We start from the raw sequence: 56,637 nt of genomic DNA, 5'->3' as shown, positions 1-56,637 counted from the left end.
CAACAACTCGTCCGGCATCTCCTGGGGTTTCCTTCCGATCGCGAGGTGTGGCGGTCCGGTTGCCGGCGCTGCGGGCGGCGGGCCGGCGTCCCGGGTGGCACGTCGTGGAGCCGGTGACAGCGCGGACCGGGGCCACGGCGGCGCTGCACCTGGCCCGCACAGTTGGACAGCAGGTAGCCGCCGTGGTCCCGGGCGGCGCTACCGTGGGTCTCTGGACGTGCCTGGCCGGTCATCGGCGGCCACTGCGGGCGGCTGGGTGCTGGTGCGGCGGGCGGCGCGGGCGGCGTCGACGCCGGCTTGCCAGCGGCTCCACCGGCGTCCGGCTTGGCGGGCCTTGAAGTGCGCGATGTTGTTCGCCGGGATCCCGACCGGTGTCGGTCCGAGCACGGCCAGCAGGTCGGATTCTTCTTGGGAGTGCCAGCCGGCGGCGGTGATGGATTGTTCGTCGGGGAAGACGTCGGCGACCCGGTCGACGGTCGGGTCCAATGTGGAGTCTTGGGTGCCGCCGTAGGAGTAGACCCACCAGAAGTTCCGGGGCGGGTTCGGCTCGACCAGGTCCCGGAACGCGGCGACTTCTTTGGTGTAGGCGTAGAAGCGGGTGCGCTGCCGCGCGCGCATGATCTCCAGCCACGCCGTGAGGTAGGCGCGGGAGTAGAAGTCGCCGCTGTCGTGGATCCGCACCCACCCGTCGATGAACCGGTTGTGTGACAGCTCGTTCAGCATCGCGCGTTGCCATCCGGGCAGGTCGTCCAAGGTCCAGCGCAGGTTGTCCTGGTGGCGTGCTTTTACCTGGGGGAAGAGGTAGGTGCCGTTGCGGGCGTAGCAGGCTTGCGCGCAGATTCCGGCCGAGGGGCATGCATTGTAGTTGCGGCCATCAGCGAATTTTCCTGCGAACGCAGGGAGGGACCAGTTCCAGATCCCGAGCCGTTTCAGTTCGCGGTTCTGCCGCAGCAGCGTCATCGTGTCCACCGTCCTCATGCCAATCGATGCATGGGGAGGCCACACCAAGATCCGGTTTCTCCACCGTACACCCGCTATGCCGTGGCGGCGACACACCGGCAGCCCACGGGGTTGTCTGTTCTGTCGGGATTCATTAGCCGGTCTTCCGGTCAGTTCGGTGAGTTCGTTACGGCGGGACGCCCACTCCGATGACGTCCACGCCGGCGACATCTCGGCCAGGCAAGCACGGGCGGCCTGTCCTGCGGCGGTACGGTTGCCGAGGCGTCGAGGGCGAACGTGCACTGGCCGAGGAAGAACATTGCGGTGTAGCAGTGACCCGAAGGCGGCAGCTCATCGGCGCGGAGGCCGGGCTCGATCATGCTGTCGGTGCCGGGCGACCGCAAGACCTCAACTGGCTCGTCGAGTTGGGCGAGAATCTCGCACGTCGAAAGTCTCGTAGTGCGCAAGCCGAGATGGACTTGGGTGTCGCGGCACGCGGCGTCGGCGGCGCGGACCTTCCATGCCGGATCGCTCGGTAGGCCGAGAACGACAGCGCGGTGGACAGCCGCAACGGATGGTCTCCCTTCAACTCAGGACAGCCGCGCGGTCGAGGTGTGCGCCGCTCGCCGCCCATAGGGCGACGCGCAGCAGCAGCCGTCAGACTGCGCCAGTTCTTGCCTTGCTTTGCCCACCAACTGCGGTGCTCCACCGTCCTGTCATGCCGATGAGCGCGGTGATGCGGGAACCCCGACACCTCCCGTCGAGGCGTGAGTTCCCCGGACCCGGCCCGGCTCGAACGGGCAGCCACCCCCACCGTGCGACGGGCAGGACGCACCCTTACCGGGTAAATGCGCCTTGGGCGGGCTCGTCGCGATGGCAGGTCAGGGACACCTGCCACAGCGACCGGATTTCGCCTCTGGTGAGTCCACGACGCCAAACGCGATGCCGGACCGTTCCCCTGCAGCTTGCGGGCCGGGATCGAACTAGAGTACTTTCGATACGAAACAGTCGCGTAGCGGAAGTGAGGTGCGAGGTGAGCACGTCGGAGTCCAGCGGCACGACTCGGCCCTCGGCGATGGGACGGCCCCGGGATTCGCGCCGTGACTTGGCGATTCTCGACGCGACACTGGCCCTGCTGACCGAGGTCGGATACGAGCAGCTCTCGATCGAGGCGGTGGCCGGGCGTTCCGCGGTGGCCAAGACGACGATCTACCGCCGGTACCCCGACAAGGCCGCGCTGGTCGCCGCCGCGGTCGAGCACCGGGCGCCCGCGGAGCCCCCACAGCTCGCGGGAGAGGACCTCCGGGAGGACGTCCATTCCCTGACGGCATGGCTCGCGCGGAGCATCTCCGAACAGGACGTGGGCCTGCTCGGGGCCGTGTTCACCGGCATGCGCAACGACGCGCGGCTCGCCCAGGCGATGCGGCGGATCCTGCGGCGGGACCAGACCGCGATGACGGACGGACTCGAGCGGCTGGCACCCGGGGTGGCAACGCTCTTCGCCGAGGTCGCTCCGGCGCTGATCGTGCATCGCGTCGTGGTCGTGGGCGAGCCGTGCGACGCCGCCTTTGTCGAGCATCTCGTCGATGACATCCTCCTACCGCTGTTGCGCCCCACCTGAGCGTCCGCTCCGAACCACTCGAAAAACCGGGAGACATGATGAAAGCCGTACGCTACGAACGTTTTTCGGGCATCGACGGGATTTACCTCGCGGATGTCCCCGAGCCCGTGGCCGGCCCAGGCGAAGTTGTGGTGCGCGTCGAGGCCGGTGCGCTCAACCCCGGGGCGCTGCCGGCGCTGCACGGCAGTTCGTACACGCCGGGCCGCGACCTCGCCGGTGACGTCGTAGCGGTCGGCGCCGACGTGCCCGGTTTCACCGTCGGCGACGCGGTGCTGGGCAGGCTCCAGAGCTGGGACGCCCACGCCCAGTTCGTCGCCATCCCCGCAGACCAGTTGGTCGGCAAGCCGCAAGCCCTCCCCTGGGACGTCGCGGGCGCGCTCTACACCACACCGATGGCCGGCCTCGGCGCCATCCGGGCGGTCGAACCCCGGCCGGGCGAAACCATCGTGATCTCGGGTGCATCGGGCGGCGTCGGATTCACCGCCGCCCAGCTCGCACTCCGTGCCGGAGCGAGGGTGATCGGCCTGACCAGCGGCGCCCATTTCGACCTGCTCCGGCACCACGGCATCGAGCCGGTCCAGTACGGCGACGGCGAACAGGAACGGATCCTCGCTGCCACCGACCACGCCGATGCCTTCATCGACACCGTCGGCGGCGACTACCTTGACCTCGCCCTCAGCCTCGGCGTTGCGGCAGACCGCATCAACACCGTCGTCGATTACCTCGGAGCAAAAGAGAAGGGCGTCAAATCTTTCGGGACGACCGATGCCGGCGGCCTCCCAGCGCTGACCGAGCTGGCCGCCCTCGCCGCAGCCGGTGACCTACACGTCCCCATCGCCGCAACGTTTCCACTGACCGCCGTGCGCGACGCCTATCGCGCCTTGGCGGACCGCAAAACCCACGGGCGCATCGTGCTGCACCCCCAAGATCTCGCCTGAACCACCCTCGAGCAGGCTGGGACGGGCGACGTGCAGACCGGCGCCAACGACGGCACGCAGACCGAGACGTCGGGCACGGTCACGGTGGGCCCCGTCGACGACGAATTCGGTAGCTGAGCGGTGAACGTCGCACAGGCCATGCTGGCCACGCTCTCCGGGCTCGGCTCACCCCGCTGGCGCGATCTCCGGCCGGATCGCGACCGTGGCGTCGACGCGCAGCAAGCGCGCCGCGGACGACGTTAAGGCGATGGCCGAGCACCTGAAGATGCACAACGGCCTGGAGAACGTGCTTCAGGGCTGGCCGCTCGCCGCCCGCATGTAAATCTGGCAGATTCGCGCAACTACTGGGCGACGGAATAGGGGGTCGGGCGTCCCTGCCCGGCAGGCTGCCGCCCCCCGGATGCGGTCTCCGCGGCGGTCGAACCCGAGAACAGACCTGGCGGCGAAGCTGTGCGGAGGCCGGGTCTACCGGTCCTCGGGCTGCTCGGGTGCCGGTCGCTGGCCGGTCACAGCCCACTCGACCAGTGCGCGCGGACGGTCGAACTGCCACAACGCCACCCCGACGACGATCGCGGGCCACGCCAGGAATGCCACAGCGGTCAGCAGCGCCGCCCGGGCCGCCGCCCAGTACCACCGGCGCGTCAGCCCGGGAATGTAGGCGCGCCACAGCACCCGCCACACGGTGACCGCTGCGCAGATCCCCATCAGCAGCGGTAACGCCGCCAACGCGCCGTCGGGAAAGGGGAACATGGTTCGGTACAGCTCGATCAGCTCGTCGACAGTCATGGGTGCAGAGATCCTCGTGTTCTCGTGGACGTACGGATGGGACCCGGCCGACGCGCCGGAGGAGGGCTTGCGCGTCGGCCGGGAGTCTTCAGCTGGGCTTGCCGGCTCGGCGGAGGGTCACTCCGTCGGCGATTAGCATGTTGCGGGTCTGGCCGTAGCTGCGCCCGTAGATCGCCGCCACCTGCTTGATGCTGGCTCCCTTGCGGTACCTGGCGGCCATGCCGGTCGGCATCGGCGGAAGCTGGATCCTCGGCGGGCGCAGTTTGACGCCGCTGGAGATGAGGGTCTGGCGTACCTGCCGGTAGCTGTGCGGCGTCGCGGCCACGAGCCCTTCGATCGTCTCGCCGGCCTCGTACCGTCGGCACATCTCCGCGGCCTCGTCCGGGCTCACGTCGGCGTCCCAGGGTCGCGTTCCGACGCTCGACGGCGTGGCGGGATGTACACGGTCAGCTTCGCCAGGCAGGCGCTGCACTGCCGCGCGTCGGGGTGGACTTTCCCGCCGCACGCTTTGCACGTGAACTTCACCGGGATCGGCGCGGGCTGGATGCTTACCCTGACGGTCATCGGGACCCTCCAGTGGGCGCTTGGCGGTCTCGTGCGTGCATTACCGCTGCTCCGGCGGGGTCGGTGAGCGCGTCGATCACCTGAGCGGGGTCGAGTGCGACCGCGGCCAGGTAGAGCCGGGCTGCGACGTGCTGGCAGTGGTCGGCGAAGGTCGTGATCTCGATCGCGGCGCCATCAGGGCGGGCGGCCAGCTGCTCGGCCAGGGCCAGAGTGATGCGCAGCTCGCGAGCGGCGTCGGCGGCGACCGTGGCAGGGTCCGGCCGGGCTGTCGTGGCGGCGTGCCAACGCAGCTGCAGCCGCGCCCCGGCCTTGACCAGGCCGTCACCCACGTCGCGGTAGCTGGCGTCATAGCTAGGCACAGCGGATCACCACCTCGAACAGGTTCCCCGCGAATCGGCCCGGCCCGGCTAGGGCGCCGCGGCGGGCGTGCGGGACCTGGGCCCAGGTGTGGGCGTCGCAGGCCGGGCACGGCCGGACGCCGGGCGGGAACACGCCGCGCTGACCGACCTCGGAGCGGTCGTGGTCGAGTGGGTAGGCCTGGGTGTGCAGGCACCACGGGGTCAGGAACGCCACGCCGGAGAGTTCCAGTGCGTCGACGAGGTAGAGGTGGGTGCGCCAGTCGCCTTCGAACAGGCGCCACTCCCAGCGCTCCACGGTGGGCAGGCGGTGTGGTTGCCGGGTCCAGTCTCGGCCGTCGAGGATGGTCATCGCCACCGCTTCGGCAGGGGGCGGGGGGTGCCGAATTTCGGCCAGTACGCGGCGAGGACCTTTTTCGCGGCGGCGTGGTCTGCCTTCGTCAGCGGCTCGCCGACCTTGCGGGGCCGTGCGAGCTGGTGGAATGCGGTTTCCAGTTCGGGGCTGATGTCGTCCGGGCTGGTGGAGGGTGACGGCGCGGAGCGGGCGTGTTCGTTGTCGGGCCGGTCCTGAAGAGGAACCCGGTCGCTCTTGTCGCCCCCGTTTGCGGAGGGCATCTCACCGTCACGCGCCGTCACAACCGGGACGCTAAGCCCAGGTCAGAGGTGTCTGTGTCCCGCAGGGACACAGGGGGACGGAATCACCCAGTCGGGGCAACGCCCATTCGCCAGGCCAGCCCGCGCAGCTCGCGGCCCGTTGCACCATGCCCAGCGGAGGCGAGCTGGCTTGATACTGCCTCGCGCGCGAAAACATCTCGGTACAGCTGGTGTGGCGCCAGACGCTCAGCCCTGAGCAGCGCCGTCATTCCTTCCTCACGATGCTTGCGCTCCGTCATCAGCGCCCGCCCGTAGTCGGTCCAGAACGACGCCTGACGCCCTGTGGAGATCGTCTCCGGGCGCACAGTGCGCGCAACCTCAGCGATCCGAGCGCCCTCGCCGAGCTCGACGCCGATACTCACCCGGAAGATCCTTGTGTTAGTCCGACCGAACTGCATGATTCCGGACGGCCAGGGGCTGGTGTCGGGGCTGAGCCGTTCGGCGATCGCAGCCGCTTCAGCTAGGTGCGTGAGCGCGATGTCGCCTTCGCCCTGCGCGGCCGCTGCGAGTGCGGCGGTCAGGTTCGCCATGCCGCGCGTCTCGGGCCGATCCATTGGTGCGGAGTCGGCGACGGAGACCGCGAGTTCGTACTGCCGAGGGCGGCTCGTGGACGAGATGAAGTGAGCACGGCCCCACCATGCAACGGCCTGCCACGTCGGGTCGTCGAGTTTGTCGGCGACCTGCCGCATCCGTTCCGCCGCCATCGACGGCATCCCGGGCAGATGCAGTCGCGCGGAGATGCTGCCCGCGACGTGGTAGGCAGTGAGTAGCGGCGCGAGCGCGTCGCGGCCGGTGGCGGGGTCGGCGGCCGCTGCGAGCAGGTCCCTAATCAGCGGTGCGAGCTTCCTGACCTGCGTCGGGTAGTCCCCAGCCCCCTGCGTGCCGCTGAGGTTCCGGGACGCGTGGAACGCTTGAAGGTCGGAAACCAGCTCGTGCAACGGGCGTCCTGGTGCGTCGGGTACTTCGCCGACCCACCACCCACCAAGGAGGTCGGCGAGCGCGGTAGCGGCGTCATGCAGCTCCGGATCATCACGTCCGGCCGGCGCTGGCGTCGCGCCGGTGATCTCATCCGGGGCGACCTTCAGCGCCCACGCGATTGCCTCAAGCGTCTTACGGGAGTTGATCGACTTTTCGCCACGCTCGATCTTCCCAAGGTAGCCGTAGGACAGGCCAGCGAGGTCGGCAGCGACGCGAAGATCAAGCTTTCGCCATGAGCGCAGCTCACGTATACGACGGCCAAGGTCGTCGGACATAGCGCATCCCTCGTTCGCGGAGTCGACCTCTCCGCGTGCCCCCGGGGAGCTACCCGGGAGCGTCCTCCGCGAAGAGGCAGACCACCACTTTACCGGGCTGGTGCGAAGTGGGGCGCCCACCGGACGCCGTCCACCACTACAACCCTCCCGGCAGGACGTTCAACGGGGTCGGCGCGCGCTGGGCGAACCGGGCAGGAGTACTGGTCGTGGTGCCGTCGGTGCCGTAGGGCAGGTCCTGGCCAGCGCCCGTGGCGGCGACGGTCGTGGTCTCCTTTCGGCTCACGATGGGGAGACGTTGACGACGGTGACGTCGGCCGCCTCGGAACAGGGCGAAAGACGTGCGGGGCGTCCCGAGCGAACGCGAGCACATCACTGGGCGTAAGTCGGTGAGTGTGGGCACGATCCGTCGCCCCTGGCGTCGTTCTTCCGGGGCACGGGCAGATCCTGGACGATGCCTGTAGAGGGACTTCCGTGCGCAGCGCCTCGGCGGCCTCCTCTCGACCCTCCGAGTGTCCAAGCGGGAGTCGGGCTGCGGCGTGGTGAACTCCGTCCGGGTCTGCCGGGCAAGTAGTTGTTCGCAGCCATCGCCCAGCCCTGCGCCGGCTGGTCGCTTCGATCAGATGGCCAGCTCTGTCCAGGGCGGCGTCCGCGATGTGTACCGGCAGGTCGATGCGCACCTCGACCGGCTGCCCAATCGAGAAGACCGCCAGCGCCTCTTCATCGGGGGCGGCGGCCACGACCAGCCCGGAGTCGTGATCCCGCACGGGACGATCTCTTGAGCGTCCACCCAACCGCGGTTCGCGGACTGGCCCCGGGTCGGCGTCGTGACAGGCGGGGATGGTGAGGATTTCGGTGAGATAGGCGGAGCTTCCGCACCTGCACCCCAGGAAACGAGGTCGAGTGGACGGCTCTCGCGCCGATTCTCGAGCGAGAACAGGGACGGCTTGGTCATCGCGGCCCTCGCCTTTAGCGGACGCCGCGAGGAGCCGGTGTGGACGCCGCCCGGACCGGCCGCCCGGGTTCGCGCCTTGCGTGGCCTGGTGGGGACATCGGCCGTGGTATCGCTTGCGTCGTCGGCAGGTGCGGGAGCGGGCACCGGAAGATGCCGGTGTCGTAGGCGATGGCGACGGCGTGCGCGCGGTTGCGGGCGTTCAGCTTGTGCATGATGTGCTTTATGTGGGTGCGGATGGTTTCGGGCGAGCGGAACTGCTTCGCTCCGATCTGGATGTTGTTCAGTCCGTACGCGGCGTCGCGGAGGACGTCGCGTTCGATGGCGGTCAGTTCGGTTGCGCGTGGCATGGTCGGGACCTCCGACGATGGTCGACAAGGGGTTAAGAGGAGGCTGGCCGGGGCAGCGCGGCGCGTGCGCTGACCCGGCCAGCCTCGAACCGGGAGTCGGCTCGCCCGGGGGAAGGCGTGCCGCTCGGGGATTCCCGGTTCATTCAGGTGGCCTCGGGTGGGGTGGTGTGCGGACGAGGCCGGTCACCCAGGTCCCGTCGTGGCGCCGGTCAAGGCCCCGGTCCTGCGGCCAGGACGTCGATGGCCTGTGGTGGGGCCTTGACCGGCGTCGCGTGACCTGGTCGCGTGATCGAGGCCGCACGACACCCGCGAGGTCACGGGTGCCCGGGAGCCACAGCATCGGGTGCCGGCTCGCGATCGTCCGTCCATGCGATGAGGGCGTCGGCGGCGGCGTGGACGGAGTCGTAGCGGGGCTGTTCGTCGTCGGGCAGGTCGGGACGTAGTACGGATCCGGTGAGGTTGCGGGGTTCGTAGCGGTCGAGCACGCCGGCGGTGACGCGACGGACGGTCCCGACGGCGAGGCCGTCGACGCGCACCGTCCAGACGTGATCGAACCGGTACGCCGCGCGGGCCGGTGCGGTGCGGGGGTGGTGGTCGGGGTAGCGGTAGGCGGCCCACCAGTTGGTGACGGAGCAGTCGATGACGTGGTCGCCGGCGTTGACGATCGCGGTGATCGCGTCGCGGGCCAGGGCCGGGCCGACGAGGTCGGCCAGCATCGTGAACGCATCCCGCGCCTCGCTGATCGTGGCCAGCACCGGCGCGGCCTGTTCTCGCAGCGCGGTCGCGTTCAGGTGCCCGAGTTCGGTGTTGCGGTCGGCGTAGGCACGCTCGTCGGTGAAACCGCGGATCCAGCGAGGGGCCAGGGCGTCCAGACAGGTGAGGCAGTCGTGGCAGCGGTAGATGCTCGGTCGCGACACCGCGATCGAGATTCCGTGTCCGGTGTTTGTGCAGCCGTCGGTGCCGCACGTCATCGGCGGGATGCTGGTGTTCATGGCACAGGTCCTTTCGTGAGCCGGAACAGTGAGCGAGGGCGGGGACCGGAGGGCGCTCAGAGGGCGGCGAGGACCTTGTGCAGGGTGGCGGTGGTGGCGCGGTCGTTCTTGGCCAGCTCGCCCCGCATCACCCGGGTCATGTTCCGCTCGGCGCGGGTGGCGCCGCGGATGACGGCTTCGTGGTGGAGGTGGGTGTTGACGGCCTGCACGACGCCCCAGCCGGTGTTCTTCCAAGGGCTGACGCGGCTGTCGCTGGTCCACAGCCGGGTGAGTGCGGAGCGTTTGGTGGCGGCGTTGGTGCGGCTCCGGCCCGGCTCGGCGGGGATGGGGGTGTGGGCGTCGAGGAAAGCTTTCCAGGCGCGGTCGGTGACGGTGGTCTGGCACAGTTTCTTGACTTCGGCGGCGAAGTCGTCGGCGACGGTGTGCACGATCTGCAGGGCTTCGCGGGCGGAGAGCAGCTGCAGGGCGCTGTTGCGTTTGTGGACGATGGCGACTTCTTGGCCGTCTTCACGCAGACCTGCGGCCATCGTGTTGTCGCAGACGACGTTGGTGACGACGCGCTTGTAGCGGGTCTTGAGGCTGGCGTCGTGGCTGGAGCAAGCGAGCAGGTTGGGCCGGAACTCCACACCTTCGGGTGTGGTGATGTTGTCGGGGACTTCGACGCTGACCCAGGCTTGCTTGCGTTCGCGCAGCAGCCCGGCGGAGCCGATGGTGAGGCCGTCTTCGAGCAGGGCGGCGACGTTGTCCAGCAGCCAGGTGCCGTACTGGTGGATGCCGTATTCGTCAGTGTGGATGGCGAGGATGTCGCCGGTGTCGGACGTGGTGACGCCCAGATGGTGTCGGGCGAGGCGCAGCCCGAACCGGTCTTCGACCAGGACCCGGGCCGGTTCCGCGGTCCAGCCGAAGAGGCGTCGTTTGACGTCGCTGAGAGGGATCGGACCGGGGTAGTGGTTGGGCTCGGTGCCTTGGTCGTCGGCGCGGTAGTGCCAGGCGTGGCCGCGCTTGTCGGTGAATCCGATGAGGACGTTGGTGTTGAGCCAGGTGCTGGTTTCGTTCGACACGATCTGAGTCCTCTCTTCGAGGTCGGTGCTTGCCCGCCGCTCGGGGCGGCGGGCTCGCGGGTGGACGGCCACGGATCACCAGGCCGAGCGCCGGCGGTGCACAAGGCTCCGCACCGCGCAGCGAGCGCGTGTTGTGGACTGGTGGCGGTGCACCGCCGGCGCGGGCCTGGTTCCCTCAGGCCGGTCACATCGCGAGGACCGAACGCCCGGCACCCCGGAACCACCGATCCATCGGGAGCGCGAGGCATGCCGGGAGGTCACCCGGTCCGATTTCCCGCTGTTGCGAGGGATCGGACCTGAAGACGGCGTCGACGGTCTTCGGGTCGTTCGCCGAGTCCGAGCAGGCGCAGGACGTGTTCGATGTCCAGCTCGGTGAGGGCCGATGCGACCGCCGAGCCGGTTAACAGTTCGCGCAGTGGCAGCGGGTGGGTCTGGCCGCGGCGGCGTTGTTTGAGGATCGCCACATCGCCGTGGGTGGCGCGGAAATCCTGTTCGAGCTGGGCGTACCAGGCGAACCGATCGGGGAAGACCTCGCGAGTGCGCTGCCAGTGGGCCTGGCCCCCGCGCACGCACAGACCACCGCAATTGTTGTGACTGTAGCCGAAACGATAGAGCCGAGGCGGTTCGAGCCCGGCGTTGCGGCACCAGGACAGCAGATTGTCCTTAGTGAGACCGGGGTGCCGCATCAGCGGGTATGTGACGTGCCACGGTCGCCACCCGGCGGTGACCGTAGGCGCTCGGCGTTGCTCGTCAGGCTCAAGCCCGACGTGCAGGACGGTGTCGGCCGGATCGGTGTGCTCGGTCAGCCACCGCCGGCAGGGCCTCTGCTTCAGTACCTGCGAGCACGGTGCGATCCGGGAGTTGCCGAGATAGCTGCGCTGGGTGAACAGCTCGAACGGGGTCCGGCCGTCGCAGACCCGGGTGATCGGGATGCCGAGCCGGTGTGAGGCGTCGGCGTTGAAGCGGTAGAGGTCGCTGTCTTCGATCAGGACGTCGGCGAAGAGCAGGGTGATCGGGTCGGCGGGGTGTTCGCGGCGGACGAGCTCGGTGGCGGCCCAGGAACCGATGCCGCCGGACCATTGGATCACGTGATGCACGAGATGCCTCCTTCAACGGCGGAGCCGCAGCGTCCCGGAACGCGCAACGATGCCTGGGGCGCTGCGGCCGAGCCGGATGTCAGCGACGTGGCTACCAGCGGGTGGCGCAGACCTCGGAAGCGATGAGGTCGAGCTGATACTCGACGACGTCGGCCGGAGAGTGCTGCTGGAACAGCACGCCGACGGCAGCGGCGCCCAGTGCGCCGTGGGCGTGGGCCAAGGCGCGGGCGGTGAGGCTGTGATCGGCGCCGCGGGCGACGGCGCTGGCAGCGATCAGGGTGGCCAGCCGCGCCCGAACGTGAGGCTCGGAACTGCCGCGGTAGAGAGCCATCCACAGTTGCTCGACTCGCTGTGGGTCGAGTTCGGCCGGGAGCAGGAACAGCCGTCCGTAGACGGCGTTGTTGCTCAGCGCAGCTGTCACCGCGAACGCCGCGACGTCGTCCACGAGGTCGCCGCGGCCGGCCTGGAAGGTGGCGTGCTCGATGAGCCGCTGGGCCTCGTCGCCGCAGTACACCAGCGTCGACAGGATCCGGCGGGCGAATCGGCCCACCTGGGCCGGCAGAGTCTCGCCGGTCTCGGTGAAGGGCAGGCCCCAGGTCGGTGTCGGGGCGTCGCCGCCGAGCTGGATCGGGGCGGCGAAGTCGAGGTCGGCGCGTGGGGCGATGACGGTGCCGAGGTGAGTGGGGCGGCGGTAGTCGCGCCAGTGGGCGCCGGGGCGGATGTGCGGGGCCCAGTACCGGCCGAGGACGGTGTGTCCAGTGGGGTGCAGGTCGGCCTCGAGCGCGGCGATCGCGGCCCGCAACGGCGGACGGTTCCAGGGACGTTCGTCGCTGATCACGACGACGACCAGATCGCAGCTGCGGTCGCTCGGTAAGGCGTTGCGGACGTGCTCGGCCAGCTCTCGGGTCGTCATGCCACGAACCCGGCTGGCGGGGAACCGCGCGCCGGCCGGTGAGGTCAGCCGCCATGCAGATGCACTGTCGGAGGTTCGGGGCAGAGCGATGACGTGCAGGGTGCGGGTGCGGGTGTCGGGCAGGGATCCGATCAGTTCGCCGGGGGTCAGGTACTGGGTCACGTATCGGCGCTCCTGGGCTCGGCCTCCCCGGCGTGCGGGCCGTGGGAGGCGGTGGCGGCCCACGAAGGTGTGAGCCGCCACCGCCCGAGCGCGCGTCCGACGGCGGCCCTGGACCCGCCCGAGATCACCGGCCGGCGCGAGGCGGGGGCCGTCGTCGGGGCGTGCGCTAGCGTCGTCCGGCTTCGCCCGCCGGGCCGGGGACGTCCCCGGTTCCGCGTCCGCCTGCTTGGGCTCCTTGATCACCGCGGTGATCGTCGTCGGCCGAGGTGGTCCTGCTTGAGGGGTCTGTTCGCGAGGGCTCTCGGTTGCGGTAACGCCTGCTCGGGAGCTGACGATCAAGCTGTCGACCAAGGGGGAGATATGTACAAAACCGTTGCGCTCGCATGCCTGGCAGTGGTCCTTGCGGGCTGCGCGGATACCGAAGCCGCGACCGCGACGTCTCCGGCGCCGTCGACCTCGGCACCGGCTCCGTCGGCGACGGTCAGCACGACGCCGGTGCCGGTGGCGAAGGAGATCACGGCCTACTTGCCGGTCGAGGATGAGGTGGACGGGGCAGGTCTGTCCGTGGAAACGAAGCCGGTTGCCTACGTTATCGATGAGCACACGCCGTTCCACCTTCTCCAGACATGCGGTGGGCTGCCCTCGGACCAGTCGGTGCAGCGGGCGGCGCAAGGCATCAACTACGTTCCCGGCGGTGGGAAGGGCGCATTCCACCAGCTGGTGGCGGAGTATGCGGGTGTGACCGGAGCCGATGTCGTGGCGAGCGTGAAGCAGGCGATCGCGTGCCGCCAGGCGACGTTCCACGACGAGCAGTTCTCGATCGTCGGCGACTTCTCGGTACCCGGCCTGGGTGACCCGCAGGCGGGCTTCTGCGCGAACCAGCGTCCCGGCTACTTGGTCCGCTGCGTCTTGGTCCTGGGCCACGGAAACCGTGCGACCTCGATCACCATCGAAGGTAAGTGGAGCGACAGCCTGACAGCGGTGAAGGCGCTGGCCACGAAGACGGCACCGATGTACGTGGCTGCGCTCGACCACGAATGATGTCCGTTTTGTTCGCTAGGGGCAGTTTGGTCTGATTTTCAGGAAATTGCGATGACCGGAATACGCCTGTTGGCCTATTCCGGATCGTCGCCGGATTTGGCAGTGTGATCACGGGTTCGTCGGGGGCCCGGCTGTGTGCTGGTTGCTCTTGACGAGGGGGATCTCGTGCGTTTCATCGGTGCGCGTTGGCGCGCTCTTCTGCTCTGCGCGGCGACAGTTGCCGCAACCACGGTGGTCGTCGCGCCCGCGCGGGCTTCGGTGACGGTGCCGGACTCGGCCCCTGATGAAGTCACCGCCGTTGCCTACGCGCGTGAGGGCGGCAAGCAGGTCGAAGTGGCCTCGGAGACCACCGAGACGTCGCAGACTCTGGCCAATCCGGACGGCTCGTGGACGATGACGCAGTACGTCCACCCCGTCCGGGTGAAACAGGCCGGAGCGTGGACACCGGTCGACACCACACTGGTGCGGCGGGCGGACGGCTCGGTCGGGCCGAAGGCGGTCGCGGTCGACGTCACGCTCAACCCGGGTGGCGCCGACTCGGCGGCCGAGCCGATCGTACAGGCGGGACACGACGGCAAGGAGGTCGGTCTGAAGTGGGCCAGCGACCTGCCGGCACCGGCACTGGACGGCGACACGGCCACCTATGGGGAAGTGCTCCCCGGTGTCGACTTGACCGTGAAAGCCGTCCCCGAGGGCTTCACCGAGAACCTGGTCATCAAGACGCCCGAGGCGGCGAAGAACCCGAAACTGCGTGAGATCCCGTTCGGCCTCCACACCCGCAACACCACGGTCACGGTCGCGGAGGGGGAGGGCCGAGGCACACCGGCGCAAGCCACCCCGACCGACGGGCTCGAGGTGAAGGACACCGCCGGCGGGGTCGTCTTTTCGGGTGAGGCAACACGGATGTGGGACTCCTCCGGTGGCGGCACGCCCGCCGAGCAGCAGGTCGGTGAGGGCGGCGGCCGGCGGGAGGCGGTGATGGACGTCGCGCTCGCGCAGGACAAGGTGATCATCACGCCGGACCAGGCGTTCCTGGCCGACCCGGCGACCCGGTACCCGGTCTCGCTGGACCCGGGATACTGGTGCGATTCGTGCGGGATCCAGGCGCATGTGGTGGTCCAGTCCGGATATCCGGAGGCCAGGAACTGGAACGCCACGATCGGAGACCTGTCGAACCTCAAGGCCGGCTACGAGAACTACGACAGCGCCGGCACGTCGAGGTCCTACATCCAGATGAACAGCGCCCGGCTGGCCGGGACCGTGGTGCACAGCGCCACGCTGAACACCACGATCCAGCACAGCTACAGCTGTTCCCCAGCGCCGACGGGGCTGTGGCTGTCGAACCCCGCCGCCCCCGACACCCGGTGGAACGCGCAGCCGGGCTGGGTGTATCAGGTTTCGACGATGAACACCGCGAACTGCCATGACGCGCCGAACGTCGCGGGAGTGTTCGACGCTACTCGAGCGGCGAAAGACGCGGCCGCGAACCGGTGGCAGAACACGTGGTTCGCGCTGGCGGCCGCCAACGAGGGCGATGGCATGGCGGCGTGGCGGCGGTTCGACCTGAACCCGTACTTCGCGGTGAACTACGACTCCTACCCGAACTCGCCGGCGAGCCTGACGATGCAGAACGGCCAGCTGCCGTGCACCTCGGGGGCGAACCGGCCGTGGGTCTACACGAAGACCCCGCAGATCGCGGGCCGGGTGTCCGACCCGGACGGTGGCACAGTCTACGGCAAGTTCGCGCTGGCCTACGGCACGCTCGGACACAACGTCTACATCCACGACAACGCCGCGAACCTCGTCCCGGTGGGCACCGCGGGCCCCAACCAGCAGGCGACCGCGCAGCTCGCCGCGGTCCCGCCCGGCTGGATCAACGAGGACGGCGTCTACAACTGGTCGATGCAGGCCTACGACGGTGAGCTCTGGTCGAACTGGGTCGGCAACTGCGAGTTCACCGTGGACACCAAGGTCCCGCTGCCGCCGAACCTTGCGATGGTCGACTGGACTGACCCGAAGGTGCAAGGCGACGCAGCCAACTTCAGCGTGTGGACCGGAATGGCCACCGACGGGCTCTACGACATCGACCACTTCATCTACACCACCGACGGTTCTGAGCCCCAGGCTCAGGGATCGCCGACTGCCCCGGCGGTTCAGGGCACGGACGCGAACGGCAAGATGGTCGCCACAGCGGCTCTGAAGACGATCGCGGTGAACGGCAACCAGAACCTGATCAAGGTCAAGTCGGTAAACAAGGCGGGGATGCCGAGCCCCAACGCGATCTGTGTCGTCATCGCGGGTTCCAACCCCGCGCTGGACGGTCCATCTTGCTCCTACCACGTCCAGCCGCTGACGCCGGCCAAGAACCTGGTCGCGGCATGGGGCGCGGACGAACTATCGGGAACCTCCCTGCTCGACAGCGCCGCTGACACGCCGGGCAACGCGGGACTTGCCGCGCACCCGGCGACGTTGTCCGGTGGAGCGACCAGGCAGCCGGGCTACAACCACGGCAACAGCTGGACCCATCCTGACACCAGCGGCTACGGCGAGGGTGTCAAGGGCGCGATCGGACTCGACGGAACCAGTGCCTACGCCCAGACCTCGGATCGTGTCCTCGACGCGTCGAAGTCGTTCACGGTGGCTGCGTGGGCGAAGCTGACCGATACGACCCGTTCGCAAGCCGTCATCGCGCAGGACGGCGCCCAGGCGAGCCCGTTCGCGTTGCAGTACAACAAGGTCAGCAACGCCTGGGCACTTCGCGTGACGGCCGCCGACCAGGCAGCACCCGGTGAGGTCAAGGTGCTGTCGAGCAGTCCACCCAAGGCGGGCGCCTGGACGCACCTCGTCGCGACCTACGACGCGTCCACCAACGCGGCCACGCTGTACGTCGACGGCGCGAAGCAGCAAACGGCCGTGGTGCACCCGTGGGCCGCGACAGGTTCCCTCGTCATCGGGGCCGGGAAGAGCGCCGGCGCCCGGAGCGACTACCTCCGTGGTTCGGTCGATGACATCCAGGCCTGGCGGCGGACGCTGTCCGCGGCGGAAGCACACGACTTGGCGAACACGGCGGCACCGCTGGCCGCGTACGGCCTGGCCGAGGGCTGTGGGCCCGAGATCACCTCCGCGGCCTCGCGGGTGCCGTCGGTGCAGGCGGCCTGGTCGCTGGGCGAGACGAGTGGCAATCTGGCCAAGGACGGCACCCAGCACGGCAACGACGTCACCCTGACCGGTGGCTACACCTGGGTCCCTGGGCGCAGCGGCGGCGGTCTTCAGCTGGACGGGACCACCGGCTACGGCTCCACGACGCGACCTGTGGTCGACACCGCTTCCGCATTCACCGTGTCAGCATGGGTCAATCCCGCCGACCTGAACGCGAACTACAGCGTGCTCGCCCAGGCCGGCACGAACACCTCGGCGTTCGTGCTGCGCTACGACAAGGCGCTGGGCCGGTGGGCCTTCGGGATGACCCCGTCGGACAACGCCACGGCCGCCACCAGCTGGGCGGTCAGCACGACCACCCCGCAAGCGGGCACCTGGACACTGCTGACCGGCACGTTCGACCCGGTGGCGATGCGGCTGAGCTTGTTCGTCAACGGACGGCACCAAGCCGATTCGCCGGTGTCGCAGGCGTGGACGGCGAACAACGGCCTGTTCCTCGGGGCCGAGCGGGGCGGCCAGAACTCCTTCAAGGGGATCCTCGACCAGGCCCGGGTGTGGGACCGCGTCCTCACCTACGACCAGATCGCCGCGATGGAGCCGTTCAGTTACTACGACTCGATCGGGCAGAGCGAAGGCACGCCTTCAGGTGGGGTCTCGCTGGGCATGGAGACCGCCGCCGGGGGGAGCCCGCTGGCGTGTGCGGCCCAGTTCACCGTCAACGGCGGCGAAGTCGCGACCACCAAGCCCGCCACCCTGCGGACCGACAAGTCGTTCACGGTCGAGGCCTGGGTCAAGCACACCTGGACCCCATCGGACGCGTCGGTGAACGGCCCGGTCGACCCGTCGCCCCGCGCCGTCATCAGCACCACCGACACCCAGTTCTCGCCGCTGCTGCTCGGCTACCGGCCGTGGGCCGACTCATCGGGCAAGCAACACGCCAAGTGGAGCTTCCTGCTGTCACCGTCGGCGACCGGGAACGACAGCCGGATCGTGCTGAGCGACGCCGATGCCTCCGACAACACCTGGACGCACCTGGTCGCCACCTACGACGTCGCCACCGGCTACATGGCGCTCTACGTCAACGGGGCGAAGCAGAACTTCTACGTCAACACCCCCGACGGCGGCGGGGTCGTGGCCCGAGACTCCAGCGGCGGTCTCGTCCTCGGCCACGGCGTGTGGACGGGACAGCGCAGCGACACCTGGTACGGCGGCCTGGCCGGAGTCCGGGTCTACGCAGGACTACGGGACACCGCAGGCGTCCAGCAGGACCGGGCTCTCGACGACCCCGGCAACCTCTTCGACGTCACTCACTAGCTCGGTTCGGCTTCCGGCGCTCTGCGCCGTTTCACCAGGGGATGGCAGCTATGACGGGCAGACGTGGGCTCTTCCGGATGGACCGCAGCAGACGGTTCCTCGCGTTCGGTATCACGCTGGTGCTCTTCGGCTCCGCGCAGTCGGCCGCGGCGGCGGCGACCGGCGGCTGGCACGGGCTGGGCTGGGACCTCCCATCGTTGCAACAAGCACAGTCGGTCGATGGTGCCGACGGCGGCCTCCGGGCCTCACCTGCTCCGTCGGCGAGCACCTACACCCCGGCCTCGGTAACCTGGCCGGCCGCGGCGACCGCCGAAGTCGACCTGCCGATCGACGGCGCGGCGAAAGTACCCGCCGGACAGCCAGTGGCTGTGGCGCGTTCCCAGGCGAAAGCGGCCACAGCCGATGCCCGTCAGACGGTGGGCAGAGTCCGTATCAGCACGCTGGACCAGGCGGCCACGGCCAGGGCCGGGATCAAGGGTGTGTTCGTCAAGGCTGAACCTGTCCGTGGTGACACCGGCGGACCGGTGACGATCGACGTCGACTACCGCGCGTTCGGCGACGCCTACGGTGGCGACTTCGGCGGCCGCCTGCACCTGGTGCAGTACCCGTCCTGCCTGCTGACCTCACCTGACAAGCCCGAGTGCCATGTCGGTGCTCCGTTGAAGTCCGACAACAACATCAAGACCCGGCACGTCACCGCCGACGTCACCCTGCCGGGAGCATCGGCCGCCGGCCGGCAGGGCGCTGCCACGCCGGCGACCACGTCGATGCTGGTCGCCGCTGAATCCGACACCAAGAGCGGTGGTGGCGACTTCGCTGCCACCGACCTCAAGCCCGCCGGCACCTGGAGCGCAGGCACCTCGTCAGCGGACTTCTCCTACTCGTACCCGATCAGCACACTCTCCGCCGTCGGCGGCACTGGCCCGACGGTGAGTCTGAACTACTCCTCGAGTGCGGTGGACGGTCTCACCTCGGCCACCAACAACCAGGCCTCGGGCATCGGTGACGGCTGGAGCCTAGCGGGCAGCGGCTTCATCGAACGCCGTTACAAGGGCTGCGGACAAGACCTCGGCGGCAACAACAACCAGACCAAGACCGGCGACCTGTGCTGGTACAACGACAACGCCACCATCTCCTTCTCCGGCGCCAACGGCGACCTCATCTTCGACAAGGACAAGAAGGTCTGGCACCCGAAGGACGACGACGGCACTCGCGTCGAACGCCTCACCGGCGGCGCCAACGGCGACAAGTTCGGCGAATACTGGAAGGTCACCACACCCGACGGCGTCCAGTACTTCTTCGGCCTGAATCACCTGCCGGGCTGGGCGTCGGGCAAGGCGGAGACCCAGTCGACCTGGACCGTGCCGGTGTTCGGGAACAACACCGACGAGCCCTGCAACGCCACGACCTTCGCCGCGTCCTGGTGCAACCGCGCCTGGCGATGGAACCTCGACTACGTCGTCGACCCCCGCGGCAACGCCATCTCCTACTACTACCAACCCGAAACCAACTTCTACGGCCTCAACCGCACCCCTTCCACCGCGAACAACCCCGGCACCGTGTACACCCGCGGCGGCTACCTGCAGAAGATCGAGTACGGCTTCAACACCAGAGTTGCCGACACGTTCAGCCACGCACCAGCTCAGATCCTGTTCGACTCCGCGGAGCGGTGCGTCCCGGGTGGAACGATCACCTGTGACCCGGGACAGCTGAACTCTGCAACCGCGACGTCCTGGCCGGACGTGCCGTCGGAGACGATCTGCGCCCAGGGTGCCGTCTGCGTCTACGGTTCACCGAGTTTCTTCTCCCGCAAGCGCTACACCAAGATCACCACTCAGGTCAGCGACGGGGGCACCGGCTGGAAGCCTGTCCGGGAGTGGGCCCTCGGGCAGTCCTTCCCGGCCACCACCGACGGGAACAAGCCTGCCTTGTGGCTGGGGTCGATCACCGAGACCGGGAAGGTGGCGAGCCCGAACACGGTCGGCGGCTCGGTGACGCTGCCGCCGACGACGTTCCACGCGAAGGCGATGGCCAACCGCGTCAACATTAACACTCAGTACACAGCCCTGACCCGCAATCGCATCGACGCCATCACCAACTCCCAGGGCGGCCTCACCACCGTCAACTACGCCGAACCTGAGTGCGTCACGGGCGTCAAAATGCCCGACCCGAGCAACCTGAAAGACAACAAGCTCTCCTGCTACCCGGTCTACTGGATCCCACCGGGCGCCACCGACCCTGTCCTGGACTACTTCAACAAGTTCCAGGTCAAGCTCGTCGAGGAAAACGCGCAGACCACAGGCCAGGAACAGCACACGATCACCAGTTACGACTATCTCGGTGGTGCGGCCTGGCACTACGACGACGACCCGTTCACCGACCCGAAGTACCGCACCTGGTCGCAGTGGCGCGGCTACGGCGACGTGAAGACCACCGTCGGTCTCGGACCGGCCGGAGGTGACCCGTCGGGTCCTCCGGTGGTCACCGAGACGTACTACCTCCGCGGTATGGAGGGCGCGACGGTGACCAGTGACAACTGGCACGAGTCGGTCGTCGACCGCAAGGAGGTCGCCGGCTTCGTCCGGGAGACCGTCACCTACCGCGACGGTGCCGTCATCGGCGGGACGCTGAACGAGCCGTGGGTGTCCGGTGTCACCGCGACCGATGCCAACGGCCGGACGTCGGCCTACGTCGACACCGACACCAGCCGCACCCGTACCTGGCTCGACACCACCAAATCCTGGCGGATCTCCCGCACCCACACCGTCTACGGGAAATACGGTCTCGCCACCAGCGTCCAGACCGAGGGGGACATCAGCGACCCGAAGCAGACCAGCTGCACCGTGACGCAGTACCTGGAGAACACCACCGCGTGGCTGGTGAGCTTTCCAAGCCAGGTGCAGAAGGTCTCGGGTGTCTGCGACGACAAGACGAACCCGCCCGGGCCCGGCAACATCATCAGCGACAACCGCAGCTACTACGACACGCAAGGCTTCGGCGTCGCGCCGACGCGCGGCAGCGTCACCCAGGTCGACACCCTCGAAGACTGGCCGGCCGGCGGCGCCGAGAAGCTGACCAAGCCCGCCACGACCACGGCATACGACAAATACGGACGCGCGACGAGCTCGACCGACGCACTCGGCCTGACCACCACAACCGCCTACACACCGGCCACCGGCGGCCCGCTCACCCAGATCGACACCACCTCCCCGCCGGTCACCGCAGCTCCCAACGCACCCAAGTTCACCTCCACGAAGTACCTCGACCCGGTGTCCGGCACCTCGATCGCAGGGAAGGACGGCAGCGGTCTGCGGACCGACACGACCCAGGACGCGCTCGGCCGGATCATCTCCGTCTGGAAACCCGGCCACAGCAAGGCACTGAACGCACCCGCGGACGTCATTTCCTCCTATGACGTGAGAAACAGCGGCGGTGTCAGCAATGTCGCCACGCAAACCTTGCTCGCCAGCGGCCAGTACGCGACCTCGTACACGCTCTACGACGGTCTCGGCCGCACCATCCAGACCCAGGCACCTCGCACTGACGACGGGGCCGGCCGGATCATCACCGACACCTACTACGACTCCCAGGGCCGGGCGTACAAGACCCACAACCCGTACTGGAACAACAGCTCAGGACCCTCGGCGACGCTTTATGTCCCCAACGGCGCTTCGGTCCCCAACACCACCCTGATCACCTTCGACAGCGCGGGCGCGGCTCGAGCCAGCGCGTACCGCCGCAACGACGTCGAACAGTGGCGCACCACGACGATCCCGGACGGCGACCGCGTCACGACGATCCCGCCCGACGGCGGCACCGCGACAACCACGGTCACGAACGGGCTCGGGCAGACCACCCAGCTCCTGCAGTACAAGGATCCGACGAAGTACACCGCCGGATCCCCGGCCGACACCACGACCTACACCTACACCCGCAGCGGCCAGCAGGCCACGGTCACCGACACGACCGGCAAGAACGTGTGGGCCTTCGCCTACGACCTGAAGGATCGCAAGATCTCGGCGAAGGACCCCGACACCGGCACGACGACGTTCACCTACGACGCCGGCGACCGCTTGCTGACCACCACCGACGCCCGCAACCGGCTCATCAGCTACACCTACGACAACCTGGGCCGCAAGACCGCCGAGTACGACGGTCCTGCCGTCACCGGCACCAAGCTCGCCGACTGGATCTACGACACCTTGCTCGCCGGGCAGCCCACGAGTTCCACCCGCTACGTCGACGCCAAGGCCTACAAGAATGAAGCCACCGGCTACGACACGGCCGGACGTCCGACGGGCAGCAAGGTCACAATTCCCGCCGGCGTCCAGGGGCTGTCCGGAAGCTACAGCTTCGGCACCACCTACGACCCCAACACCGGCGCGGTCAGCATGATCAGCAGCCCGCGAGCGGGCGGCCTGCCCAGTGAGCAGCTGTCGCTGGGCTACTTCGCCCAGGGGGCGCCGAAGACCCTGACCTCCAGCACCGGTACCCAGCTGGTGGCCAAGACCGCCTACAACGAGTTCGGCCAGGTCCTGCGGACCGAGTTCAACGACCCGAAGAGCCCATACCAGGTCGCGGTCACCAACACCTACGAGAACGGCACCAACCGGCTCGCGACCGTGCAGGCCCAGCGCTCGACGTCCTCCGACTTCTGGATCGCCAACCGCGTCTACACCTACAACCAGGTCGGCAACATCACCAAGACCGCCGACACTCCACCCGGCCTGCCGGCGGACACCCAGTGCTTCCGTCAGGACTACCTGCAGCGGCTGACCGAGGCCTGGACCCCGGTGTCCGGGGACTGCGCGGCCCAGCCCACCACCGCCGGGACTGGCGGCGCGGCTCCGTACTGGACATCCTGGACCCTCGACGACACCGGCAACCGCAAGACCCAGGTCCAGCACACCGCCGCCGGCGACATCACGAGCACCTCGACCTACCCGGATGCCGGACAGCCACGGCCGCACGCCGTCCAGGCCGTCACCACCACGGGCCCGAGCGGCACGACGCAGACGAACTACGACTACACGGACACCGGGAGCACGAAGACCCGCGGCCCGACCGGCTCGGCGCAGACATTCACCTACGACGCCGAAGGCCGAGTCGCGACGGCGAAGGAGGCCAACGGCGCGGACAGCAGCTACCTCTACGACGCCGACGGCAACCTCCTGATCACCAAGGACCCCGCCGGCACGACGCTGTCCATCGGCGACACGGAGCTGTTCGTCCCAACCGGTGGCAGTTTCGCGTCGGGCACCCGGTACTACGGCTACAGCGGTCAGGTCATCGCGACCCGCAGCAGCGCAGGCGCTCTCACCTGGAAGCTGGCCGACCACCACGGCACGACCTACGCCACGGTCGACTCCGGTTCCGCCATGACGGTGAGCAGGCGCTGGCAGGACCCGTATGGCACCACCCGCGGCACGCCGCCGTCGACGTGGCCGGACAAGCACGGTTTCCTGGGCGGCTATCAGAACACCACGGGCGTGACGCACATCGGTGCTCGCGACTACGACCCGCTGACCGGTCGGTTCATGACGGCGGACCCGGTGCTCGACACGAGCAACCCGCAGGCGTTGAACGCCTACAGCTACGGCAACAACAGTCCGATGTCGTTCAGCGACCCGACGGGCATGGTCGTCCGGATCGACGGCTATCCCGCTTGGATCGGTTCTGATGCGATCAGCACGATGAGCCCGGCCAAGGCGGCTCGTGCGAGGGACTACAACGCCGGTGTCAGGCGTTCCTGGAGCCGGGCTCCGGTGGAGCGTCAGCGGTCCCCGCGCGAGGAGATGCTCGCGAAACCCGCAGCTGGGCATGGACTGTCCAAGGAAAAATTCGAGGTGTTCCGCACTTTCGGTTACACGGGATCGAGTGCGTTGACGTGGCAGGAAGCGATCGACTTCGCAGACCACAGCCCGACGGCGAAGACGCTGGTGTGTGATGCGCTGGGAGGATCGCCGGACGAGTGTGTACTGGGCGGGAAGCTCACTGGTATAGCAGGGTTCATTTACGATGTTTTCCTGGCTGACATCCCGGAGTGTTCGACCGGATCGGCTGAGGCGTGCGCGGGGGTCGCTGCTTCGATAGTCCCGGGTGGCGGCTTGGGTAAGGTGGGCAAGGCTGCCGAAGAAGCAGCCAAAGCAGGCGAAATTGGTGCTAAAGCGGCCGCCGAAGCCCCGTCACTTTACGGAGCTACTGGAAAACAGTTCGGACGAAAGTGGGGAAAGCATGCGGAAGACTATGGTCTCAGTCCGAGTGACCCTGTGGCGCGTAAATGGTTTGAAAATCGGATAAATGAAGTTCGTGCCAACCCTGAAGAAGTTCGGCGGGGTGCGTGGAATCCCAATCGTGGAGGTGGAGAGGGTTACTGGTTCTTTAGAAATGGCGATGATGTCTTGTTGACGAAGTCTGACGGTGAATTTGTTTCCATGTTTCCTATGCAGGCGGGCGGAAATAGTTGGTGGAACGCGGCTTCGGGGGTGCGGTGACACTGCGGTAGGATGGGGTTCCTGCTGAACGTGGCCCTATCCCTGAAGATGTTTGAGGTGGCGTGAGTTGACGGGCACTAATCCGGGTGACGTGGACCTCGGTGATCTCGTGGGGCTCTCGGTGAGTTCTATCCGTCGTTTAGCGGATCGAAGTGGAAATCTTGCCGAACTGCAGGTCGATCTGGAAGGTGGTCCCACTGTCTCTTTTGTGGTGTGGACGGACTGGTCTTTGCGTGTTCGTGCCGCAAGCAAAAGTGGTATTCCGGATTATTTATGGCCGGCATCAGATTATGTCTCTGAAGGAATTTTTCCAGAAGATGTTGCTTGGCCGATACGTATTACTAGAATCAAGGAAGTGTTTGACGAGATGGGCGACTTGAGCGGTATCGACATCACGCTCGGCGAGCATTTGATTGAGATTCGTTCGTGCGGCGGGGAGCTTTTATTGTCAGTGGTTTGAAGTGCATGAGATTGTACGATTGTAGCGGAGGTGCAACCGCAGACCAATAGGGGCTGGATGATTAGGGGCGACCGGATCAATCACGCTCAATACGCTACTCTCGGGATTTTGCTAAATGAACGATGATTGTGGGCTTTATGAACCGGGCGCAGATCATTGTTGATCGCCTGGACTGTGCGGGTGTCCCCGAAAGTGCGATCAACCACGTTATCGAGAAGCGCGATGACGGAGCATTTGAGCTCGAGGTGTCAAATCTTCTGACGGGTGAGACGACTGCTCAATTTGTTGCTGAATCAGCTGATCTGAAGTGAATGGCTCCTAAGTGGGAAAATTATATATATATATATAAGTCGCGTCCTTTTCCATGTCATGACGGTAAACAGATGCTGGCAGGATCCGTCATGAGTCACATCGATTGGCGACGTCTCAAGCTGCTGGCAGCGTGGGAGCAGCGCTGGCGAAGACGGAAGCGGACGCGGCTTTCAAATTTGCTGAGCAGGTGAGTCCGTATGTTTTGGGAGGACGATGATGTCCCGAGCGGCGGAGTGGATTGAAGCGGCCAAGCAAATTACCGAAGGCGTTCGAGAAGGATTGCGCTGCCCGGAGAACAATGACGACTTTCTTGAAGTGGAATGGTTTCCTGGCCCTGGTCCTAGCAGTACGAGCGGTGAGTATCGAATGCGCTGCCCATCGTGCGGTGCTGAGAACTGGATGCTTCAGAGATGACCTGTGCGGTTGCGGGTGCTTTTTGAAGGTTTGATCGGCTGTATGATCAAGAAATGTGATGAAGGCGCCTGATGTCAACATCCCCGGCCTCGACATCGGGAAGTTGGAGGTCAACCCATGGTTGATGGCATGAGTGTGGCCGCTTCAGTTGCAATACTGGTCCATCGAGAGCTTGTTGATGACTATGTGGGCTTCTGGACGTTGCCATGGCATATCCGGCGCGCGCGTCCGGAAGCGAGCGATGCCCACGTTCGTGAGGTCGCGGCCGCTGCGTTGCAGGCGCTGGTTGCCGCAGACGCGGCTGTGGGCACTCTCGATGAGACGACAGGCACCTTCGAGCCCTGGGAGACGCAGGGGCAGTAGAGGCTGTCATGGCGGCTTGGCGGGCTCTCGGGCGTGACCCGAAAATCGGGGAGGTGTGCCCGGTGGGGTGCAGTTGGTTCTTGAGTGCGGCGATCGTGGCCCGCCGCGAAAGCCACTTCCAGGCGTGGTTCGGCGATCCTCACGACGACCACGTCGGAGTCGTTGTCAGCCGGTAACGCGGCCTGTTCGAGGTCGGCGATCTCGTTGGTCGACGTGCCGCGTACGTGGTTGGCGGGGAGCACCGTGCCAGTGGGCGATCCGTCCCCGGATCGTGGTGCGGGTGGATTGGTAGGGCGATGACGTGCGGCGTGTCAGTGCAGGTGTCGGGCAGGTCCCTATCAGTTCACCCGAAGGGCGAGGTGCACGGCCACGGTCGGCGCTTCTGGGTTCGGCCTCCCGAGCAGCGGGCCGTGTGAAGGGTTGGCGGCCCACGAAGCCGTGAGCCGCCACCGCCTCGAGCCGATGTCCGGCAGCTGTCCTCGACGCTGCCCGGCGTCGCCAGACCAGCGCCAGGTCCGGCCGTCGTCGGGGTGTGCGCTAGCGTCGGCGAGGTTCACCCGCTGGGAACGCCGTCTCCGGTTCCACGTCGATCTCGTCATCCTCTTGGAGCACCGTGATGACGTCGTCGACAGAGGTGACCAGGCGGGCCGTGTTCTCCTGGATCAGCTGATGGCACCCGGCAGATGCCGCCGAGGACACCGGACCCGGTACTGCCAGGACAGGCTGGCCGAGCTCGGCTGCCAGGCACGCGGCGTGGCGAGCGCCGCTTCGTCGGCCGGCCTCGATCACGACCGTCGCGGCTGTGAATGCGGCGAGCAGCCGGTGGCGCTGCAAAAAATCGATGGCGAGCAGGCGGGATGCCGGGCGGGCACTCGGACACGATCGCGCCGAAGGTGGCGATGCGCTGGAGCAGGCTCGCGTGGCCGACCGGGTATCCGCGGTCGAGCCCGCACGGCAGGACAGCGACGGTAGCGGGCGGACGGTCGGTCGCCAAGGCACCTCGGTGAGCGGCGCCTTCGATGCCGTAGGCAGCGCCGCTCCACACCACGACGTCACGGGACACCAGCGCGTAGGCGAAATCCGCGGCGTGGTGCTCGCCGTACTCGGTGGACGCCCGCGAGCCCACGACCGCTACGGACCGCGCGGCCGCCAGCTCGTCCAGCCGCGGCTCGCCGTGAACCCACAGGCCCAGCGGTATCCCGCCAATGGTCGCTTCGTCGGTGGGTGACGCGCTCAGACTTGCGAGGACGTCGCTCGGCCACTCGTCGTCTTCCGGGATCACGAAGCGGGCGCCGAGCTGGGCGGCGGCGCGCAGGCTGGACTCGGCGCGCATCCAGTTGGTGCCGAGGCGGGTTTCGGCGAGGACGTCGGTGGGGGCAGTGCGTTCGCTGACGTGGTGGGCGGCGTCGACGGGCCCGACCCTGGCGACGTAGCGGGCGAGGGCCGGGCTGGTGGGTTCGGTGGCGTGCTGGAGGAACGCGCGGGCGCGCCGCGCGTCGGTGGAACTGGACATGATTGTTCCTTCTGGCGAGCTGTGAAGTGCGAGGGCGGGGGAGTGTTCAGGTCTTGTCGGGGACGCTGCGTACGCGGATCTCGTGGCATCGGCGCTCGACGACGGTGCCGACCGGCCACACGGCCGCCAGCAGCAGCAACTCGAGCGCGGCGCTGGCGACGTCGGCGCGCTGCTCGGCGGATGCCTCGGGACTCGTGGCCATGAGAGCGTCGTAGAAGCGGTGAACGAACTGCCCTGGCGTGATGTCGGATTCGACAATCTCGGCGGTGGTGGTGCCCTGGCGGCTGATGATGCCGACGAAGCTGCGTGCGCAGCCGCAGTACGGGTCGTCCGGGTCGGTGTGCGAGAGGCTGCACAGTTCGACGATCTCGGTGCCGGAGATGCTGTTGAAGTCGTTGTCGCGGTCTCCTTGGGTGCGGTGGGTGGAGACGAAGTACTTGAGCATGGTGTTCTCCTGCGCGGTTGCCGGCCGGGCGGCCGGGGGTGCGGCCCGCGCCAGCGGGCCCCGGTGGTCCGGGGCAAGCCGAGAACCCGCAGAGCTGGGCAAATTTCCGTGTGTGATGGGCTTGCCGCGGACCCCGGGTCTGCTGCACTGAGCTGCAGTCGCGTTCGTCCGGGCCGGTCGACCCGGATGAGGAGTCTCGTTCGATGCTGCGCTGCGTGCCGGACTTGCAACAGAAAGTTGACTACAGAAAAGGCGCCACACTTGTGGCGAATTACTGGTTTCTGGGGCACTCTGGTTTCAGAAGGTGATCCGCAGTGGTCCAGACGGGAGCGACCACAGCGGACCCTTCCGGGGATCTCGATCCGCTCTCAACCCCCTGCGGACACAGGGTTCCCGGCTCGGGAGAGGGCACTGGGGAGGGCACCTCTCCCGAGCCGAAAACTTTGCAACCAACGACGCTGACTGTCACTGCAGTGGTGCGGCGGAAAGCTGATCCGCTGGCATCGGCACCGTTGTCGTTGGTTTCCGTGCGCGCGTCGATGAGCTCGCTGTCCTCACGCTTGAACGAGCCTCCAGCTTGAGCGGCTCCGGCGCGCCAGCTTGAGGGATGTCTTTCCATGACAACGAATCTTGTGGGTGCGAAAAGGGCAGTGGCGTCCTTGCTGACGTTCGGAGCTCTCGCGGGTGCCACGACGGTCGCCGCGGCGCCGGTACATGCAGCCGAGTCGTCTTCGGCCGCGAACATGGTCTCCGAGCCACTCGATGTCGGAGCGGCGGGCGAAGGGCAGGCCAACGCTGGTACACCGGCGGTCGCGCCGGACGGAACGCTCGTCCGGTCTGCGCCCACGTCTCCTGACGTGCGGCCGCGGTCGGCTATGACGGCGCAGGGCTGGATCGCGGTCGTCGCGATCGCAGACGGCGCGCGGATCCGGTCGCGGCCGGTGGACGGTCCAGTGCTCGGCACTATCGCCTACGGTGCCGGGTTCTGGGTGTCGTGCACGCGCCCAGCGTCGGATGGGCACGCGTGGGGTTGGTCTTACCGGGGCGGCACGTATGGCTGGGTTCGCGGTGACCTGTGGGAGGTCGAGCAGCACACCGGCCCTGGCGGGGTCGGGACGCCGCAGGTACCGCGGTGTTCATGACGTCACCGTCGTCCACGTCCCGGCCGGGATCGGCGCTGACCGTGCTGCGTCCGAGAGTGCGTGCCGGGGAACGGGCAGCCCGCGCGGTCGGCATCGTGATCGAGCAGCGCCACGGCCGCTCGGTCCAGTGACTGCATCACCGCGTCGACCCCGGCCAGGTCGCCCTCCTCCACCGGCGCCTGCAGGGCTGGCCGTGGATCTCATCCATGGCCAGCCTCCTTATCGAGGGTGTCGGATGGCCACGCAGGCGTCCCGGGCGATGCCGGAATCGCGCGCGGTGGCCATAAGCGAGGGTGCAGCTCCATGGGGACGAAGTCGCCGACCCGCAGCCGCGCGGTGTGTACGCGACGGGCGGCGTCGTGGAAGTAGGTGCAGGGCCAGAACCGGCCCGCGCAGGTAGGGCAGACCGCTGGTGCCTCGGGCTCGGGCAGGTGCCGGGTCAGGTCGTTGATCGCCTCGGCGGCCCGCCCGGCCGGGCTGTCCGCTGCGAGGATCACCCCGGCCATCGGCCGGACGTTCGGCCCCTCCATCGCGGTTCACGCCATTCCCTGTTGCCCCGTCGGCGTCAGCAGGATCCCGGAACCGGTCGAGCCCGGCGAGAAGGTCGAGTTGCTGGGTGAGTCCGATCGTGCGGGTGGTACCCGTTGTTCCGCTTGGGTTTGCAGTGAGCGCACGAGGCTGCTGTAGGTCTCAACGGTGGCTTCGTGGGTGAAGAACGCACTGCCCTTGACGTGTTGTACTGCGACCGCGAATGCGTCACCGTCGTCGCCTTCGTAGACGACGAACGGTTCGAGCAGGCCAGGTGCGCATCGTGCTGCGGGTACGAAGGACACGTTGCGCTTGGCCGGGGTTGTTGCAGCGGCGATCTGTGCGCGCAGTTCGGCTGGGGTGCAGATGCCGGGTCGTGTCGCGGCCTCCCCGATCAGATAGGTGTAGCGCGTTCGTCGCGAGGTCGACGACGTGTGCTGAAGTGACGGTGCGGCAACGGATCGCATGTCGCGCTGGTGGTCGGGAGGCATGGTCTCCCGCAGTGTGCAGGAGTAGGCGATTGTCCGCAGCGCTTCGGGGAACACCATGGGTGACCATTCGAGCACGTGGGCTGAGTGCTGTTCGTAGGTTGCGCGTAGTACGTCTGCCTCGTGGTCTGTGGAGGTGACGAGGTCGCTGTGGCGGACGTGTGCGGCGAGTTTCATGAGTCGTTGGTGGTCGGCTGGTGGAACCTGCAGGTATCCGAGAATGTGCGCGACCGTGGTGTCTTTCGGTGTTCGCTGGCCGAGTTCGAAAGCGGACAGTTCGCCGGCGTGCAGGCCGAGTCGGTCGGCGAGCTGGCGGAGGCTGAAGGTGGTGCCGTGACGGGCCTCGCGCAGGCCGCCGGCGAGCGCGATGACTGCTGGCCGGACGATGAATTCGGGCATGGTTCGAGCGGTTCCGTTCAGGTGCGGAGTGTGTGCGGAGTGCGTTTGGTGATCATGTTGGCGGTGCGCGGCGGGGCGGAGCCGCGGAAGGGTCCGGCACCCGCGATGAGACGGCGGGCTTGTGCGGTTGGTTCGCGGCTCGAGGCGAGCTACGGCCCGCCTCGCGTGGTGGTGGAGTTGCCGCGGCTGACAGGGACTGCTGATGGGGTGGTTTTTCGACGTGCGCGGGGTGCGCCTGTGGTGGTGGCGCGGATGATCGGCGGGATGAGCTCGGCTGCCGGCCAGAGCGGGACCATGGCCGTCGCGTGGAGCCATGTGCGCGGGTGTGGGCGTCGCCGGCCCGGTCGTGGCGGGGTGGGCCGTGTGCGAGCTTCGCGCAGGACGCTGCGTGCGGTGTGGATGCCGACGGTCGTGTAGGGGAGACCCCACACCAGAATGGTGAACAGGAGATCCATGGTGGTGAGGCTTTCGGATTGGCGTGGCAGCACCACGGGGTCGGCGCCGCCGGAGATGGAGCTGGCAACGGGTGTTCACGGTCGGCCAGGGAGGTTCGTGGCGCTGTGGCCGGGCGCGGGGTGGTCAGCGGAGAATCAGGGCGAGGACGGTGGGGGCGCCGCGGAGCAGTCAGCTCAGCCGGATTCTGGGCGTGCGGTGCCGACGTCCGCAGGGGGGCGAGGGCAGCGGCGGTGCTGACGAGCAGTGCCGTTGGGCCAGGTAACCAGTGAGGTGGGGGAGCAGCGTGCTGTTCCCGGTGCAGCTGCAGCTCGGCGCTGATCGCGCGGGTGAGGTTGCCGGTCCTGGCCGCCCGCGACCGGTATCAGCGCTGCGTCAACCGGGTACGTACGCTCTGCCTCAGCACCCGCCGCCACACTGTAATGGCTGCGCACGTACCCGTCAGCAGCTGTAACGCCGCGGATGCGTTGGCGGGAGACGGGAAGACGCGCTGGTATGGCTCGATCAGGTCGTCGCGAGTCATGGGTGCAAATCCTCGTGTTGTCGTTGGCGTGTGGGTGGAACCCGGCCGACGCGCCGGAGGAGGGCCCGCGCGTCGGCCGGGAGTCTTCAGTTCGGCTTCCCGCGTCGGCGCAGCGGCACACCGGCGGCGATCAGCATGTTGCGGGCCTGGCCGTAGCTGTGCCCGTATATCGCGGCGACCTGACGGATCGGGGCTCCCTCGCGGTACCTGGCGACCATGCCGGGTGGCATCGGCGGAAGCCGGATCCTGGGCGGGCGCAGCTGCACGCCGCTGGAGAGGAGCGTGTTGCGCACCTGCCGGTAGCTGTGCGGCGTCGTGGCCGCGAGGCCCTCGATCGTCTCGCCGGCCTGGTAGCGGCGGCGCAACTCGGCTGCCTCGTCCGGGCTCACGTCGGCTTCCCCGCGTCGCGTTCCGGCGCCCGGCGGCTCGGCGTGACGTGCACGGTCAGCTTTGCCAGGCAGGCGCTGCACTGCCGCGCTTCGGGGTGGACCGGCGTGCCGCAGGCCTTGCATGTGAACTTCAGCGGGAGCGGCGCGCGTTGGACGCTCAGCCTGACGGTCATCGGGACGCTCCGATGGGTCGTTCGGCGGTCATAGGCGTGCATCACCGCTCCGCCGGGGTGTCGGTGAGCGCGTCGATCACCTGGGCAGGATCGAGTGCGACTGCGGCCAGGTGGAGCCGCACGGCGACGTACTGGCAGTGGTCGGCGAGCCCTGTGATCTCGACGGCGGCGCCGTCCGGGCAGGCGGCGAGCCGCTCGGCCATGGCGAGGGTGATGCGTAGCTCGCGGGCGGCGTCGGCGGCGACCGTGGCCGGGTCCGGTGGTGGCGCCAGGGCGGTGTGCCAGCGCTGCAGCAGCCGAGCCCCGGCCTTGATCAGGTCGTCGCCTGCGTCGCGGTAGATGTCGTCATGGCTAGACATCGCGGGTCACCACCTGGAAGAGGTCACCGGCGAAGCCGCCGGTGTCGTTGGTGCCGGTACGTGGTGGCGGGACTCGCGCCCAGGTGTGCGCCGCGCACGGGGGGTACACCCGGATGCGGGGCGGGAGGGCTCCGCGGGCGTCGGTTTCGCAGTGTGGGCCGACTTCGCGCCGGGCGTGTTCGAGCGGGTAGCCGGGCCCGAGCAGGCACCACGGCCGCAGCAGGTCAAGCCGGCGGTTGGCGAGCTCGGCCACGAGGTAGAGGTGGGCGCGTCCGTCGGCTTCGAACAGGTGCCACGCCCACCGCGCGCCGGGAGGAAGCAGCTCAAGCCGGATGAGGGGGCGTTCGTCGAACGTTGTCATCGCCATCGCTTCGGCAGGGGGCGGGGCGTGCCGAACTTGGGCCAGTACGCCGCGAGGACCTTCTTGGCGGCGGCGTGGTCCGCTTTCGTCAGAGGCTCGCCGATTTTGCGGGGACGTTTGAGCTGGCGAAATGCGGTTTCGAGTTCGGGGCTGATGTCGTCTGGGCTGGTGGTGGGTGACGGCGGAGGGGGCGAGTTTGTCGGTGGCCCGGTCGGCAGAGGTTGGCCGGGTTTCCTGTCGGCCCTCGTCAGGGGAGGGCTTGTCACCATCACGCGCCGTCACAAGTGTGACGCTAAGTGCGATCATCGCTGGCGAGGGACAACAAAGGGACAACGCCGTAGGCTGGTGGCAACAAGTAGTCAACGGCAGCAAGCGAGAGCAGGTGACACCCGTGGCCAGGGCCGAACTTCCCGGCGAAAACGTCGGCGACCGTCTAAAGGCTGCTCGCAAGCTGGTCGGCGTGACACAGCAACAGCTCTCGCAAGCAACGCACTTCTCCGTGTCCCTGATCAAGAAAGTCGAGCAGGGCAGCGTTCCCCCGTCGGCAGCGTTCGTCGCGAACGCCGCGAAGGCTCTCGGTCTGCGCGCTGCCACCCTGTACGGCTTGGGGAAGGTGATCGACGAACCGAGTCCCGAAGCTGCCGGCATCGCAGATCTTCGGAGCGCGCTCGACGCCTACGACGACCCGCGACCGGAAGGCGAGCCGCTCGACCTGGCGACGATCACCGCCCGACTCGCCGCGGCCTCGGACAAGGTCCTGGGACTCAACCACGCCGAGGTCGCGCAGCAACTGCCCGCGCTGCTGCACCACCTGTACGTTCTTGCTGGTCAGCCCGGCCGGGCAGGCGAGCTCGCGCGCGCTGCACTGCACGACGCCTACCGTATGGCGGCTACCGTGAGCGGGCGCTTCCGTCAGGCCGACCTTGCCGCGATCGCCTCAGAGCGCCATGTCCAGGTCGCCGACGACACCGGTGACCCGCTGCGCATCGCAATCAGCGCTTATCATCGGAGCACCCGCTACCTGCAGCACGGCGACTACCGCGCCGGACTCCGCCTGCTTGACCGAGCCCGCCAGCACGTTGCCACAGGTGCAGCCGACCACGCCGTCGCTGTACAGCTCGACCTTCGCTCGTCCATCCTCGCCGCGCGCGCAGGCGACGGCGCGGAAGCAGACGGCTACCTGGCAGAGGCACGCGCGATCGCCGAGGAGTTCCAACCGCCAGCGGTGCCGTACTACGGCGTTGACGCGAGCGCGACGAACATTACGGTGCATTGGTGCGCGGCCCCGGTCGAGCACTATGACGGCGCAGAAGCGGTCCGGCGCGCCTCATCCGTACACGTAACCGACCCTCGTCGCCCCGAACGCGTCGGACACCATCACATCGATATGGCCCGCGCGTGGATGCTGCACGGCGACCGCGGTCAGGCGCTCGACGAGCTCAACGCCGCTCGCCGAGTTGCGCCGAACGCCACCCGCTACCACCCCTCGGTTCGTGAGACGCTGCTCGCCCTTTCGGCCGCCGATCGCCGGACGACCGAGTCGCTTGCCGGGTTCGCCCGCTGGTCAGGTGTGCAGCTGTAGACGCGTCATCTGCTGCCGACCGGGTGCAGTCGCTGCGTTCGACGTCCTCGGCAAGCCGGACGTAACCGATCTTGGCGTGACCGCGACGAACGCGGTCGGCAGGCAGTATGTCTGGCTCGACGACCTCGCTGGGAACGCTCTGGCGGGGCGGTCCGGGCGTTGGTCAGTTGCCGAACGATGGACGCGGCGGTATGGCCGGACCGGATCGAGTCTTCTCAGATGTTCAGAAGCGTTCTGAAGCAGGCTTTGCCGAGGATCACTCCTGGACGTGCGTTCCCAAAAGGATGGCGGTGTAGCCCGGCTGGGGCAGGTCTACCGCCAGGTGGTGATCGTCTGCCGGGCTGAGTCGACCCAGTCGTCGCGTAGAGGGCGGCCAGCGTCAGCGATGGCGTCGTGTGGAAGGCCGTCGCGGAGGATGTGCCTTGCCACCTCGGTAGCACCCGAGATCAGGGGGCCTTCGCCGAAACGGCGGTGCAGGTGGATGCGGTAGCTGTCGCTGATAGGCACGCCGAAGTAGAGAAGGCGACCCGACCATCCGCGAGTTGGTTCGATCGCCGACTCACCTGTCGCGCACCACGCATGTGGCACCTCGAACCCGAATCTTGCCAGGCCCCAGCCTTCGACGTAGGCAGCGTCGGCGTGGTGATCGGCATAGCTGGAGGCGTTGGCCCAGCAGTTCCCTGCGGGACCGTGTTGTTCGCGCGGCAGCGGAGGTGCAGGGCTGAAGAGCCGACCGCAGGCGACTAACAGTGCAGCCTGGCCTGGGAAACGCCAGCCAGCTGCTGCAGACCTAGTCGCGGCTCGGCGAGCGACCTCCGCGAGGTGTACAACCCATCGGGTCAGCGACTCCTCGTCCATGGTGAGCGACGAGTCCTGGCGTGCGTGCGCCGATGCGGTATCGGTGCCGGCCATCAGATAGAACGATGCTGTGGTCGGTTGCACCGAGCATCTGGATCGAGCAAGGCAAACTTCTTTCCTGGGCGTGCGAGGCAGTCTAGAGCACCAGGTGTGATCGGCTCTGGCACCGCTGCGCTTCCTCTCGTCGGCGATGTAATGGGTGCATCCGCGTTCTCAGAGCGGCCTCGACCGCATGTCGGAGCGCCGTTTGCGGTTCGTCTGGCAGCTGGAGTACCGCGCGGGCGCTGCGGCGGCCATGACCTGGAGATCACGGCTCGGCGGGTCGGACGGTCGAGTCGGAGTGCGTGCGATCCATCGGCCTGTCGTAGCGATCGTCGACGAAGTGCAGTTCGAATCGTGAGGTGTCGTAGCCTCCGAGGTTCCAGGCTTGGTCGCTGTCGTTGACGCGTCGCTCGCGCCCGGTCGCCCGTTCTCGTACCAGCCAGGCCACGCAGCCTCCCTGTCTAGACCCTCTCGGCGTACGTCGACACCGTATCAACCTGTAGAACGCACGTTCGAGTGTCGGTCGGACGGCGTCTCGAGTTTGCTGCCGGGTGCGTACGCCGTGGCACCAGCTAGACCGCGCCGGCGGTCTTGACCTCGATCCCGAGGTGACGTTCGTGATCGGCAACGTCTCGTGCCTGGTTGCGTGCGGGCACGTGCGTGGTGGGCGATGCGCGGTTGTCGGTGGGATGCTGTCGGTTGAGTCAGGTTCTGAGGTTGCTGATCGTGAGTTCGGCGATTTTCTGGGCGGCGCCGCAGGGATCGGCGAGCTGGCAGGCGAGGCAGAGGCGGTTCTTGCGCACTTGCTCAGGCCGCGTGCGAGGTGTCGGCCGGTCTCGGCGCGGCGGCGACAGCGGTCACGGTCCGTGAACGCGACCGTGCCGGATCGCATCCGTCGGTCGTGGTGCGAGTACCCCTTCGGCCGGGTCGAATTGACGTTCCTTGTGCGGCGGTGGCGACAACCCGCCATCGCGTTGCTCCGGTTCCGGGTCGATGACTAACGTCGAATTTGTCGCCGAGAGGTGGCATTTCCTGGTTCACCGAACGAAAAGGAGAGTGTCATGCTGGAGGACGCCAACCGCGTGGAGAACGGCGAAGAGATCCTGGCTCCGGGGCACCACGCCACGATGTTCTCGACCTTCTCGTGGGACGAGGCCGACGAGGACTGATTCGCCGTCATCGGGTGAATTCCCTTCCCGGGCCGACGGGGTGTCGGCCCGGGAAGGGCCCGTTCCGAGGAGGGAGCCGTGGTGGGTTCGTGGCAGGAGTTCGCCGAAGGAGCGCCGGAATCGGCGGCCTTGGGCAAGAAGATACTTTCCAAATATGGCGTCGCCTATCTGGCCACAGTCCGGAAGGACGGCGCGCCGCGCGTTCATCCTGTCTGCCCCGCATTTCTCGGTCCGGAAATCTACATCGGCGTGATGGGCTCGTCGCCGAAGCTGGACGACCTGCGGCGCGATCCCCGATTCGTGCTGCACGCCCTGCCCGGGCCGCAGAACGCCGAGTTCGTGCTCCGCGGTCGCGTTCGCCCGTTTCCCAGGGATCTCGCTGAAGATCTGCTGCAGAAGCGAGTCGCGAGCGGCGACGACGTCGTCGACACCGTGTTCTTCTTCCTCGACATTGAGCGCGCGGACCACGCGACTTATGACGCCGCGCGGGGGCTCCGGCCCGTGCCGACCCGGTCCGCCTGGCACGCAGCGGAGGTGCGCTCGTGAAACCGGACGATCGTCCTCGACTTGCCCGGATAGAACTCTTCCGCCATCCCGCTGGTGGGGTGCTCGTCGGAGCTCCGGACGGCGGCTTGTTCCGGCTGCGGCACTCCGACGCCGATGTGCGTGGTCTGCTCGAAGCGTGCGACGGCAGCCGTGCCGTCCGGCAACTCGCCGAGCGGTGGCCGTTCGACGGCCGCCTACCGGAACTGCTCGAAGGGCTCGCCCAGCACGGATGCCTGACGGTGCCGACGCCACGTACCTCGAGGCTGCTGCTGACCGGCGACGAAGACTTGTTTGCGCATGTTCCGGACTGTGGGTTCGTGGTCGAACCGGTCGAGGACCTCGGCGAGGTCGACGTTGCTGCCGACGACGCGGTCGTCCTGGTCCTGTCCTCCGGGCTCGTCCGGTCCCGGCTTGCCGCGGCCGAACGCCGGTGCCGCGAACTCGGGTTGCGCTGGACGCATTTCCACCTCGAGCGCGGACGTGGCTGGTTTGGACCGCACGTGAGCTATGGCCGGACGCCCACAGTGGACGACTTGCTGGCGCGGCGCCGGTGCGCCACTGCGGACCCCGACCTGCTGTCCGCTTTGGACGACCCGGTTCCGGTAGCCGGACTCGAGCCGCCGGGCGCAGCCGGACTGCGCTGGATGATCGGCACCGCGCTGGCCGACCTGTGGCATTGGCTCGACGGCGAGGTGGCCCGAGCGCAGTGGCACGAGGTCGAGCTCGATCCTCGGGAGTTCTCCGTCATCGCACACCCTGTCCTGCCCTTCGACGAGGTGGAGCGCCCGGCGTCCCTGCCGGACGATCCCCACTCGCTCCTCGTCGACGACCGGACCGGAATCGTGCGCGGCACCACCGACGTCGGTCACCACGAGTCGATCCCACGGACGCTCACGACCGTGCAGGCGAAGGTTTGCGACATCAGCCGCGTCAGCCCGTGGCGCAACGACCCCGTGGCCGGCGGCAGCACCTTCGGCGACCGCGAGGCCGCCGCGCGAGCCGCGGTCGGGGAAGCCGTCGAGCGCTACTGCGGCAACGTGGTCCAGCGGGACCTGCTGACCAAGGCGACCTACGCCGAGCTGGCCGCGGCCGGTGAGCACGCCGTCGATCCCGAAACACTCGTCTTGTTCTCGGAACGCCAGTACGACGCGGCCGGGTTTCCGTTCGTCCGCTTCACCCGTGACCTGCCGGTGCACTGGGTCCGGGGACATTCGGTCACGCGCGACCAGCCCGCTTGGGTGCCGGCCAGCCTGGTCTACGCGAACTGGTTCACCCCGAGCTTCGCCGACGACCCACCGACCAACGGGACGTTCTTCCCCGGCATCGCCGCCGGGCCCGACGTGGCCGCCGCGACGGCCGCGGGCCTGCAGGAGGTCGTTGAGCGGCACGCCACGATGACCTGGTGGCTCAACGCCGCCCGGCTGCCCGGCGCGTACCTCACTCCCGAACTCGAAGCAGCCTGGCCGCCCGGTCACCGGCAGCGGCGCTGGGTCGTCCCGCTCGACAACGAGTTCGGCTTCCCGGTGCTCGCCGGCTGCGTCGAAGACCTCGACGAGGGTCTCCTGACTGTCGGCTTCGCAGCCCGCCCCGATTCCGTCCAGGCCGGGCTGAAAGCCTGGACGGAGGCGCTGACTCTGCAGGACATCGCCCGTGACTTGAACCAGCGGCACGGCGGGTACCGCAAAGCCGCCGGCGCGGGCCGGATCGACGGCGCCGGGCTCAAGCCCTGGCGTGCCGACCGGGGCTACCTCGACGACTTCCGCGGGGACTTCCGGGACGTCGTCGACCTCACCGCGCAGGTCCAGCTGCACCTCGACCCCCGGGCGCAGGATCTCATCCGGCCCTGGCTCGACGTGCCGGCCGAACGCCCGCTGCCGCCACCGGCCACAGCCGACCTGCGCGTCCTCGTCGAGCAACGGGGGTACGAGATCTTCCGGGCCGACATCACGACCCCGGACGTGCGCGCGGCGGGTCTGCGGGTCGTGCGGACGCTCGTGCCCGGTCTGGTGCCGAACACCCCGGCCGCGTTCCCGGCGTTGGGCCGGGGAGTCGTGACGACAACCGCGGTCGAGCTGGGATGGCGCGCCGAGGCGCTCGACGAGGCGGCCGTGAACCTGGTTCCGATGCCCCATGCCTGACGTCGTCGGCAGGACGGTGCGGCGCCTGGACATCGCTGACAAGGTGTCGGGTCGGCAGCTCTTCCTGACCGACCTTTCCTGGAGCGGGGACGCCTGGGCCCGCGTCGTCCGGTCGCCGCACCCGAAAGCCAAGTTGACCGGCCTGAAGATCGACGCGCCGGGGGTGCTCGGTGTCTTCCTGGCCGAGAACGTTCCGGCGGGGCGGTTCAACCCGGCGCTCGCGCCGGACACGCCGCAGCTGCGCGCGGCGTCGGACAAGAAGCTCCTCACGCGGATGGCACAGCACGTCGGCGACGGCGTCGCCTTGGTGGTGGCGGAAGACGCAGCTTCGGTGGAACACGCGGTCGCCACCGCCGAGGCGTCGTGGGACGTTCGGGAGGCGTTCCTGTCGATCGACTCAGCACTCGCCGGTGGCGCGGTTCTCGGCCGGATGGGTTTCGGGGACGACGTCGAGCAGCCACTGGGCGAGGCCGCAGTCGTGGTGAGCGAGCGGTTCGAGGTCGCCGGGGCTCATCACGTCTGCCTCGAGACGCACAGCTGCCGGGCCGTGCCGACCGAGGCCGGCGCGGAAATCTGGTCGAACACGCAGTCGCCGGGCGAGCTGCGGCACCTGGTCGCGCTGGTCCTCGGCCTCGCCGAGGACGCCATCCGGGTGCGGAAGATCGACGAAGGCGGCGGGTTCGGCCTTCGCCAGGACATGTACGAAGAGGCCCTGGTCGCGTGGGCCGCGCGTGAGCTCGGGCGGCCGGTGCGGCTCACCTACGACCGTGCCGAGGAGTTCCGCGCGACCCGGCGCCGGCACGGCATGCGCGCCGACGTGAAGCTCGGCGCCAACCCGGCCGGCCTCGTCACGGTCGTCGATGTCCGCGCTGTCGTGGATTCCGGCGCCTACGGTTCGCATGCGCCCTATGTCGCCAACGCGATCGCGCTCGCTGCCCGGACGATGTACCCGCGTGCAGCCCACCATTTCGCCGGTGAAGTGGTCCGGACGAACACGCTGCCCGGCGGCGCCTATCGGGGCTACGGCGTCGCCCAACTCGGGTTCGCCGTCGAAACCGCGGTCACCGAAGCCGCTCGCCGGCTGGGGATCGACCAGGTCGAGCTGCGGTGCCGCAACGCACATCCTCGCTTGCGCGAGTGCCTTGAGCGAGGCCGGGGAGCGTTCGGCTGGCCCCGCCGGGCCGAGCACTCGGGCGAGGTACTGCGCGGTTACGGCGTCGCGATCGCGGTCAAGTCGACCGTGACCGGGGAGGAATCCGAATTCAGCGAGGCCCGTGTCGAGCTGCGCGAAGACGGCGGTGCGACGCTGTTCACCGGCACCTGCGACAGCGGCACCGGCTCCTCGACCGTGCTGGCCCAGGTTGTCGCCGAAGAGCTCGGCATCCCTGTCGGCGCGGTCCGTGTTGTCGAGGGGGACACGGCCGTGACGCCCGCCGACGTCGGCAGTGCGGCCCAGCGAAGCGTCTTCCTCGGTGCCGGAGCGGCCAGGAAGGCGGCCCGTGCCGCGCGCGCCGGCTCGAAGGAGCCCGTCGTGTTCCGGGCGGACCGTGCGCCGGGCAGCTACTGCGCCTGCTTTGTCGGCGTCGCGGTGGACCCCGGGTTCGGCACGGTCACCGTGGAGGAGTGCCTGATGGTCACCGACTGCGGCCGCGTTCTCAACCCCGGTGGCGCCGCCGGGCAGGTCCAGGGTGGGGTGGCACAGGGCATCGGCCTCGCCCTCGTCGACCACTGCCCACCGGAAGGGGTCACGACCATCCAGGCGCACGGTGCGCCGACCAGCCTCGATGTCCCCGATGTCCGAGCGCTCTTTGTCGACCGGCCCGTCGACGCCGCGCCCTACGGTGGCCTGGGCTTGGGTGAGCTGCCCATCGTCCCGGTTCCGGCGGCGGTCGCCGGAGCGGTCGCGGACGCCACCGGTGTGCTCCCGACCTCGATCCCGCTGCGTCCGGACGTCGTTTGGGACCTCCTCGCCGGGGTGGGCCGATGATCCGCAGGTCAGCGCCCAGGCGGCTGCTTCAGCCGCGGACCGCCGACGAGGCAGCCGCACTGCTGGCCGAGCACCCGGACGCCGTGGTCGTGGCGGGCGGGACGCTCGCGGTGCCCGGTTGGCGAGCAGGCCCCGCGGCCGATACCGCGTTGTACCTCGGCGGGATCCGGGAGCTCGCGTACACCGCCGTGGACGGCTGCGGCGCGCTGTGCAGCTTGCGCGAGCTCGCCGCGAGTCATCCGGGCACGGCGTGGGGGAGCGCCGCCGCGTCGATCGGCGGCCCGGCACTGCGTGAACTCGCCACCGTCGGCGGCAACGTGGTCGCCGCGTCGCCGGGTTGTGTCGCTGCCGCCCTCCTCGCGGCCAATGCGCGCGGCGAGGCGATCGATCTCCGTTCGCGCCGCCGGATCCACGGTATTTCGCTGGTCGATTTATTTATCAATCACAACCTTCTGCTATTGTCGCTGAACTGGGACACGGGGGGTGATACGGAATTCGGGAAAGTATCCGTGCGTGCGGCCGGCGGCCCGAACGTTGCCAGCGTGGCGGTGCGCCGCACGGCGGATGGCGCGGCTGTCGCCGTCGGCATGCCGGGAACGGTCCCGATGCGGTTGCCGTCGGCCGAGAAGTGCTGGCTGGGCGGGGAAAGTCCGGCTGACGTGGCCGCACAGGCCGCTGCGGAACTGACCTTGGACGACACCGTCCCGGAGGCGCGCCATCGGCGAGCCGTGATCGCGACGCTGGTGCGCCGGTTGATCGTCCGGTGCGAGGGAAGAGCTGCCGATGTCGAGAGTGCACGTCAACGGAGTGCCACGTGAACTGCCGGACGACGGCCGTAGCTTGGTCACGTGGCTGCGTGAATTGGATTTGACGGGAACGAAGTCGCCGTGCGGAAGCGGCCACTGTGGAGGGTGCACCGTTCTGCTCGACGGACGCGCCGTGCTGTCGTGCATCGTCCTCGCCGCGACGACGGACGGTCGCCGGATCACGACGATCGAAGGGCTCGCGGAAACCGGCGACGAACTGCTGGAAAGCTTTGCCGAAAACGGTGCCGCGCAGTGCGGCTTCTGCACACCGGGGATGATCGTCGCCGCCCGGGCCCATTTGTCGGAGCCCCGCGAGCCGGGCGCGGAGCGGGAAGCCGCTCGCCGAGCTCTGGCCGGGAACATCTGCCGCTGTACCGGGTACACCCGCATCGTCGACGCGGTCGCCTCCTGCGCGGCCGTGGGGGAGGGCACGCCGTGCGAAAAGTGATCCATGACCTGGCGGTCGTCCGCCGGAATCCGGTCTTCCGCCGGTTCTGGCTGGGCATGCTGATCTCACGTGCCGGTGACGCGTTCACCACGGTGGCGCTGTCCTGGCTCGTGCTCACGGTCGCGGGCCCGGCCGAGCTCGGTGTCGTACTCCTGTGCTTCGGCCTCCCCCGGATCTTCAGCGCGCCTGTGGCCGGGCGGTTGCTGGATCGGTTCCAGCCACGGATGCTCCTCGGCTGGGACAACGCCTTACGCGGCCTGCTCGTCGCGCTGCTGCCCCTGCTTGCGGCCGTCGAGCTGCTGAGCGTGCCGGTCATCTGCGTGATCGCGGCCTGTTGCGCCGCGCTGTCGGCGGTCACCGAGGTCGCCGAAGGCGCGCTGGTGCCGCGGCTGGTCGACGACGCCGACCTCGAGCCCGCCAACGCGTTGCTGGGCGCCAACTGGGAGCTGGCCTACATCGTCGGACCACCGGTCTCCGGCCTGATCGTCGCCTGGGCCGGCGCATCGCCGGCGTTGATCGTCGACGCGCTGTCCTTCGGCCTGATGAGCCTGATCTGCTTCAAGCTTCCCCACATCTCGAAAGTCTCGGCCGAGCAGCCCGCCGGTTTCCTCAAGAAGTGGTTGGGCACCGGCGCGCTGTTCCGGCTCCCGGCGGTTCTCACGCTCACCCTCGCGACCGTCGGGTTCCTCTTCCTCAACGGCATGATCGAGGTCTTCTACCCGGTCTTCAGCCGCGACGGGCTTCAGGCCGGATCGGGCGCGTACGGCCTGCTCGTCGGCGTCACCGGTGGAGGAGCGCTGCTGGGCGTCGTCTTCGGCCAGGCGTTGTTCCGCAACCTCCGCCCGGCGGTCAAGATCGCGCTGGCGGTCGGTGGCGGGGCGCCCTTCTTCGGGCTGCTGGCCTTCACGGACAACGTGGCGGTCGCCGTCGTCCTGGTCGGTGTGGCGTCTTTCCTGTGGGGGCCCTACTACGTCGTCGAACGGTCGCTCGTCCAGCGGCTGATCCCGGAACACCTGCGTGGGCAGGTGATGGGCGCGCGCACGGCGGTGTCCTCGCTGGGCTTCCCGCTGGGCAGTGCGGCCGCGGGTGCGGTCATGGCCGGTGCGAGTCTCGACGCCGTCATCTTTGCCATGGCCCTTGCCTACGTCGCCCTCGCCCTGGTGCCGCTGTTGTCGGGGGCGGTCCGGAAGGCGGTGGCGGCGAGGGAGGCCGCTCAGACCTCGGCGGCGGCGCGGTAAGCAGCGGCTTGGATCTCGTACAGCTCGCTGTAAAGCCCGCCGGCCGCCTGCAGCTCGTCATGCGTGCCTTGCTCCACGATGCGACCGCCTTCGAGCACGACGATCCGGTCCGCCGAGCGGACGTTGGCAAGGCGGTGCGTGACGAGGATCGTCGTCCGGGTGCCCTCGCCGGTCGAGCTCGCGTTGCGCAGGCCGTCGAAGACCCGGGCCTCGGCCCGGGCGTCGAGGGCCGCGGTCGGCTCGTCCGCCACGAGCAAGGTGGCGTCGCGGTAGATGCCGCGTGCGATACCGAGCCGCTGCCACTGCCCGCCGGAGAGATCCTGACCGTCCTGGAACTTGCGGGACAGCAGAGTCTTCTCCTTGCGCGGCAGTCTATCGATCACTTCGTCGGCGCCGGACAGGGCGACGGCCTGCTGCCACCCGAAGCCGTCCCGATCGTCCCGGGACAGCCGGCCGACCCGGATGTTGTTCTCCGCCGTCATCGGCCACTCGGCCGGAGTCTGGGCGATCACGGCGACGTGCTCGTGCGCGCTGAGCGGGTCGGCAGCGGCGAGGTCGACGTCGTCCCAGGTGACGGTTCCGCTCGTCGCCGGGAAGAGGCCGGTGAGCACCTTGCCGAGCGTGGTCTTCCCGGACCCGTTCTCACCGACGAGGGCGACGACCTCACCGCGCTTGATCGTGAGGTCCAGCTCGCGCAACGCCGGCCGGTCTTGCCCTGGGTAGGCGAACGACACGTTCTCCAACCGGATGACCTGCGGATCCTCTGGCACCTTCAGCGCCGGCCGGGGTTGACGGCGGCGAGTCGCTTCGCCGAGCAGCTGTCGGTACATCTCCAGGTGGAAGGCGCCTTCGTGCAGCTGGTTGACCTCGCGTAAGCCGGCGGTCAGCGCGGTCGCGGCGGTTCGCATCGCCAGGACCGCGGTGCCGGCGACCGCCAACGGCATCGCGGCGGTCCACAACAGCAGCAGGAGGACGCCGTAGGCGACACCGGTGCCCGCGCCGGCGATCGCACGGCCGGTGAGCCGGACACCGGTGCTGCGCCTGGCCAGGCGGATCTCGTCGCGCATCAGCCCGTCGGTGATGCGGTCGTACTCGTCTTGCAGGCGATCCTGCAGCGTCAATGCGTGGCGTTCGAGAGCGAAGTCGCGCGAGGTGGCGGCGTTGCCGACGACCGACTTGCGCATCTCCCGGGTCACGTTGTCCAGGAAGTGCCGCCGGTTGAGGCGTGCCACCCGGCCCGACGCCCAGGCATCCGCGGCTGCCGCCAACAGCAGGACGAGAGGCAGCCAGGGGTTGAGCAAGCCGGCGGTGACGAGCGCGGCGAGCATCGCCACGATGGCGGCGAACAACCTGGCGACCTGTTGCACGCCCATACCGAGGTACTCGACGCCGTCCTGTGATCCGCGCCGGGCCAGCTCCTGGAAGTCCGCGTCCTCCAGGTCGAGCAGCCCGACGCGCAGGACCGCGGCCGTGATCGCGCCGTCGGCGGCTCGAACCACCCGAGGTCGCAGCGCACCTTCGACCGCGCTCGCCGCCGACTCCAGGACGGCCCGTATGGCATAGGTCAGGACGACCAGGAGCATCGCCGGCACCGAAGCGGCCAGTCTGTCCAGGGTCGGCCCGTCCTTCAACAGTCCGGAGAACACGTCGGCGGTCATCAACAGCCCGTAGGCCGTGGCCACTCCAGACGCCGTGTGGGTCAGCGCGGCTAGCACCGTCAGGCGCCGGGAGGTCTTCCACGCCAGCGCGGCGATCGTCGAAAACGCCGACGGCAAAGCTCGCAGGGATCGCCAAACGCCGGCTGTTGCGACTTCCTCGTCGACCTGCGCCCATTTCGGCGTCGCCAGGTTTTCCGTGCCGATGAGGACCGGATCGGCTCGATTCCCGTCGACCCCGAGACTTGCGCTGTTACCCGCCACGAATCCCCCTTCAACGACGGCTCACCCCGGTTCGCGAGTCACCAGACTAGCTGTCAATCAACTGTACGAAATTAATCAACTTGGCGAGTACTGGTCACGAGTCGCGGGTTTGGTGGGCCCGGAAGGTGCGATGAGAGCCCGTTGCAGCAGGTCAAGGGCATGGATCGGCCGATCGGGTGATGGTTGCCACGTGGGTGGTCGACCTGGTCTTTCTCTACTAGGTTGGGAGATGTCGACCTTGGTCGCGCCGGTCCTGGGGCCTGCGTCGCCAGGCCGTCGGCTTGGGGAGGGGCAGGGGGAAATCGCGTGGTTATCGCGGCGTCCGGATCGTGCATGGGCTCGTTCGACACGAGTGGAAATTGCGGCGATTGCCAGAACAACGGCGGCAACAGCGCCTCTCCGGGTCATTAGGTGACCGTGGCTGCTCCAGAGCGAAACGGAGAGAGGCTTTGTGCTATTCGGACAAGCGTGACCTTCAGGGTGGAGACATCGAGAGCGGGCCGTTCGGCCTGATCGGCGACGCGCTGCGTAACGTGCTCGCGTCGATACAGCACAGCAAACACCTGGACCGCCTGCCGGCTTCGGCGGAAGGCTGGGCGACCGTATCGTCACTGACCGGCCGGGCGCCGACCACCGCTCTGTCGATGGGACCGCCGACCGTGCGAGAAGCACTTCCGGTCTCCGCCCTCGTCCCGGTGGGCCAAGGCGACCTGATGGTCGTGCCGTCCCGGTTCCGTCGCCGCACCGTCGTCTTCGCCGGCGAGCGGCCGGCCGGCGAGGGTTCGGCGTCGCCGAACGTGCAGACAAGGGCCGTGCCACTGGCCTTTCCCTGCGGGGTGATGACGGTGAACGACACGCTGGCGGTGCTGTGGCAGCCCAAAGACCCGGTTCTGCGAGTGCTTTCCGGCGACCGTGAGCTGATCGGGACGTTCGCCTCGCTCCACGATGCGTTGTGGCTGCTCCTGGGGCGAGAAGCCGAGGCGGCCTCGACGACGGTGCCGCCGCCTCGGCATTTGCGCCCGGTGCTCGACTCCCTGGCCGACGGCGTGACCGACCAGGCGGCCCAGCGCGTGCTCGCGCTGTCGTCGCGCACCTTCAGCAGGCGGGCGTCCGAGCTGCTCGACGTGCTCGGCGCGCGAAGCCGGTTTCAGGCCGGAGCGGAAGCGTCCCGTCGTCGGTGGGTCTGATCGCCGGGTGGCCCGGGGCCCGGGCCACCCGGCCGTTCAGGAAGCGGCGACCACAACATCCCACGTGAGGTGGAGTTCGTCCCCGACCGGCAGCTCGGCCCACGTCTTCGCGGCCTCGGCCATCAGGCCATCCAGTTCGGCGAGGTGGCGCTCGTCCACCGGCGCCTCGGCGAGATCGGGGTGCTCGGTCAGGATCGCCGTGCGGGCCTCCTCCGGGGTCCGGCCCGGCTCGAGCGGGAGCACGGCCTCGATCGCGCCGACGAGGTTCTCGGCCAGCTGGATCCGGGACATCACGGACTCCTTGAGCGAGGCCGATCGCTCGGTCGCCGCGGCCTCGTCGCCGTCGAGGACGGTCATGCCGCGGAATAGCGCGCCGCGGGCGATCGAGCCCCAATAACCCCAGTCGAGACCGAGTTGCCGCTCGACCAGAAAATGCGAGAACTCGTGTGGCACGCGATGCGGATGATCGCTCCCGAAGGCTAGGACGCGGGTCCCGTCGGCCAGTCGCGCTGTTGAGCGATGACCGCCGGTTTCGGTTTTCTGCAACGAGATCTGCACGAACGCCTCCTGCTGGACGACTCTCGGTCACGTCGAGCCTAACTCGGTTCGCCGCGCGCGAAACCAATATGGCGGTTGGTCGCCACGCCCTTGTGAAGTCAATTGTCGATAGCGTCGAATAGCGGAATCATCGACGACCGGGGAGGGGCTTCATGACGAATCCGGAAATCACGAGAAAGCGCCGTTCCGCCCTGCAGGCGGTGGTGAGCCGGGATCGCCGCCGCCTCGCGGCCATGTTCGGGTTCATCCTCTTCCTGCACCTGCTGGGCTTCGGGCTGCTGCTGCTCGTGATCCGCGGTGGTTCGGTGAGCGCGGCCCACGGATTCGGCATCGGCCTCGGGCTCACCGCCTACGTGCTGGGCATGCGGCATGCCTTCGACGCGGACCACATCGTCGCCATCGACAACACGACCCGGAAGCTGCTTGCGGACGGCCGGCGGCCGGTCTCGGTCGGCTTCTGGTTCTCGCTGGGGCATTCGACAGTCGTGCTCCTGCTCTGCTTGGCGCTCGGCCTGGGGGTCCGTGCGATCGCGGGCGGGGTGGTCGACGAGTCGTCCACGCTGCACCAGGCGACCGGGGTCTGGGGAGCGCTGATCTCCGGCCTGTTCCTCCTGCTGATCGGCTTGCTGAACGCACGGGCGTTCGCCGGGATCTTCAAGCTTGCCCGCCGCGCCCGCAGCGGCGAATACGACAGCGCCGAGCTCGACCACCAGCTGCAGCTGCGCGGGTTCCTGGCCCGGATCCTCGGCAAGCTGACCAAGTCGGTGCGCAAGGAATGGCACATGCACCCCATCGGCTTGCTTTTCGGTCTCGGGTTCGACACCGCCACCGAGGTTTCGCTCCTCGTCCTGTCGAGCAGTGCCGCGGCCTTCGATCTGCCCTGGTACGCCTACCTGGCGCTCCCGGTCCTCTTCGCTGCCGGCATGAGCTTGCTCGACACCATCGACGGCACCGTCATGATGGCCGCGTACGAGTGGGCATTGCTCAGTCCTGCTCGCCGGATCTACTACAACCTCGTGATCACCGGCATCTCGGTGGCGACCGCGCTCATCGTCGGCGGGGTCGGGCTGTTCCGACTCCTCGGTGACCAGCTCGGCGTGACGTCGGGGCCGCTGGCCTGGGTCGGTGAGATCGACTTCGAGTACGTCGGGTATGGCATCGTCGCCCTGTTCCTGGTGACGTGGATCGTGAGTGCGGCCGTGTGGCGGTTCGGTCGCATAGAGGAGCGTTTGCAGCCGCGTCACGACACCCCCGAACCAGCGAGGGTCGTGACCAATTCCTGATCCGGTCGGAACCCGGCGGCCTGTCCGATATTCCGGCGTAACAGGCGGAGCCCGGCCGGCGACTTGGGGTGGCAACGGCCACGTCCCCTTTGTCGCCGTCCGTTTTCCGGCCGGACAGGAGGGCCATGCGCCCGTTCGTGAAATGGTTCCTGGTGTTGCTCCCCGGAGCGATCGTCATCGCCGCTCGCGCCTACCTCGTCGAGGAAGGCGTGCTTTACGGAGCTTCCGCGGTCGGCCGGGTCGACGCCATCGCGGCCGGAACGCTCGCGCTCGGTGCGGCTCTCGCTGTGTTCATCGGCAGGCGCCGAGGGGCTTTCGACGACCCGGCGCCGCCTGACGATCGCCGATTCGGGCAACGGTGGAGCGACTGGGTCGCGGGACTGGCCGCGCTCGCCAGCGTGATCACCCTTGTGGTCAACGGAACCAACCTGTTCCAGCCGGCCGAACGTGTCGACATCGCCGTTCCGGCTTGTCCCGGCGTCACGTTGAGGAATTCGACGTACGTCGGCCTCGTCGACGCGACCAAAGGCCTGAACAGCAGGTCCGGGCCGTCCGCCAGTTACAACCCCACGGGCCGGTTCGCCAACGGCTGCTCGCTCGGGTTCGCCGAGTACTGCCTGGGCGACGCCTTGCCGGACACGACCGGCACCACAGCGCAGGCGGCGTGGCGAACGAACCGCTGGCTCTTGATCACCCGCCACTCGGAGGGGCTCCTCGGCACGTTGGCGAGAACGTTGTCGAGCGAGAGCCCCGACGATCGTTACGTCTCGGACTCGTTCGTCATCCCGGAAACGCGGTTCGACCAGTTGACCCGCCGGGACAGCGCTCGCTGCCCCGGGAATCTCGCCCCGCCCGGGAAAGCTATCGCGCGGGTGACTCCCGCAGGTGGCAGCGCCGTCGTCGAAGCCAGTGCCGCCCACGCGGTGAACATGGGTTTCGCGACCTGGTTCCCCGCTGGCGAAGCCGAGTTCAGCGACGCGGGGAGGTATCAGCAGATCTTCAACTCTTCGGGCACGCCGGCCGACAACCCCGGTGCCACGGATGTCGCTGGGAACAAGAGCGCGTCGTGGAACTACGGAAGCAGTTTGGCTGCTGTCGCGCGGGGGAGTGCCGCTCCGCCGACACGGCACGCGTTTCTGGTGGTGCTTCCGTGCGTCGCCGACAACATCCCAGCCGACTCCGCCACCGCCGTGGTCAAGCGCTACACGATCGGCAAGGACCAGATCGCCCTCGATGACCAGCCTCCACCGCCCGGGTTCGACATCGACCGGGCCGCACGTGCGGCTTGCGGAGCCAACACCTGAGCACGCGAGGCGTCCGCCTGCTGCGGATCGCACGAGTTGTGCCGAGTCTTTCTCCCGATATGTAATTCTTCGCCCATCGTTTCCTACCCTGCGCTGGTGACCCGTCGCGTGCCAGGCCTCCCCACCGGGGTGCGGGCTGCCCGTGGCGCGGCGCTGGCCCTGAGCGCGGCGGTTCTGTCGGTGGACCGGCGGCGGTGATCGGCGCGTTGTCGGCGTCGCAGCTCGTGCTCCACGTGATTCTCGGCGTGCCGCCGCTGCACGGCCATCACGACGTGGACTGCGACCATGTCGCGACTGTCGGCGGCCGGTCCGGCGGGTCGGACCCCAAGAGATTCACTCATAAGTGGCACGCTAGCACGATAGCGCCAATCGTACCGGTACGAATTCTCAAATCGTGCCGGTACAGTCAGCGGCTTCAGTACCGGCGCTGCGGATGTCCGCGCACGAGTGCTGCAACGCTCGGCGAATGAAGGGCTGGACACGCGGAATCGCCTGGTGAGCGGCACCGACTGCGCGTCCCCAACGTCGACGCGGAACCCCGATTCTGTCTGCCCACCGGCCCTGCGCCCCCGGACTTGACGCATCAGCGATGGAGCCGCCCCACGCCGAGAAGCCAACCGTGCGGTCGCTTACCTTGCTCCGCGCGCAGAGCAAGGTAGGGATGGTGCCGTCGCACGGCCTGACGCTCAGTGTCGGCGACGTTCACCGTGTCAGCAGCTGGTGCACGTACCACCGCAGCAGCCGTCGCTCGCGCGGCAGGTCGAAGCGTTCCGGCTCGATGACCGCACACAGGTGCAGACCGTTGACCATCGCCAGCACGTAGGCCGCCTGGTCGTCGATGTCCTTCTCGGCCAGGTGTCCTTGCTTGGCGAGTACCGCCAACCACCGGCGCACCGCGGCGGTCGACGCCCCGTGCGCGCTGCGCAGGACGTTCTTGAGGGCCGGCGCGGCATCCGGCGCCAACGCGGTGCAGTAAAGATCGAACCAGCCGCCCCGGGACGAAATCTCGCGGTCGGGCTCGGGCAGGAACTGCTCCAGGCAGTCGTAGAGGCGCACGGCCGGGTCTTCGGTGTCGTCCTCGATCGCCAGGTCGGTAAGCACGGAGGCGACCAGCTCGGTCGACAAGACGTCATGGAGATCGGCCTGCGTGGGGAAGTAGTGCCGCAACGTCGTCGCTCCCACACCGGCCTCGCGGGCGACCCCGCGCACACTCAGGGCGCCGTAGCCGCTCTTGCGTGCCAGGCGAATTGCGGCCTGGACCAGCTCGTCCCGGGTAGACATCCCCTGAGTGTACCGGCACGAACGCAATGATCGTACCGGCACACTTGACGCAATTCGTGCTAGTACATATTGTCAGATCGTACTAGCCGATTCGAGGGAGTCCGTCATGACTGAGCCGCTGCTGAAAGCGCCGACGGCGCGTCTCACCTGTCCGGGATGGCCGGAGGTGCTGGTCGCCGCTGTCACCTATGCCCTGGCCTACCTGGTCGGGCCGCCGCTGATCGATCAGTTCGCAGGGAGTTCCGGCGTGGCGTCGGGGCTGTCCTACGCCGCCCTTTCGGGGGTGATGGCCCTGCTGGCGTTCGCGGTGGCTTTCGTGATCCGGGTCCGGGCGTGGCCGGCCTTCGGGGTGCGCGCCGTGTCCGTGCGCTGGTGGTTCATCGCCGCGGGACTGGGCCTGGTCGCGATCGTGCTCAGCCAGGTCCTGTCCACCGCCGTGGTCGCCCTGCTGGGGAACCGGGTCACCGATGTGCAGGGGGACTACCGGGACGCCGCGTCGGCGGGGCCGATCGCGCTGGTTCTGCAACTGCTGTTCCTGGCCGTGCTCACGCCGCTGGGTGAAGAGTTCGCGTTCCGCGGCGTGCTGACCAACGCGCTGTCGCGGTATGGCGTGTGGGTCAGCGGCTTGGTGAGCACCCTGGTCTTCGCGGCGGTTCACGGCCTCAACATGGCGCTGGTGCCCGCGTTCGTCGTCGGAACCATCAACGCAATCTTGTTCCTGCGCACCAAGTCGGTGTGGCCCGGCGTGCTCGTCCATGCCCTCAATAACGGGTTCGTCACCGTCCTAGCCGCGCTCACGGCGGCGTAGAAGTCCCGGTGGCGCCCGCCGGTGCGCGTCGCCGAGCATCCCGTCCCCCTGCTGTGAGGAGAAGAGATGTCCGCAATCAACGAGGACGACACATCGATCGCCGCCGGAAAACCGGAAGAACCGACCGAAGGCAAGCCGCCGCGCCGATCCTGGTGGGGCCGCAGCTCCAGCCCTGAGGAGATCGAGGCCGCCAAACGGCAGTGGCGCGAGCTGCGGCCGTGGAGCAGCCCGATGGACCGGGCCGACAAGGTGCTGATCGGTGTGCTGATCGCCGCGATCGTGCTGTCGCTGGGTTCGCTGCCGCTACGCCCATTCCTCCTGGCCTCGCACCCGATCGCGACCGCGGCGGTGACGGGCAGTTCGTCGGCGATCGGCGCAGGCGCCGCGTTCGCCCGGCTCGAGCAGGCGGACCTGTGGATCATCATCGTCGCCGGGATCATCGGCAAGATCAAGTTCGATTGGCTGTACTGGTGGGCGGGACGCCGCTGGGGCCAGAAGGGACTGCAGTTCTTCGTGCCGACCGAGAAGGCCCGACGGCTCGTACCGCGACTGCGGTCCTGGCCGGTGTGGGGGAAGTTCGGCCTCGTCACCGCGGCGTCAGTGCCGGGTGTGCCCGCGATCTTCGTCTTCCTGCTCGCCGGGTTGACCGGGATGTCACTGCCCGCGTTCCTGCTGGCCGACGTGCTCGGCGCCGGTCTCATGACCGGATTGATCGCCGGCCTGGGTTACGGGCTCGGCCAGCAGGCCGTCGACGTGGTCCTGCTGATCGACCGCTACGCACTGTGGATCACCCTGGCTTTCGCCGTCGTCATCGCGCTTCAGGCCACCCGCGCACAGCTCGCCCGTCAGAAGAAGCAGCAGACTGCCTAGGGGCGTGCCATGGCATTGCCCGGAACGGGCCGTGCTCAGCGCCCGCGTGGGAGGCTGATGACCGACATCGGCCAGCAGATCGGCACCGGCTTCAGCTGTCCATCATCGAAGCCAACTTTTGCGACGTTGCCCAACGTCGGTGACAGCACCAGCGTTATCGACGACCTGGTCCACTGGCAGGTCAAGCCGGGAGCCACCCGCTCATGACCTTCCGCCGCACCCTCTGCGGTGTCTTCGTCGCTCTGCCGGCTTCGGGGCTGAGTGCCGGCTGCTCATCCAGTCGCCCGCCGGTTCCGGCCGAGCCGTCGGTGTCGGTCCCGCCGATCGGTGAGTGCACTGTGGACCGCGACGGTGATGCGCCGTGCGGCCGCGTGGCTGTGGCACGACGACCTCGCGCCGCGAACCGGAAAGTCCGTCAACAGGCGAAGGGCACCGAGGCGGCGAAGGCCCACGGGCCGCCGAGGTACCGCCAGACGGCCAGGCCGGTTGCAGTCGCCGTGCGCGGCCCGGGATCGCGGCGCACTGCCCGGAGCGTCTTCGCCGCGATTTCCGGGCTGACCTTGTTCTGAACCGTCACGTGCGGCCGCAGTGGCTGAGCGTCCTGCGCGGTGAGCCATGACGACCACCGCGCCCGAAGCGCGGCGTGCAGCCGCAGCAGTGGCGGGGACATGACTTCGAGCGCGACACCTCGCCCGAGCGACCGCGCACCGGCCACCGCCAGCTCGAACGGCATCCGGCCCGCCGCCAGTTCGGCGCTGTCCGCGACGATCGTCTTGAGGTGCTCGCCCGGTAGGGCGTGAAACAGGGTCAGGTGAGCGTCGACGTGGAGGCGGTCCGGTGGGAACCACCGGCGGCGCAGGACGTTCCACGCAGCTTGGGCCCGCTCGTCGACCGCCAAGGTCACCACGAGCGGCTCCATCTTGCGGCTGAGAACCTCGCCGTTCACTGTGCCCACCAGGACATCGTCGCACGTTCGCGGCGGCGATGGTGGCCGCGAGCTCCGGACCCACACTGGACGTGCATTTGCTGGGCGCTGCTGGCTGCTGCTCCGAACTGGCGACGTCAAGACGGAGGCGCCGCCGAGTGCATACCGCCGCTCGAATTTCCAGAGAAGGGTTGCGCGCCAGGTGGCCGTCGCTGCCATCCGAGGCGAATAGGTCGTGGGCAACGAGGCATGGGCGGCCTGGTGGAGCTCGAGCGCCTCAATCGGGTGACCGAGTTCCTTGGCGAACAGGCCGGTTAGGGGTGCCGAATCGGGCGTTGGTGACATGTCAGGTCATGCCGTGCTCGTCCAGCGCGAACTCTCTCTTTGGCGGGGTTCGAGCGCGGGTTCGGTCAGCTGCGCCGGCGCTCCACCCTCGACGGTCCGCGTTCGCCCGCCGATCTTCGCGCGACTCCCTTCTGCTCGTCTGGCCAGGTCTCGGGCTTTCGAGATCTCGGTGTCCTCCCCGGCAGACATCTGTGCTGCCGGAGAGGGTGAGCATCGGTGAGAATGGCCAGGTGAAGTCGCGTGAGCCGGTGGGACCGGGTGAAGAGTCAGTGTGGGATTACCCCCGTCCGCCTCGGGTCGAGCCGGTGCGGCGGCGCGCGGTGCTCGTGGTCGCAGGCACCGTGGTGGCCGACACCGATGACCTGGTGAGAGTGCTCGAGACCTCGCACCCGCCGACGTACTACCTGCCCAGGGCGGCCTTTGGGACATACCTTCGCCGGGCACCGGGTTCGTCGTTGTGCGAGTGGAAGGGAGCGGCCGCCTACGTCGATGTCGTGGTCGGTGACACCGTGCTGGAGCGCGTCGGCTGGTACTACCCGAGACCGTCCTACCCCGCGCTCGCCGACCGGGTGGCGGTTTACGCGGCCCCCTTCGAATCGGTCACCCTCGACGGCGTCCCGGTGGTTCCGCAGCCAGGCGGGTTCTACGGCGGTTGGGTGACGCCGGAGGTTCGCGGCCCGTTCAAGGGCGGCCCCGGAACCCGGGGCTGGTGACCACCCGCGCGGCGATGCACTCGTGCTGTTCGAGCGGATTGCAGCGCGGGCAAGATGCCGCACGATCCACCACGGCCGATGCCACTGATCCTCCCTGTCCTCGCGCCACCACCGTGTGGTGCGGAGCGACTGCCGCGATCCGGCCGCACCCTCTCTTTCGACGACCTCGTAACTCGACTGAACGGCGCCGCGCAGTCACCGCGGCGCTGGCGGGCATCCCCTGCGCTGTAACGCCTTACGACGCGTTCGCTGCACACTTCGGCCCCCGGCTTCGCCCGCGTCGAGGTGGACCCCGAGGAACCGGGCCCGGCCGGCCGGGAACTGGCGCAGCAGCTGTCGGGTCTGCGCGAAGGTGACGAGGTTCGGGCCGCGGCGATGCGAGCCAATCTGACGCGGGTGCAGGAGCGCTTCCCGAACGGCCTCTGGACGGCTTTCCTGATCGCGATGGCGCGCGGAACGGCCTGACGCACCGGGAACGCGGATCGGCCGGGGCGACCACCGCGGCGAGGTGTCGAGACCACCCGTGCCCGAAACCACACGCCTCGGGCGGCGGCACTGCCGGAGACGCTGACGGGTGGCTGTCGCGTCCGCTCGCGTCGTCGGTCTCCTCCTACGACATCTGGTCGCGATGGTGATTTCCGACATCACCTCCCGGACCGAGGACTAGCGCGACCGTGAACGCGAGCGGCGCCTGAAACGCCTGGATCTTGCCGAGCTGGTCGGCGAGTCGGCGTGTCTGCTGGCCCCGTGCCCCGCCGTTCACCACAGTCTGCTGGCACACGGTCGACGCGCGCCGACCGCGGCCCGCATCCTGATCATCGAATACCCGTCCCGGCCGGAGACCGTTCAGCCCAGCTGCCCGAGCAACGTCCGCGCCACGCCCATGCTCGACGCCGGGTTCTGCCCGGTGATCAACCCGCGGCTCACGACGACATGCTCCAACCACGGTTCGGCGCTCCGGTACTCGGCGCCCGCGTCGGCCAGCGCGCGCTCAAGAGTCCACAAGAGCTTGCCCGTCATCCCGACTGAGTCTTCTTCCGCGTCGGAGAACCCGGTCATCGCCACGCCGGTGAACGGCCACGGGCTTTCCCGGACTGAAAGCAAGGCCGCGGTCCCATGGCAGACGGTGGCGACCGGGACGTCCGGCCGCCGGATCAGCGCCGCCACCGCCGGGTGCTCGTGCAGCTGAGCAAGAGGCGAGTACCCGCCGGGCACATATACGCCGTCGATGTCAGGCAGCCCGTCTGCCGGTTCCGGCGTCTTGAGGTCGATCTCGTGCTCCGCGAGGAACTCGACGAGCCGGGTGCACTCTTTTTCGCTCAGCGACGCCGTTTCCGGCGCCAGACTCGCGGCTTCGACCGGTGCCGCCCGGCCGTCGGGGGTGGTGATCACGACGTCGACGCCGCTCTCGGTGAACAGCTCCCACGGCCCGACAACCTCTTCGGCCCAGAACCCGCAGGGCCGGCTGGTCCCGTCCGACAGTTCCAGTTCGCCGGCCGAAGCCAGCAGGATCGCAATTTTTGTCATCCGTGTACCTCCTCGCGGTACAGCCCGGCACCTCGAAGCAGCGGTGATTCGTCGTAGGCGAACATCACGGTCCGCTCTTCGCCAGAGTTTTCGACCGACCACCGCGTCCACGACGGCACGGCGACGGTGTCGCCGCGG

Annotated in this window: 55 protein-coding genes and 1 pseudogene (2 of these 56 running past the window's edge); 25 read left to right on the top strand and 31 right to left on the bottom strand. The window is 68.3% G+C overall.

Annotation, left to right across the window (positions count from 1 at the left end):
- Window positions 1-18, bottom strand: the beginning of a protein-coding gene (locus ACZ61C_RS34230) for a hypothetical protein (protein WP_465312014.1). 606 nt of this gene lie to the left of the window's left edge; 18 of the gene's 624 nt are visible here — the first part of the coding sequence; the start codon lies at window positions 16-18; its stop codon lies beyond the left edge, outside the window.
- A gap of 180 nt (window positions 19-198) precedes the next feature.
- Complete coding sequence (locus tag ACZ61C_RS34225; RefSeq protein WP_465312013.1) at window positions 199-960, bottom strand: GP88 family protein; 762 nt, start codon at window positions 958-960, stop codon at window positions 199-201.
- Between the two features lie 1,012 nt (window positions 961-1,972).
- Here ACZ61C_RS34225 and ACZ61C_RS34220 point away from each other — a divergent pair.
- Both ACZ61C_RS34220 and ACZ61C_RS34215 read left to right on the top strand, forming a co-directional pair.
- Window positions 1,973-2,560: a TetR/AcrR family transcriptional regulator gene (locus tag ACZ61C_RS34220; RefSeq protein ID WP_465312012.1), complete on the top strand. Its 588-nt coding sequence runs from the start codon at window positions 1,973-1,975 to the stop codon at window positions 2,558-2,560.
- Window positions 2,561-2,598: 38 nt separating this feature from the next.
- Window positions 2,599-3,498: an NADP-dependent oxidoreductase gene (locus tag ACZ61C_RS34215; protein WP_465312011.1), complete on the top strand. Its 900-nt coding sequence runs from the start codon at window positions 2,599-2,601 to the stop codon at window positions 3,496-3,498.
- Window positions 3,499-3,963: 465 nt separating this feature from the next.
- On the opposite strand, the gene ACZ61C_RS34210 is transcribed toward ACZ61C_RS34215, so the two are convergent.
- From ACZ61C_RS34210 to ACZ61C_RS34175, 8 genes are all read right to left on the bottom strand, one after another.
- Window positions 3,964-4,284 carry a hypothetical protein gene (locus ACZ61C_RS34210; protein WP_465312010.1) on the bottom strand — a complete coding sequence of 107 codons (321 nt, stop codon included), beginning with the start codon at window positions 4,282-4,284 and terminating at the stop codon, window positions 3,964-3,966.
- Window positions 4,285-4,372: 88 nt separating this feature from the next.
- Entirely contained in the window at window positions 4,373-4,675 is a 303-nt protein-coding gene (locus ACZ61C_RS34205) for a helix-turn-helix domain-containing protein (RefSeq protein ID WP_465312009.1), read from the bottom strand.
- Window positions 4,672-4,848, bottom strand: a complete 177-nt coding sequence (locus ACZ61C_RS34200; RefSeq protein WP_465312008.1) for a hypothetical protein — start codon at window positions 4,846-4,848, stop codon at window positions 4,672-4,674. The genes ACZ61C_RS34205 and ACZ61C_RS34200 overlap by 4 nt, the downstream gene beginning before the upstream one ends.
- A complete protein-coding gene (locus ACZ61C_RS34195) occupies window positions 4,845-5,207 on the bottom strand; it encodes a hypothetical protein (protein ID WP_465312007.1) in 363 nt (120 codons plus the stop codon). The genes ACZ61C_RS34200 and ACZ61C_RS34195 overlap by 4 nt, the downstream gene beginning before the upstream one ends.
- Window positions 5,200-5,556 carry a hypothetical protein gene (locus tag ACZ61C_RS34190; protein WP_465312006.1) on the bottom strand — a complete coding sequence of 119 codons (357 nt, stop codon included), beginning with the start codon at window positions 5,554-5,556 and terminating at the stop codon, window positions 5,200-5,202. The genes ACZ61C_RS34195 and ACZ61C_RS34190 overlap by 8 nt, the downstream gene beginning before the upstream one ends.
- A complete protein-coding gene (locus tag ACZ61C_RS34185; protein ID WP_465312005.1) occupies window positions 5,553-5,840 on the bottom strand; it encodes a hypothetical protein in 288 nt (95 codons plus the stop codon). Before ACZ61C_RS34185 ends, ACZ61C_RS34190 begins: the two co-directional genes overlap by 4 nt.
- 62 nt (window positions 5,841-5,902) lie before the next feature.
- On the bottom strand, window positions 5,903-7,111 hold the full coding sequence (locus tag ACZ61C_RS34180) for a helix-turn-helix domain-containing protein (protein ID WP_465312004.1): 1,209 nt from the start codon (window positions 7,109-7,111) through the stop codon (window positions 5,903-5,905).
- Between the two features lie 136 nt (window positions 7,112-7,247).
- Window positions 7,248-7,394 carry a hypothetical protein gene (locus ACZ61C_RS34175; protein WP_465312003.1) on the bottom strand — a complete coding sequence of 49 codons (147 nt, stop codon included), beginning with the start codon at window positions 7,392-7,394 and terminating at the stop codon, window positions 7,248-7,250.
- Window positions 7,395-7,731: 337 nt separating this feature from the next.
- On the opposite strand from ACZ61C_RS34175, the gene ACZ61C_RS34170 reads away from it, so the two are divergent.
- Entirely contained in the window at window positions 7,732-7,890 is a 159-nt protein-coding gene (locus ACZ61C_RS34170) for a hypothetical protein (protein WP_465312002.1), read from the top strand.
- Between the two features lie 187 nt (window positions 7,891-8,077).
- Here the strand turns inward: ACZ61C_RS34170 and ACZ61C_RS34165 are convergent, their stop codons facing one another.
- The 5 genes from ACZ61C_RS34165 to ACZ61C_RS34145 form a co-directional block, all read right to left on the bottom strand.
- A complete protein-coding gene (locus tag ACZ61C_RS34165) occupies window positions 8,078-8,410 on the bottom strand; it encodes a response regulator transcription factor (RefSeq protein WP_465312001.1) in 333 nt (110 codons plus the stop codon).
- A 314-nt stretch (window positions 8,411-8,724) separates the two neighbouring features.
- Complete coding sequence (locus ACZ61C_RS34160; RefSeq protein ID WP_465312000.1) at window positions 8,725-9,402, bottom strand: hypothetical protein; 678 nt, start codon at window positions 9,400-9,402, stop codon at window positions 8,725-8,727.
- A gap of 56 nt (window positions 9,403-9,458) precedes the next feature.
- Complete coding sequence (locus tag ACZ61C_RS34155; protein ID WP_465311999.1) at window positions 9,459-10,463, bottom strand: DUF932 domain-containing protein; 1,005 nt, start codon at window positions 10,461-10,463, stop codon at window positions 9,459-9,461.
- A gap of 257 nt (window positions 10,464-10,720) precedes the next feature.
- Window positions 10,721-11,560 carry an adenine nucleotide alpha hydrolase family protein gene (locus ACZ61C_RS34150; RefSeq protein WP_465311998.1) on the bottom strand — a complete coding sequence of 280 codons (840 nt, stop codon included), beginning with the start codon at window positions 11,558-11,560 and terminating at the stop codon, window positions 10,721-10,723.
- Between the two features lie 91 nt (window positions 11,561-11,651).
- A complete protein-coding gene (locus ACZ61C_RS34145) occupies window positions 11,652-12,473 on the bottom strand; it encodes a DUF4192 family protein (RefSeq protein WP_465311997.1) in 822 nt (273 codons plus the stop codon).
- A 522-nt stretch (window positions 12,474-12,995) separates the two neighbouring features.
- On the opposite strand from ACZ61C_RS34145, the gene ACZ61C_RS34140 reads away from it, so the two are divergent.
- The 6 genes from ACZ61C_RS34140 (at window position 12,996) to ACZ61C_RS34115 (ending at window position 26,192) form a co-directional block, all read left to right on the top strand.
- Window positions 12,996-13,676 carry a hypothetical protein gene (locus tag ACZ61C_RS34140; protein WP_465311996.1) on the top strand — a complete coding sequence of 227 codons (681 nt, stop codon included), beginning with the start codon at window positions 12,996-12,998 and terminating at the stop codon, window positions 13,674-13,676.
- Between the two features lie 231 nt (window positions 13,677-13,907).
- Window positions 13,908-18,149: a LamG domain-containing protein gene (locus ACZ61C_RS34135; RefSeq protein ID WP_465311995.1), complete on the top strand. Its 4,242-nt coding sequence runs from the start codon at window positions 13,908-13,910 to the stop codon at window positions 18,147-18,149.
- A 41-nt stretch (window positions 18,150-18,190) separates the two neighbouring features.
- Window positions 18,191-24,643 carry an RHS repeat-associated core domain-containing protein gene (locus ACZ61C_RS34130; RefSeq protein WP_465312100.1) on the top strand — a complete coding sequence of 2,151 codons (6,453 nt, stop codon included), beginning with the start codon at window positions 18,191-18,193 and terminating at the stop codon, window positions 24,641-24,643.
- A 91-nt stretch (window positions 24,644-24,734) separates the two neighbouring features.
- Window positions 24,735-25,103, top strand: coding sequence for a hypothetical protein (locus ACZ61C_RS34125; protein WP_465311994.1), 369 nt, complete (start codon window positions 24,735-24,737; stop codon window positions 25,101-25,103).
- Between the two features lie 137 nt (window positions 25,104-25,240).
- Window positions 25,241-25,414, top strand: a complete 174-nt coding sequence (locus ACZ61C_RS34120) for a hypothetical protein (protein WP_465311993.1) — start codon at window positions 25,241-25,243, stop codon at window positions 25,412-25,414.
- A gap of 532 nt (window positions 25,415-25,946) precedes the next feature.
- On the top strand, window positions 25,947-26,192 hold the full coding sequence (locus ACZ61C_RS34115) for a hypothetical protein (RefSeq protein WP_465311992.1): 246 nt from the start codon (window positions 25,947-25,949) through the stop codon (window positions 26,190-26,192).
- Window positions 26,193-26,729: 537 nt separating this feature from the next.
- On the opposite strand, the gene ACZ61C_RS34110 is transcribed toward ACZ61C_RS34115, so the two are convergent.
- The 3 genes and pseudogenes from ACZ61C_RS34110 to ACZ61C_RS34100 form a co-directional block, all read right to left on the bottom strand.
- A complete protein-coding gene (locus ACZ61C_RS34110) occupies window positions 26,730-27,191 on the bottom strand; it encodes a DNA-processing protein DprA (RefSeq protein WP_465312099.1) in 462 nt (153 codons plus the stop codon).
- Window positions 27,118-27,525, bottom strand: a pseudogene (locus ACZ61C_RS34105) (DNA-processing protein DprA); the annotation flags it as partial. The gene ACZ61C_RS34110 and the pseudogene ACZ61C_RS34105, both read right to left, overlap by 74 nt.
- Before the next feature lie 226 nt (window positions 27,526-27,751).
- On the bottom strand, window positions 27,752-28,150 hold the full coding sequence (locus ACZ61C_RS34100; protein ID WP_465311991.1) for a DUF7715 family protein: 399 nt from the start codon (window positions 28,148-28,150) through the stop codon (window positions 27,752-27,754).
- A 1,138-nt stretch (window positions 28,151-29,288) separates the two neighbouring features.
- On the opposite strand from ACZ61C_RS34100, the gene ACZ61C_RS34095 reads away from it, so the two are divergent.
- Window positions 29,289-29,423 carry a hypothetical protein gene (locus tag ACZ61C_RS34095; protein WP_465311990.1) on the top strand — a complete coding sequence of 45 codons (135 nt, stop codon included), beginning with the start codon at window positions 29,289-29,291 and terminating at the stop codon, window positions 29,421-29,423.
- Window positions 29,424-29,828: 405 nt separating this feature from the next.
- Here the strand turns inward: ACZ61C_RS34095 and ACZ61C_RS34090 are convergent, their stop codons facing one another.
- From ACZ61C_RS34090 to ACZ61C_RS34070, 5 genes are all read right to left on the bottom strand, one after another.
- Complete coding sequence (locus ACZ61C_RS34090; RefSeq protein ID WP_465311989.1) at window positions 29,829-30,707, bottom strand: Scr1 family TA system antitoxin-like transcriptional regulator; 879 nt, start codon at window positions 30,705-30,707, stop codon at window positions 29,829-29,831.
- 1,062 nt (window positions 30,708-31,769) lie between these two features.
- Entirely contained in the window at window positions 31,770-32,072 is a 303-nt protein-coding gene (locus ACZ61C_RS34085) for a helix-turn-helix domain-containing protein (RefSeq protein ID WP_465311988.1), read from the bottom strand.
- Complete coding sequence (locus tag ACZ61C_RS34080; protein WP_465311987.1) at window positions 32,069-32,245, bottom strand: hypothetical protein; 177 nt, start codon at window positions 32,243-32,245, stop codon at window positions 32,069-32,071. Before ACZ61C_RS34080 ends, ACZ61C_RS34085 begins: the two co-directional genes overlap by 4 nt.
- Window positions 32,246-32,286: 41 nt before the next feature.
- Window positions 32,287-32,604, bottom strand: coding sequence for a hypothetical protein (locus ACZ61C_RS34075; protein WP_465311986.1), 318 nt, complete (start codon window positions 32,602-32,604; stop codon window positions 32,287-32,289).
- Complete coding sequence (locus tag ACZ61C_RS34070; protein ID WP_465311985.1) at window positions 32,597-32,965, bottom strand: hypothetical protein; 369 nt, start codon at window positions 32,963-32,965, stop codon at window positions 32,597-32,599. The genes ACZ61C_RS34075 and ACZ61C_RS34070 overlap by 8 nt, the downstream gene beginning before the upstream one ends.
- A 391-nt stretch (window positions 32,966-33,356) precedes the next feature.
- On the opposite strand from ACZ61C_RS34070, the gene ACZ61C_RS34065 reads away from it, so the two are divergent.
- Window positions 33,357-34,547, top strand: coding sequence for a helix-turn-helix domain-containing protein (locus tag ACZ61C_RS34065; RefSeq protein ID WP_465311984.1), 1,191 nt, complete (start codon window positions 33,357-33,359; stop codon window positions 34,545-34,547).
- 312 nt (window positions 34,548-34,859) lie between these two features.
- Here ACZ61C_RS34065 and ACZ61C_RS34060 read toward each other — a convergent pair whose 3' ends face one another.
- Window positions 34,860-35,459: a hypothetical protein gene (locus ACZ61C_RS34060; protein ID WP_465311983.1), complete on the bottom strand. Its 600-nt coding sequence runs from the start codon at window positions 35,457-35,459 to the stop codon at window positions 34,860-34,862.
- Window positions 35,460-35,712: 253 nt separating this feature from the next.
- Window positions 35,713-35,895 carry a hypothetical protein gene (locus ACZ61C_RS34055; protein WP_465311982.1) on the bottom strand — a complete coding sequence of 61 codons (183 nt, stop codon included), beginning with the start codon at window positions 35,893-35,895 and terminating at the stop codon, window positions 35,713-35,715.
- Between the two features lie 799 nt (window positions 35,896-36,694).
- On the opposite strand from ACZ61C_RS34055, the gene ACZ61C_RS34050 reads away from it, so the two are divergent.
- Genes ACZ61C_RS34050 through ACZ61C_RS34025 form a run of 6 tightly spaced genes read left to right on the top strand, consistent with a single transcriptional unit; the run spans window position 36,695 to window position 43,779 of the window.
- Window positions 36,695-37,162: a pyridoxamine 5'-phosphate oxidase family protein gene (locus ACZ61C_RS34050; protein ID WP_465311981.1), complete on the top strand. Its 468-nt coding sequence runs from the start codon at window positions 36,695-36,697 to the stop codon at window positions 37,160-37,162.
- A 59-nt stretch (window positions 37,163-37,221) separates the two neighbouring features.
- Window positions 37,222-39,300 carry a YcaO-like family protein gene (locus ACZ61C_RS34045; protein WP_465311980.1) on the top strand — a complete coding sequence of 693 codons (2,079 nt, stop codon included), beginning with the start codon at window positions 37,222-37,224 and terminating at the stop codon, window positions 39,298-39,300.
- Window positions 39,293-41,287 (top strand): xanthine dehydrogenase family protein molybdopterin-binding subunit, encoded by a 1,995-nt coding sequence (locus tag ACZ61C_RS34040; protein ID WP_465311979.1) that lies wholly within the window; start codon window positions 39,293-39,295, stop codon window positions 41,285-41,287. The genes ACZ61C_RS34045 and ACZ61C_RS34040 overlap by 8 nt, the downstream gene beginning before the upstream one ends.
- On the top strand, window positions 41,284-42,105 hold the full coding sequence (locus tag ACZ61C_RS34035) for an FAD binding domain-containing protein (RefSeq protein WP_465311978.1): 822 nt from the start codon (window positions 41,284-41,286) through the stop codon (window positions 42,103-42,105). Before ACZ61C_RS34040 ends, ACZ61C_RS34035 begins: the two co-directional genes overlap by 4 nt.
- Window positions 42,095-42,541: a (2Fe-2S)-binding protein gene (locus ACZ61C_RS34030; protein ID WP_465311977.1), complete on the top strand. Its 447-nt coding sequence runs from the start codon at window positions 42,095-42,097 to the stop codon at window positions 42,539-42,541. Before ACZ61C_RS34035 ends, ACZ61C_RS34030 begins: the two co-directional genes overlap by 11 nt.
- Complete coding sequence (locus ACZ61C_RS34025; protein ID WP_465311976.1) at window positions 42,529-43,779, top strand: MFS transporter; 1,251 nt, start codon at window positions 42,529-42,531, stop codon at window positions 43,777-43,779. The genes ACZ61C_RS34030 and ACZ61C_RS34025 overlap by 13 nt, the downstream gene beginning before the upstream one ends.
- Here ACZ61C_RS34025 and ACZ61C_RS34020 read toward each other — a convergent pair.
- Entirely contained in the window at window positions 43,755-45,698 is a 1,944-nt protein-coding gene (locus ACZ61C_RS34020) for an ABC transporter ATP-binding protein (RefSeq protein ID WP_465311975.1), read from the bottom strand. The genes ACZ61C_RS34025 and ACZ61C_RS34020 overlap by 25 nt on opposite strands.
- Window positions 45,699-46,066: 368 nt before the next feature.
- On the opposite strand from ACZ61C_RS34020, the gene ACZ61C_RS34015 reads away from it, so the two are divergent.
- Window positions 46,067-46,885, top strand: a complete 819-nt coding sequence (locus ACZ61C_RS34015) for a helix-turn-helix domain-containing protein (protein WP_465311974.1) — start codon at window positions 46,067-46,069, stop codon at window positions 46,883-46,885.
- Window positions 46,886-46,921: 36 nt separating this feature from the next.
- Here the strand turns inward: ACZ61C_RS34015 and ACZ61C_RS34010 are convergent, their stop codons facing one another.
- On the bottom strand, window positions 46,922-47,443 hold the full coding sequence (locus ACZ61C_RS34010) for a hypothetical protein (protein ID WP_465311973.1): 522 nt from the start codon (window positions 47,441-47,443) through the stop codon (window positions 46,922-46,924).
- A gap of 152 nt (window positions 47,444-47,595) precedes the next feature.
- Here ACZ61C_RS34010 and nicT point away from each other — a divergent pair, with 152 nt between their 5' ends.
- A complete protein-coding gene (nicT, locus tag ACZ61C_RS34005) occupies window positions 47,596-48,726 on the top strand; it encodes a Nickel transporter NicT (RefSeq protein ID WP_465311972.1) in 1,131 nt (376 codons plus the stop codon).
- Between the two features lie 125 nt (window positions 48,727-48,851).
- On the top strand, window positions 48,852-50,030 hold the full coding sequence (locus ACZ61C_RS34000) for a hypothetical protein (RefSeq protein WP_465311971.1): 1,179 nt from the start codon (window positions 48,852-48,854) through the stop codon (window positions 50,028-50,030).
- 702 nt (window positions 50,031-50,732) lie between these two features.
- Here ACZ61C_RS34000 and ACZ61C_RS33995 read toward each other — a convergent pair.
- Window positions 50,733-51,311: a TetR/AcrR family transcriptional regulator gene (locus tag ACZ61C_RS33995; RefSeq protein ID WP_465311970.1), complete on the bottom strand. Its 579-nt coding sequence runs from the start codon at window positions 51,309-51,311 to the stop codon at window positions 50,733-50,735.
- 106 nt (window positions 51,312-51,417) lie between these two features.
- Between ACZ61C_RS33995 and ACZ61C_RS33990 the strand changes: the two genes are divergently transcribed.
- From ACZ61C_RS33990 to ACZ61C_RS33980, 3 genes are all read left to right on the top strand, one after another.
- Window positions 51,418-52,119, top strand: a complete 702-nt coding sequence (locus ACZ61C_RS33990) for a lysostaphin resistance A-like protein (RefSeq protein ID WP_465311969.1) — start codon at window positions 51,418-51,420, stop codon at window positions 52,117-52,119.
- Between the two features lie 66 nt (window positions 52,120-52,185).
- Complete coding sequence (locus ACZ61C_RS33985) at window positions 52,186-52,989, top strand: DedA family protein (RefSeq protein WP_465311968.1); 804 nt, start codon at window positions 52,186-52,188, stop codon at window positions 52,987-52,989.
- A 57-nt stretch (window positions 52,990-53,046) separates the two neighbouring features.
- Window positions 53,047-53,196 (top strand): hypothetical protein, encoded by a 150-nt coding sequence (locus ACZ61C_RS33980; protein WP_465311967.1) that lies wholly within the window; start codon window positions 53,047-53,049, stop codon window positions 53,194-53,196.
- A gap of 208 nt (window positions 53,197-53,404) precedes the next feature.
- On the opposite strand, the gene ACZ61C_RS33975 is transcribed toward ACZ61C_RS33980, so the two are convergent.
- On the bottom strand, window positions 53,405-53,944 hold the full coding sequence (locus ACZ61C_RS33975) for a 2'-5' RNA ligase family protein (RefSeq protein WP_465311966.1): 540 nt from the start codon (window positions 53,942-53,944) through the stop codon (window positions 53,405-53,407).
- A gap of 620 nt (window positions 53,945-54,564) precedes the next feature.
- On the opposite strand from ACZ61C_RS33975, the gene ACZ61C_RS33970 reads away from it, so the two are divergent.
- Window positions 54,565-54,972 carry a DUF427 domain-containing protein gene (locus ACZ61C_RS33970; protein WP_465311965.1) on the top strand — a complete coding sequence of 136 codons (408 nt, stop codon included), beginning with the start codon at window positions 54,565-54,567 and terminating at the stop codon, window positions 54,970-54,972.
- Window positions 54,973-55,257: 285 nt separating this feature from the next.
- Window positions 55,258-55,437, top strand: a complete 180-nt coding sequence (locus ACZ61C_RS33965; protein ID WP_465311964.1) for a hypothetical protein — start codon at window positions 55,258-55,260, stop codon at window positions 55,435-55,437.
- 381 nt (window positions 55,438-55,818) lie between these two features.
- Here the strand turns inward: ACZ61C_RS33965 and ACZ61C_RS33960 are convergent, their stop codons facing one another.
- Window positions 55,819-56,499, bottom strand: coding sequence for a type 1 glutamine amidotransferase domain-containing protein (locus tag ACZ61C_RS33960; protein ID WP_465311963.1), 681 nt, complete (start codon window positions 56,497-56,499; stop codon window positions 55,819-55,821).
- Window positions 56,496-56,637, bottom strand: the final stretch of a protein-coding gene (locus ACZ61C_RS33955) for a cupin domain-containing protein (protein WP_465311962.1). It continues 848 nt past the right edge of the window; only the last 142 of its 990 coding nucleotides appear in the window; its start codon lies beyond the right edge, outside the window; its stop codon occupies window positions 56,496-56,498. The genes ACZ61C_RS33960 and ACZ61C_RS33955 overlap by 4 nt, the downstream gene beginning before the upstream one ends.

It is taken from the genome of Amycolatopsis sp. NPDC104587, assembly GCF_055583645.1.
This window is presented reverse-complemented; position numbering and strand designations above follow the sequence as displayed.

Coding starts and splice junctions, on each gene's coding strand:
- ACZ61C_RS34080 (WP_465311987.1), bottom strand. CDS start 32,245: ATGACCGTCAGGCTGAGCGTCCAACGCGCGCCGCTCCCGCTGAAGTTC.
- nicT (WP_465311972.1), top strand. CDS start 47,596: ATGACGAATCCGGAAATCACGAGAAAGCGCCGTTCCGCCCTGCAGGCG.
- ACZ61C_RS34210 (WP_465312010.1), bottom strand. CDS start 4,284: ATGACTGTCGACGAGCTGATCGAGCTGTACCGAACCATGTTCCCCTTT.
- ACZ61C_RS34165 (WP_465312001.1), bottom strand. CDS start 8,410: ATGCCACGCGCAACCGAACTGACCGCCATCGAACGCGACGTCCTCCGC.
- ACZ61C_RS34170 (WP_465312002.1), top strand. CDS start 7,732: ATGGCCAGCTCTGTCCAGGGCGGCGTCCGCGATGTGTACCGGCAGGTC.
- ACZ61C_RS33990 (WP_465311969.1), top strand. CDS start 51,418: ATGACTGAGCCGCTGCTGAAAGCGCCGACGGCGCGTCTCACCTGTCCG.
- ACZ61C_RS34120 (WP_465311993.1), top strand. CDS start 25,241: ATGAACCGGGCGCAGATCATTGTTGATCGCCTGGACTGTGCGGGTGTC.
- ACZ61C_RS34180 (WP_465312004.1), bottom strand. CDS start 7,111: ATGTCCGACGACCTTGGCCGTCGTATACGTGAGCTGCGCTCATGGCGA.
- ACZ61C_RS34190 (WP_465312006.1), bottom strand. CDS start 5,556: ATGACCATCCTCGACGGCCGAGACTGGACCCGGCAACCACACCGCCTG.
- ACZ61C_RS34115 (WP_465311992.1), top strand. CDS start 25,947: ATGGTTGATGGCATGAGTGTGGCCGCTTCAGTTGCAATACTGGTCCAT.
- ACZ61C_RS34070 (WP_465311985.1), bottom strand. CDS start 32,965: ATGACAACGTTCGACGAACGCCCCCTCATCCGGCTTGAGCTGCTTCCT.
- ACZ61C_RS34130 (WP_465312100.1), top strand. CDS start 18,191: ATGGCAGCTATGACGGGCAGACGTGGGCTCTTCCGGATGGACCGCAGC.
- ACZ61C_RS34095 (WP_465311990.1), top strand. CDS start 29,289: ATGACGTCACCGTCGTCCACGTCCCGGCCGGGATCGGCGCTGACCGTG.
- ACZ61C_RS34060 (WP_465311983.1), bottom strand. CDS start 35,459: ATGGCCGGCACCGATACCGCATCGGCGCACGCACGCCAGGACTCGTCG.
- ACZ61C_RS34040 (WP_465311979.1), top strand. CDS start 39,293: ATGCCTGACGTCGTCGGCAGGACGGTGCGGCGCCTGGACATCGCTGAC.
- ACZ61C_RS33980 (WP_465311967.1), top strand. CDS start 53,047: ATGACCGACATCGGCCAGCAGATCGGCACCGGCTTCAGCTGTCCATCA.
- ACZ61C_RS34160 (WP_465312000.1), bottom strand. CDS start 9,402: ATGAACACCAGCATCCCGCCGATGACGTGCGGCACCGACGGCTGCACA.
- ACZ61C_RS34225 (WP_465312013.1), bottom strand. CDS start 960: ATGACGCTGCTGCGGCAGAACCGCGAACTGAAACGGCTCGGGATCTGG.
- ACZ61C_RS34035 (WP_465311978.1), top strand. CDS start 41,284: ATGATCCGCAGGTCAGCGCCCAGGCGGCTGCTTCAGCCGCGGACCGCC.
- ACZ61C_RS34200 (WP_465312008.1), bottom strand. CDS start 4,848: ATGACCGTCAGGGTAAGCATCCAGCCCGCGCCGATCCCGGTGAAGTTC.
- ACZ61C_RS33960 (WP_465311963.1), bottom strand. CDS start 56,499: ATGACAAAAATTGCGATCCTGCTGGCTTCGGCCGGCGAACTGGAACTG.
- ACZ61C_RS33995 (WP_465311970.1), bottom strand. CDS start 51,311: ATGTCTACCCGGGACGAGCTGGTCCAGGCCGCAATTCGCCTGGCACGC.
- ACZ61C_RS34000 (WP_465311971.1), top strand. CDS start 48,852: ATGCGCCCGTTCGTGAAATGGTTCCTGGTGTTGCTCCCCGGAGCGATC.
- ACZ61C_RS34145 (WP_465311997.1), bottom strand. CDS start 12,473: ATGACGACCCGAGAGCTGGCCGAGCACGTCCGCAACGCCTTACCGAGC.
- ACZ61C_RS34090 (WP_465311989.1), bottom strand. CDS start 30,707: ATGCCCGAATTCATCGTCCGGCCAGCAGTCATCGCGCTCGCCGGCGGC.
- ACZ61C_RS34100 (WP_465311991.1), bottom strand. CDS start 28,150: ATGCTCAAGTACTTCGTCTCCACCCACCGCACCCAAGGAGACCGCGAC.
- ACZ61C_RS34140 (WP_465311996.1), top strand. CDS start 12,996: ATGTACAAAACCGTTGCGCTCGCATGCCTGGCAGTGGTCCTTGCGGGC.
- ACZ61C_RS33985 (WP_465311968.1), top strand. CDS start 52,186: ATGTCCGCAATCAACGAGGACGACACATCGATCGCCGCCGGAAAACCG.
- ACZ61C_RS34215 (WP_465312011.1), top strand. CDS start 2,599: ATGAAAGCCGTACGCTACGAACGTTTTTCGGGCATCGACGGGATTTAC.
- ACZ61C_RS34075 (WP_465311986.1), bottom strand. CDS start 32,604: ATGTCTAGCCATGACGACATCTACCGCGACGCAGGCGACGACCTGATC.